General features: G+C 72.3%; 43 protein-coding genes, 8 tRNA genes and 1 riboswitch (1 of these 52 running past the window's edge). Of the genes, 23 read left to right on the top strand and 28 right to left on the bottom strand.

All coding sequences use genetic code 11. From position 1 onward, the window contains the following. Positions 1 to 1,280, bottom strand: partial view of an asparagine synthase-related protein gene (locus ACZ45Z_RS31795; RefSeq protein WP_468369887.1) — the 5' portion only. It extends 802 nt beyond the left edge of the window; only the first 1,280 of its 2,082 coding nucleotides appear in the window; the start codon lies at positions 1,278 to 1,280; its stop codon lies beyond the left edge, outside the window. Positions 1,281 to 1,918: 638 nt separating this feature from the next. Between ACZ45Z_RS31795 and ACZ45Z_RS31790 the strand changes: the two genes are divergently transcribed. Together ACZ45Z_RS31790 and lhgO are read left to right on the top strand one after the other, a co-directional pair. Then, positions 1,919 to 3,367, top strand: coding sequence for an MFS transporter (locus ACZ45Z_RS31790; RefSeq protein WP_468369884.1), 1,449 nt, complete (start codon positions 1,919 to 1,921; stop codon positions 3,365 to 3,367). Positions 3,368 to 3,540: 173 nt separating this feature from the next. Further along, a complete protein-coding gene (lhgO, locus tag ACZ45Z_RS31785) occupies positions 3,541 to 4,773 on the top strand; it encodes an L-2-hydroxyglutarate oxidase (RefSeq protein WP_468369881.1) in 1,233 nt (410 codons plus the stop codon). Between the two features lie 116 nt (positions 4,774 to 4,889). On the opposite strand, the gene ACZ45Z_RS31780 is transcribed toward lhgO, so the two are convergent. Beyond that, positions 4,890 to 6,611, bottom strand: coding sequence for an outer membrane protein assembly factor BamB family protein (locus ACZ45Z_RS31780; protein ID WP_468369879.1), 1,722 nt, complete (start codon positions 6,609 to 6,611; stop codon positions 4,890 to 4,892). Positions 6,612 to 6,973: 362 nt separating this feature from the next. Here ACZ45Z_RS31780 and trmB point away from each other — a divergent pair, with 362 nt between their 5' ends. Continuing rightward, the gene (gene trmB / locus ACZ45Z_RS31775; protein ID WP_468369877.1) at positions 6,974 to 7,795 is read left to right on the top strand and encodes a tRNA (guanosine(46)-N7)-methyltransferase TrmB; all 822 of its coding nucleotides are present in this window, start codon (positions 6,974 to 6,976) and stop codon (positions 7,793 to 7,795) included. Between the two features lie 619 nt (positions 7,796 to 8,414). Next, positions 8,415 to 9,542, top strand: a complete 1,128-nt coding sequence (locus ACZ45Z_RS31770) for a PrsW family intramembrane metalloprotease (protein ID WP_468369874.1) — start codon at positions 8,415 to 8,417, stop codon at positions 9,540 to 9,542. A gap of 28 nt (positions 9,543 to 9,570) precedes the next feature. On the opposite strand, the gene ACZ45Z_RS31765 is transcribed toward ACZ45Z_RS31770, so the two are convergent. Beyond that, positions 9,571 to 10,122 carry an HNH endonuclease gene (locus ACZ45Z_RS31765; RefSeq protein ID WP_468369871.1) on the bottom strand — a complete coding sequence of 184 codons (552 nt, stop codon included), beginning with the start codon at positions 10,120 to 10,122 and terminating at the stop codon, positions 9,571 to 9,573. Between the two features lie 317 nt (positions 10,123 to 10,439). On the opposite strand from ACZ45Z_RS31765, the gene ACZ45Z_RS31760 reads away from it, so the two are divergent. Continuing rightward, a complete protein-coding gene (locus ACZ45Z_RS31760) occupies positions 10,440 to 10,745 on the top strand; it encodes a hypothetical protein (protein ID WP_468369868.1) in 306 nt (101 codons plus the stop codon). 274 nt (positions 10,746 to 11,019) lie between these two features. On the opposite strand, the gene ACZ45Z_RS31755 is transcribed toward ACZ45Z_RS31760, so the two are convergent. Together ACZ45Z_RS31755 and ACZ45Z_RS31750 are read right to left on the bottom strand one after the other, a co-directional pair. Next, positions 11,020 to 11,964, bottom strand: a complete 945-nt coding sequence (locus ACZ45Z_RS31755) for an aldo/keto reductase (RefSeq protein WP_468369866.1) — start codon at positions 11,962 to 11,964, stop codon at positions 11,020 to 11,022. A gap of 235 nt (positions 11,965 to 12,199) precedes the next feature. Beyond that, on the bottom strand, positions 12,200 to 13,345 hold the full coding sequence (locus tag ACZ45Z_RS31750) for a M23 family metallopeptidase (RefSeq protein WP_468369863.1): 1,146 nt from the start codon (positions 13,343 to 13,345) through the stop codon (positions 12,200 to 12,202). An 11-nt stretch (positions 13,346 to 13,356) separates the two neighbouring features. Beyond that, positions 13,357 to 13,490, bottom strand: a riboswitch (cyclic di-AMP (ydaO/yuaA leader). Between the two features lie 467 nt (positions 13,491 to 13,957). Here ACZ45Z_RS31750 and ACZ45Z_RS31745 point away from each other — a divergent pair. Then, positions 13,958 to 15,184: a DUF2332 domain-containing protein gene (locus tag ACZ45Z_RS31745; protein WP_468369861.1), complete on the top strand. Its 1,227-nt coding sequence runs from the start codon at positions 13,958 to 13,960 to the stop codon at positions 15,182 to 15,184. 76 nt (positions 15,185 to 15,260) lie between these two features. Here ACZ45Z_RS31745 and ACZ45Z_RS31740 read toward each other — a convergent pair whose 3' ends face one another. The 6 genes from ACZ45Z_RS31740 to ACZ45Z_RS31715 all read right to left on the bottom strand — a co-directional run bounded on the left by ACZ45Z_RS31740 (position 15,261) and on the right by ACZ45Z_RS31715 (position 21,847). Continuing rightward, positions 15,261 to 16,400 carry a PP2C family protein-serine/threonine phosphatase gene (locus ACZ45Z_RS31740; protein ID WP_468369900.1) on the bottom strand — a complete coding sequence of 380 codons (1,140 nt, stop codon included), beginning with the start codon at positions 16,398 to 16,400 and terminating at the stop codon, positions 15,261 to 15,263. Positions 16,401 to 16,755: 355 nt separating this feature from the next. Then, complete coding sequence (locus ACZ45Z_RS31735; protein WP_468369858.1) at positions 16,756 to 17,391, bottom strand: excalibur calcium-binding domain-containing protein; 636 nt, start codon at positions 17,389 to 17,391, stop codon at positions 16,756 to 16,758. Positions 17,392 to 17,767: 376 nt separating this feature from the next. After that, positions 17,768 to 17,840: transfer RNA gene (locus ACZ45Z_RS31730), tRNA-Lys, on the bottom strand. Positions 17,841 to 18,072: 232 nt separating this feature from the next. Then, positions 18,073 to 20,373 (bottom strand): DEAD/DEAH box helicase, encoded by a 2,301-nt coding sequence (locus tag ACZ45Z_RS31725; RefSeq protein ID WP_468369855.1) that lies wholly within the window; start codon positions 20,371 to 20,373, stop codon positions 18,073 to 18,075. Between the two features lie 301 nt (positions 20,374 to 20,674). Then, the gene (locus tag ACZ45Z_RS31720) at positions 20,675 to 21,229 is read right to left on the bottom strand and encodes a hypothetical protein (protein ID WP_468369853.1); all 555 of its coding nucleotides are present in this window, start codon (positions 21,227 to 21,229) and stop codon (positions 20,675 to 20,677) included. A gap of 267 nt (positions 21,230 to 21,496) precedes the next feature. Next, a complete protein-coding gene (locus ACZ45Z_RS31715; protein WP_468369850.1) occupies positions 21,497 to 21,847 on the bottom strand; it encodes a metallopeptidase family protein in 351 nt (116 codons plus the stop codon). Between the two features lie 104 nt (positions 21,848 to 21,951). On the opposite strand from ACZ45Z_RS31715, the gene ACZ45Z_RS31710 reads away from it, so the two are divergent. From ACZ45Z_RS31710 to ACZ45Z_RS31695, 4 genes are all read left to right on the top strand, one after another. Beyond that, entirely contained in the window at positions 21,952 to 23,637 is a 1,686-nt protein-coding gene (locus tag ACZ45Z_RS31710; protein ID WP_468369847.1) for a metallophosphoesterase family protein, read from the top strand. An 82-nt stretch (positions 23,638 to 23,719) separates the two neighbouring features. Next, positions 23,720 to 23,792 (top strand) — tRNA-Glu (locus ACZ45Z_RS31705). A 47-nt stretch (positions 23,793 to 23,839) separates the two neighbouring features. Further along, positions 23,840 to 23,914 (top strand) — tRNA-Asp (locus tag ACZ45Z_RS31700). Positions 23,915 to 23,918: 4 nt separating this feature from the next. Beyond that, positions 23,919 to 23,992, top strand: a tRNA-Phe gene (locus ACZ45Z_RS31695). A 57-nt stretch (positions 23,993 to 24,049) separates the two neighbouring features. Here the strand turns inward: ACZ45Z_RS31695 and ACZ45Z_RS31690 are convergent. Together ACZ45Z_RS31690 and ACZ45Z_RS31685 are read right to left on the bottom strand one after the other, a co-directional pair. Next, a complete protein-coding gene (locus tag ACZ45Z_RS31690; protein WP_468369844.1) occupies positions 24,050 to 24,262 on the bottom strand; it encodes a hypothetical protein in 213 nt (70 codons plus the stop codon). 60 nt (positions 24,263 to 24,322) lie between these two features. After that, positions 24,323 to 25,426: an ABC-2 transporter permease gene (locus ACZ45Z_RS31685; RefSeq protein WP_468369841.1), complete on the bottom strand. Its 1,104-nt coding sequence runs from the start codon at positions 25,424 to 25,426 to the stop codon at positions 24,323 to 24,325. Positions 25,427 to 25,541: 115 nt separating this feature from the next. On the opposite strand from ACZ45Z_RS31685, the gene hrpA reads away from it, so the two are divergent. The 3 genes from hrpA (at position 25,542) to ACZ45Z_RS31670 (ending at position 30,169) form a co-directional block, all read left to right on the top strand. Continuing rightward, positions 25,542 to 29,624, top strand: coding sequence for an ATP-dependent RNA helicase HrpA (gene hrpA, locus ACZ45Z_RS31680; RefSeq protein ID WP_468369838.1), 4,083 nt, complete (start codon positions 25,542 to 25,544; stop codon positions 29,622 to 29,624). Positions 29,625 to 29,732: 108 nt separating this feature from the next. Beyond that, positions 29,733 to 29,807, top strand: a tRNA-Asp gene (locus ACZ45Z_RS31675). A 128-nt stretch (positions 29,808 to 29,935) separates the two neighbouring features. After that, complete coding sequence (locus ACZ45Z_RS31670) at positions 29,936 to 30,169, top strand: DUF6274 family protein (RefSeq protein WP_468369836.1); 234 nt, start codon at positions 29,936 to 29,938, stop codon at positions 30,167 to 30,169. 529 nt (positions 30,170 to 30,698) lie between these two features. Here the strand turns inward: ACZ45Z_RS31670 and bldC are convergent. After that, on the bottom strand, positions 30,699 to 30,905 hold the full coding sequence (gene bldC / locus ACZ45Z_RS31665; protein WP_003949541.1) for a developmental transcriptional regulator BldC: 207 nt from the start codon (positions 30,903 to 30,905) through the stop codon (positions 30,699 to 30,701). A 502-nt stretch (positions 30,906 to 31,407) separates the two neighbouring features. Next, positions 31,408 to 32,244, bottom strand: a complete 837-nt coding sequence (locus ACZ45Z_RS31660; RefSeq protein ID WP_468369833.1) for a DUF8083 family protein — start codon at positions 32,242 to 32,244, stop codon at positions 31,408 to 31,410. A 194-nt stretch (positions 32,245 to 32,438) separates the two neighbouring features. Here ACZ45Z_RS31660 and ACZ45Z_RS31655 point away from each other — a divergent pair, with 194 nt between their 5' ends. Both ACZ45Z_RS31655 and ACZ45Z_RS31650 read left to right on the top strand, forming a co-directional pair. Continuing rightward, complete coding sequence (locus ACZ45Z_RS31655) at positions 32,439 to 33,557, top strand: Leu/Phe/Val dehydrogenase (protein ID WP_468369831.1); 1,119 nt, start codon at positions 32,439 to 32,441, stop codon at positions 33,555 to 33,557. Between the two features lie 307 nt (positions 33,558 to 33,864). Beyond that, positions 33,865 to 34,128, top strand: a complete 264-nt coding sequence (locus ACZ45Z_RS31650) for a DUF3073 domain-containing protein (protein ID WP_468369828.1) — start codon at positions 33,865 to 33,867, stop codon at positions 34,126 to 34,128. 147 nt (positions 34,129 to 34,275) lie between these two features. Here the strand turns inward: ACZ45Z_RS31650 and purM are convergent, their stop codons facing one another. The 6 genes from purM to purS all read right to left on the bottom strand — a co-directional run bounded on the left by purM (position 34,276) and on the right by purS (position 41,664). Beyond that, the gene (purM, locus tag ACZ45Z_RS31645; RefSeq protein ID WP_468369825.1) at positions 34,276 to 35,370 is read right to left on the bottom strand and encodes a phosphoribosylformylglycinamidine cyclo-ligase; all 1,095 of its coding nucleotides are present in this window, start codon (positions 35,368 to 35,370) and stop codon (positions 34,276 to 34,278) included. Positions 35,371 to 35,402: 32 nt separating this feature from the next. After that, on the bottom strand, positions 35,403 to 36,962 hold the full coding sequence (gene purF / locus ACZ45Z_RS31640) for an amidophosphoribosyltransferase (protein WP_468369822.1): 1,560 nt from the start codon (positions 36,960 to 36,962) through the stop codon (positions 35,403 to 35,405). 576 nt (positions 36,963 to 37,538) lie between these two features. Beyond that, the gene (locus ACZ45Z_RS31635; protein ID WP_468369819.1) at positions 37,539 to 38,336 is read right to left on the bottom strand and encodes a maleylpyruvate isomerase family mycothiol-dependent enzyme; all 798 of its coding nucleotides are present in this window, start codon (positions 38,334 to 38,336) and stop codon (positions 37,539 to 37,541) included. A 102-nt stretch (positions 38,337 to 38,438) separates the two neighbouring features. After that, positions 38,439 to 40,718: a phosphoribosylformylglycinamidine synthase subunit PurL gene (purL, locus tag ACZ45Z_RS31630; protein ID WP_468369816.1), complete on the bottom strand. Its 2,280-nt coding sequence runs from the start codon at positions 40,716 to 40,718 to the stop codon at positions 38,439 to 38,441. Further along, a complete protein-coding gene (gene purQ / locus ACZ45Z_RS31625; RefSeq protein WP_468369814.1) occupies positions 40,715 to 41,422 on the bottom strand; it encodes a phosphoribosylformylglycinamidine synthase subunit PurQ in 708 nt (235 codons plus the stop codon). The genes purL and purQ overlap by 4 nt, the downstream gene beginning before the upstream one ends. After that, positions 41,419 to 41,664 (bottom strand): phosphoribosylformylglycinamidine synthase subunit PurS, encoded by a 246-nt coding sequence (purS, locus tag ACZ45Z_RS31620; RefSeq protein ID WP_468369811.1) that lies wholly within the window; start codon positions 41,662 to 41,664, stop codon positions 41,419 to 41,421. Before purS ends, purQ begins: the two co-directional genes overlap by 4 nt. A gap of 328 nt (positions 41,665 to 41,992) precedes the next feature. On the opposite strand from purS, the gene ACZ45Z_RS31615 reads away from it, so the two are divergent. The 4 genes from ACZ45Z_RS31615 (at position 41,993) to ACZ45Z_RS31600 (ending at position 42,945) form a co-directional block, all read left to right on the top strand. Further along, positions 41,993 to 42,313 (top strand): histone-like nucleoid-structuring protein Lsr2, encoded by a 321-nt coding sequence (locus tag ACZ45Z_RS31615; RefSeq protein WP_468369808.1) that lies wholly within the window; start codon positions 41,993 to 41,995, stop codon positions 42,311 to 42,313. Between the two features lie 119 nt (positions 42,314 to 42,432). Next, positions 42,433 to 42,504 (top strand) — tRNA-Gly (locus ACZ45Z_RS31610). Between the two features lie 74 nt (positions 42,505 to 42,578). Further along, positions 42,579 to 42,651: transfer RNA gene (locus ACZ45Z_RS31605), tRNA-Gly, on the top strand. A 221-nt stretch (positions 42,652 to 42,872) separates the two neighbouring features. Beyond that, a tRNA-Gly gene (locus ACZ45Z_RS31600) sits at positions 42,873 to 42,945 on the top strand. Positions 42,946 to 43,013: 68 nt separating this feature from the next. Here the strand turns inward: ACZ45Z_RS31600 and ACZ45Z_RS31595 are convergent. From ACZ45Z_RS31595 to purD, 4 genes are all read right to left on the bottom strand, one after another. Continuing rightward, complete coding sequence (locus ACZ45Z_RS31595) at positions 43,014 to 43,913, bottom strand: phosphoribosylaminoimidazolesuccinocarboxamide synthase (protein ID WP_468369805.1); 900 nt, start codon at positions 43,911 to 43,913, stop codon at positions 43,014 to 43,016. A 156-nt stretch (positions 43,914 to 44,069) separates the two neighbouring features. After that, positions 44,070 to 45,548: a N,N-dimethylformamidase beta subunit family domain-containing protein gene (locus ACZ45Z_RS31590; protein ID WP_468369803.1), complete on the bottom strand. Its 1,479-nt coding sequence runs from the start codon at positions 45,546 to 45,548 to the stop codon at positions 44,070 to 44,072. Positions 45,549 to 45,979: 431 nt separating this feature from the next. Beyond that, positions 45,980 to 48,238, bottom strand: a complete 2,259-nt coding sequence (locus ACZ45Z_RS31585; RefSeq protein ID WP_468369801.1) for a hypothetical protein — start codon at positions 48,236 to 48,238, stop codon at positions 45,980 to 45,982. Positions 48,239 to 48,621: 383 nt separating this feature from the next. After that, positions 48,622 to 49,944, bottom strand: a complete 1,323-nt coding sequence (gene purD, locus ACZ45Z_RS31580) for a phosphoribosylamine--glycine ligase (protein WP_468369798.1) — start codon at positions 49,942 to 49,944, stop codon at positions 48,622 to 48,624. A gap of 278 nt (positions 49,945 to 50,222) precedes the next feature. Here purD and ACZ45Z_RS31575 point away from each other — a divergent pair, with 278 nt between their 5' ends. Then, complete coding sequence (locus ACZ45Z_RS31575; protein ID WP_468369795.1) at positions 50,223 to 51,059, top strand: SLATT domain-containing protein; 837 nt, start codon at positions 50,223 to 50,225, stop codon at positions 51,057 to 51,059. A gap of 81 nt (positions 51,060 to 51,140) precedes the next feature. On the opposite strand, the gene ACZ45Z_RS31570 is transcribed toward ACZ45Z_RS31575, so the two are convergent. The 3 genes from ACZ45Z_RS31570 to ACZ45Z_RS31560 form a co-directional block, all read right to left on the bottom strand. After that, on the bottom strand, positions 51,141 to 51,791 hold the full coding sequence (locus ACZ45Z_RS31570; protein ID WP_468369793.1) for a hypothetical protein: 651 nt from the start codon (positions 51,789 to 51,791) through the stop codon (positions 51,141 to 51,143). A 95-nt stretch (positions 51,792 to 51,886) separates the two neighbouring features. Then, positions 51,887 to 52,564, bottom strand: coding sequence for a GntR family transcriptional regulator (locus tag ACZ45Z_RS31565; protein ID WP_468369791.1), 678 nt, complete (start codon positions 52,562 to 52,564; stop codon positions 51,887 to 51,889). 195 nt (positions 52,565 to 52,759) lie between these two features. Continuing rightward, on the bottom strand, positions 52,760 to 54,124 hold the full coding sequence (locus ACZ45Z_RS31560; protein ID WP_468369788.1) for an aminotransferase class III-fold pyridoxal phosphate-dependent enzyme: 1,365 nt from the start codon (positions 54,122 to 54,124) through the stop codon (positions 52,760 to 52,762). 287 nt (positions 54,125 to 54,411) lie between these two features. Here ACZ45Z_RS31560 and ACZ45Z_RS31555 point away from each other — a divergent pair, with 287 nt between their 5' ends. From ACZ45Z_RS31555 to ACZ45Z_RS31545, 3 genes are all read left to right on the top strand, one after another. Then, positions 54,412 to 55,104, top strand: coding sequence for a DJ-1/PfpI family protein (locus tag ACZ45Z_RS31555; protein ID WP_468369784.1), 693 nt, complete (start codon positions 54,412 to 54,414; stop codon positions 55,102 to 55,104). Then, entirely contained in the window at positions 55,101 to 55,583 is a 483-nt protein-coding gene (locus ACZ45Z_RS31550) for a MarR family winged helix-turn-helix transcriptional regulator (protein ID WP_468369782.1), read from the top strand. The genes ACZ45Z_RS31555 and ACZ45Z_RS31550 overlap by 4 nt, the downstream gene beginning before the upstream one ends. A 177-nt stretch (positions 55,584 to 55,760) precedes the next feature. Further along, the coding region (locus ACZ45Z_RS31545; protein WP_468369779.1) for a serine/threonine-protein kinase at positions 55,761 to 57,671 on the top strand (1,911 nt) is incomplete at its 3' end.

The raw sequence follows: 57,671 nt of genomic DNA, 5'->3' as shown, positions 1-57,671 counted from the left end.
ACCAGCACGGAGTGCGCGGAGGGCCCGTCGGCCTTGGCCAGCGCGGTGACCGGGCGCAGCAGGTGGCGTCGGCGGCGGTCCATGAGGAGGTCGGCGAGGCGGGCCGGGTGGGCGTCGAGGACCTGCCGCGCGCCGAGTCCGACGAAGTGGTCCGCGCTGCCGGAGAGCAGCCGCAGCCGGTGGCGGGCGGCGGTGGTGAGGGCGGGGCCGGGCTCGTCGGTGAGCGGGCCGCTGCCGAGGTCGGCGTAGGGCAGGGCCTCCTCGCCGGCCGCGACGACGACGTGCCGCAGCCGCGGGTTGTCGGCGATGCTGCGGGCGCGTTCCAGTTCGGCCCGGTGGTGGGCTGGGCTGCCGGTGGTGGCCAGGTCGTTGAAGGTGACGGCGAGCAGGCGTTCGCCGTGGCCGTTGAGCGTGCCGGGGCGGCCGGGCAGTCCCGCGGCCAGGAGGGCGAGCGTGCCCGAGGCGCTGCCCCCGGAGAGGTCGGCGCCGATGCCGGGGGCCGGTCCGCCGCGGGCGGCGCGCCGTTCGGCCGGTCCCATGCCGGGCACCGGGCCGGGGTCGAGGCCCATCGGTCCGTCCGGGTCGGGTGCGTGCAGCGGTCCGGCGAGGCGGGCGCGGACGGCTTCGACCAGGGCGGTGCGTACGCCGTCGACGGCCTGCTCGGGGGCGAGTTGGGGGGCGGCGACGGCGAGCGAGGCGGTCGGTTCGAAGGAGGTGATGTCGCCGGCCCCGCCGCGCAGCACCAGGGCGTGGCCGGGCGGCACCCGGCGGACCCCTTCGTACGGCGTGCCGCTGCCGAGCGCTTCGGGCACCTCGGGGCAGGCGAGGAGGGCGGCCAGGTGGCCCACGTCGAGGCCGGCTTCGACGAGGTCGGCGAGCGGCAGGGCGGCGGTGGCGTAGGCGGTGCCGCCGGCCCAGGGGGTGTGGAAGACGGGGCGGGCGCCGGCCAGATCACCGGTGACGGTGAGGCGGCGACCGGTCCGGACGACGGCGGTGTAGCTGCCCGGCCAGGCGGTGAGGTGGCGCAGCGCGCCGCCGCGGGCCGCGAACAGGCCCACTCTCAACTGGTCGTCGGTGGCGCCGCAGACGCCGAAGACGGCGAGCCGGGTCTCGGGGTCGGCCTGGACGACACGGACCTCGTCCGGCCGCCAGTCGCCGACCGCCCACAGCGGATCGGGGCCGTCCCACAGGAGTTGGGCGCCCACCGGGAGGACCGTACGGCTGTCCCCGTCGGCGGCCCGGCCCGTGGTGGCACTGCTCCACCCCACCAACCAGCGCATCGCCGCCTCCACCCGGTTCCCCGTCGTCCGCCGAGGGGCCAACGGCCGCCCCGTACAGCGGATTCCAAGCTGTTGTGGCGACCATGCTGCCATGACGGGCGCGCGTGGGAGAGGGTCGGGAGAACGGCGGGGGCGGTCGTGCCGACCCCGGGTGGCCCCCCGTGTGGCCCCCGGGGCGGTCCCCGAGCGGGTGGCGGCGGAAAAGCATCACCCACCACTTTTCGGCCAAAGTCCGTGCCGTGCTGTCCAGTTGACGCGTTCGGGTGCCGCGTGAACCGGTGCGGAGGGCCGGCCGGTGACCGGCTCGCGCGACGGTCCGGGAGGCGGGCTTCGCCTCCCGGACCGGACCGCCGCCCGCGGGGAATGAGGTGGCGGTGTCCCCCAGCCCACTGGATCCAGTGCAGCGGGCCGACCCACGCAGAACCCATGGAAGCGTTACGGCCCGGGAGCGGCCAACGCGCACGGACGGGCGCACGGGCACACGTACCCGGAGCACATGCCAATTCCCGTACCCCTGTTTGAACACGAATCTCGCCATCCGGGACGCCGACTCTTAACGGTAGGGATCCGGCGAACTACTCTGGGTGGACGCATGCCCCGGGGTACCGGGGCGGCCGTCGCTGTGTCGAGGGGTGCGCATGTCCAGGGATATACGCGGGCCGAACGAGAAGCTCGGCACCGTTCTCGCCCTCGCGGGTATCAGCAATGCCGGACTGGCGCGCCGGGTCAACGACCTCGGTGCGCAGCGCGGACTGACGCTTCGTTATGACAAGACGTCGGTAGCCCGGTGGGTTTCCAAGGGCATGGTGCCCCAAGGCGCCGCGCCCCACTTGATCGCGTCCGCGATCGGCAGCAAGCTCGGCCGGCCGGTGCCGCTGCACGAGATCGGGCTGGCCGACGCCGACCCGGCGCCCGAGGTGGGCCTGGCGTTTCCGCGCGACGTGGGTGCCGCGGTGCGCTCGGCGACCGAGTTGTACCGACTGGATCTGGCCGGACGGCGGGCCGGCGGGGGCGGCATCTGGCAGAGCCTGGCCGGATCCTTCGCCGTCAGCGCGTACGCGACGCCCGCCTCCCGCTGGCTGATATCCCCCGCCGACAGCTCGGTGGCGCGGGCCGCCGCCGAGGCGCGCGACAGGGACGCCGCGGCCGCCGGCGACGCGGGAATCCCGCAGCACGTCGGCCACAGCGACGTCACCAAGCTGCGCGAGGCGGCGGAGGACGCGCGCCGCTGGGACTCCAAGTACGGCGGCGGGGACTGGCGTTCGTCGATGGTGCCGGAGTGCCTGCGGGTGGACGCGGCGCCGCTGCTCCTGGCCTCCTACAGCGACGAGGTGGGCCGGGCGCTGTTCGGGGCCACCTCCGAACTCACCAGGCTGGCGGGCTGGATGGCCTTCGACACGGGTCAGCAGGAGGCCGCGCAGCGGTACTACATCCAGGCGCTGCGGCTCGCCCGCGCGGCCGCCGATGTGCCGCTGGGGGGATATGTCCTGGCCTCGATGTCACTCCAGGCGACGTACCGGGGCTTCGCCGACGAGGGCGTCGACCTGGCGCAGGCCGCTCTGGAGCGCAACCGCGGGCTGGCCACGGCCCGCACCATGAGCTTCTTCCGGCTGGTGGAGGCCCGGGCGCAGGCCAAGGCCGGCGAGGCGCGCGCCTGCGAGGTGGCGCTCAAGGCCGCCGAAGGCTGGCTGGAGCGCTCCCGGGGCGGCGACCCCGACCCCTCCTGGCTGGACTTCTACTCCTACGAACGCTTCGCCGCCGACGCCGCCGAGTGCTACCGCGACCTGCGCCTGCCCCGCCAGGTCCGGCGCTTCACCGAGCAGGCGCTGTCCCGGCCCACCGAGGAGTTCGTCCGCTCGCACGGCCTGCGACTGGTGGTGTCCGCGGTCGCCGAACTGGAGTCGGGCAACCTCGACGCGGCCTGCGCCGCGGGCACCCGCGCGGTCGAGGTGGCCGGCCGCATCTCCTCGGCCCGCACCACCGAGTACGTCCGCGACCTCCTGCACCGCCTGGAGCCGTACGGCGACGAACCGCGGGTGGTGGAGCTGCGCGAACGGGCGCGGCCGCTGCTGGCGGCGCCGGCTTAGGGGCGGCCTCGGCAGGCCGGGGCGCCGCCTCCGCCCCCTTCCTCCCCCCACCGCGTTGCCGGATTCGGATTGTCAGTGCCGCCCGTCATGATGGAGTACGTCGTCGGTGATGACGCGCGGGTCTGCGGCGAGGGCCGGTCCGCGGTCATGCGGTGGGGGAGGTTCGGGGCGGTTTGGGAGGTGCAGTGGCGGCGGCGTACGACTGCGATGTGCTGGTGATCGGTGCCGGCATCGTCGGACTCTCCACGGCCTGGGCGCTGACGCGGGCCGCGCCCGGCACGCGCGTCGTGGTCCTGGAGAAGGAGCCGGGCCCGGCCCGCCATCAGACCGGGCGCAACAGCGGCGTGATCCACAGCGGCATCTACTACCCACCCGGTTCGCTCAAGGCCCGCTTCGCCCTCCAGGGCTCGGCGGAGATGGTCAAATTCTGCCTCGAACACGACATTCCGCACGAAGTCACCGGCAAGCTGATCGTGGCCACCGAGCGCGACGAGCTGCCCCGGCTCCACGCCCTCATCCAGCGCGGCCGGGAACACGGCCTCCCGGTGCGTGAGCTGGGCCCCGCCCAGATAGCCGAGTACGAACCGGAGGTGCGCGGCCTGGCCGCCATCCATGTCGGCACCACCGGCGTCTGCGATTTCGGTGCCGTCGCCCGCCGGTTCGCCCAGCTCGCCACGGACGCCGGTGCCCGGATCGCGTACGGCGCCGAGGTGACCACCATCGGCCGCCGCCCCGGCCGCGTCGCGGTCCGTACGGCCGACGGCACGGTCTACCGCGCCCGCGCCCTGGTCAACTGCGCCGGCCTGCACTGCGACCGCGTGGCGCGGCTGGCGGGCGACGCTCCGGGCATGCGGATCGTCCCGTTCCGCGGCGAATACTTCACCCTCGCCCCGGAGCGCGCCGGCCTCGTCCGCGGCCTGGTCTACCCGGTGCCCGACCCGGCCTTCCCCTTCCTCGGCGTCCACCTCACCCGCGGCGTCGACGGCGCCGTCCACATCGGCCCGAACGCCGTCCCGGCCCTGGCCCGCGAGGGCTACGACTGGCGCACCCTGCGCCCCACCGAGCTGGCCGGCACCCTCGCCTTCCCCGGCTCCTGGCGGATAGCCCGCCGCCACTGGCGCTACGGCGCCGGCGAACTGCGCCGCTCCCTGTCCCGCCGCGCCTTCGCCGACGCCGTCCGCCGCCTGCTGCCGGCCGCCCGCGAGGAAGACCTCCTGCCCGCCCCGGCCGGCGTCCGCGCCCAGGCCGTCCTCCCCGACGGCACCCTCGTCGACGACTTCCTCTTCGCCACCTCCCCCGGCATCGTCCACGTCCTCAACGCCCCGTCCCCGGCCGCCACGGCCTCCCTCCCAATCGGCCGGGAGGTGGCGCGGCGGGTGCTGGGGGTGTTGGGGACGAGCGGCTGACGCAGGCGGCTCCCGGCACCGCCGCGCGCCCGTGAGGAACCGGGGGCGTGGGAGGAGCCGGGAGCCGTGAGGAATGACGCGGCCCAGGGTGGGCGAGCACCCCGGGCGGGCGGGCGTCAGTTGTTCGGTGCCTGGAATGCCTGGATGCTGGGCCGGTTGTCGCTCAGCCGCTCGCCCTGCATGTAGAGGACGTTGTTGCTGCCGTTCCAGCGGAGGGACATGAGCTTCGGCGGTCCGAGGGCGTCCTTGGGGTCGTAGACCGTCCCCAGCACCTTCTCCTTGCCGTCACGCGGATTGATCGCGATGACCGCCGGGTCCCCGCCCGGGGCCTGGCCCTCGGGCGAATCGGTCAGCACGATCACCCCTTCGTGGTCCACTCCGGCGATGCCCGCCGATCCGTGCTTCTTCCACAGGAGCTCGCCGGTCTTCAGGTCCATGGCCGCGAGGCCGCCGAGGGCTCCGTAGCTGGACACCAGCACCTGCTCGTCCTCGTCGACGTAGGTGGTGCGCGGCTCGAGATCCAGGTCCTTCAGTTCGCCTTCGAGCTTGAACGTCTTGTCCGGAGCACCCTCGTCCGTGTAGGTCGAGAGGGTCTGCTCGGCATCGATCACATTCGCTTCCTTGCTCATGCGAATCGTCAGAGGCTGGTCGGAGAGGATGTCGCCGACCGCCCGCCCGTCGCCCGAGACGGTCGAGTGGTTGCTGCCGTACTCCAGATCCTGGAGGGCCAGTTGCTTCTTCGGCTTCACGTCGTAGCAGTCACTGCCCACGGCCCGGTACTGGAGGCTCAACCCCACGGTGGTCGTGCACTCGTTACCGCGCGCGGTCAGCTCCCAGACCTTCGCACCGCCGTTGATGGTGAAACCGGCGTACGTACGCCCGATCGCGACAGCGACGACCTTCGAGTTCACGACCACCTGCGGGCTGTCCTCGGCGTCCCCGGACGAGAGGTTCTTCGACCAGAGCGTGCGTCCGGTGTCCGTGTCGATGACGGAGAGGAAGGAGCAGTCGTCGCCGCCCGCGTCGAAGATCACGGCGCCGACACCCTCGTGGCTCGACTCCTTGGACATGCCGCAGACCTCACCGGCGCCCTTGGGCGTCTTGGCCGTCCACTTCTTCTTGCCGCTCTTGCGGTTGTACGAGCGCACGCCGTCGCCGTCGCCGTAGATGACCTCGTCCCGGGTGAACCACATGGAGCGCAGCCCGTTCTCCTCCTGCCCCTCGCGCTCGGAAACGGTGGACGGCACCTCCCACAGCCGCGTCATCGCGTTCGCCGGCCGCTGCTCGGTCGGGGTGTCCGCGTCACCGGCCGTGAGCACGAAGTATCCGCCGACGCCGCAACCGATCAGCACGACCATGACGAGGGCCAGGATCAGCGGCACCGGCATACCGCTACGGGCCTGCCCGCCCGGCTGGCCGGGTCCGCCCTGGAACTGGGGCGCCGTGGGACCGCCGGGGAAGGGCGGTTGGTGGGGGCCGGGTGGGAAGTTGGGGCCGGGCTGCATCTGATTCGAGCCTGGCGCCTGATTCGGGAAGGGCGCCTGACTCGGGGCAGGGGCCTGATGCGGGACGTACGGCGGGGGCGGCTGCTGGCCGCCTTGCGGGGCGGGCGGATAGGCGTAACCGGCCTGCTGGGGCGGGGTCTGCGGCGGCGGGCCCTGCTGCGGGACTCCCTGCTGCGGATGCTGCGGGCCGGCCTGGGCGGGCTGGCCCTGTTGTCCTGGCTGGCCCGGCTGACCGGGCCCGCCCTGCTGACCGGCGTACGGTCCGGGATTCCCGGGCTGCTGGGCCTGCCCGGCGGGCGGCTGGCCCGGGGTGCCGTACGGCCCCTGGCCCATCGGCGCCTGCCCCTGCTGCGGTACGGGCTGCGGAGCGGCCTGTCCCGGGGCCGGCGGGCCAGCCGGCGGCGTCCCCGGCCCCCCCTGCCCCAGCGGCTGCGGCTGTCCCGGATTTTCGGCGCTTCCTTGGCCGCCCTGCGACACGATAAACAGACCCCCTGGTTGGATTGTGCAACGTCAGCGACGCATCGTATGCGTCCCGTCGCTCACCGCGCCAACCCTCTCCGCCGACATATCCGCCGCCCTCCCACCACAGCACGGCACCAGCGGCGCACGGGAAAACGGCAGCACAGCGAGGGCAGTCGGCAGTTGTCCACAGGGCCCGCCGCGGTCCTCAACCGCCCCCGTAGAATCGACACACTGTGTCCGAGTATCCCCGTACCCCCGAAACCGAGGCCCCGGAAGCCGACGCTCCGGAAGCCGGTACCGCGATAGCCGACGCCCCGGGGCGCCGCCGTGGGCCGATGTTCCCCGATGGGAGCGGCCCGGCGGCCGACCCCGCGGGCTCGCATCACGAGCGCCGTATCCGCTCGTTCCAGCCCCGCCGCAGCCGCGTCTCGCCCAGTCAGGCCGACGCGCTGCGCAGGCTGTGGCCGACATGGGGGCTGGATATCGACGGGCTCTCCCGGATCGACCTCGACGCGTTCTTCGACGGGCGGCCCGTCGTTCTGGAGATCGGCTTCGGTATGGGCGAGGCGACCGCGCAGATGGCCGCCGCCGACCCGGACACCGGCATCCTGGCCTGTGACGTGCACACTCCCGGCCAGGGCAACCTGCTCGGGCTCGCCGAGCGGAACGGCCTGACCAACATCCGGGTGGCCAACGGCGACGCGATCATCCTGCTGCGCGAGATGCTCGCCCCCGCCTCCCTCGCCGGACTGCGGGTCTACTTCCCCGACCCGTGGCCGAAAAAGCGCCATCACAAGCGCCGCCTGATCCAGCCGGAATTCGTCTCGCTGGCGACCACCCGACTCGCGCCCGGCGCGCTCGTGCACTGCGCGACGGACTGGGAGCCGTACGCCGAGCAGATGCTCGACGTCCTCTCCGCCGAGCCGACCCTGGAAAACCTCCACCCCTCCTACGCGCCCCGCCCGGACTTCCGCCCCCTGACCAGGTTCGAGGGCCAGGGCCTGGACAAGGGCCACGTCGTCCACGACCTCCTCTTCCGCCGGCGGGGGGAGTAGCGCGGTCGTCGCGGCCGGCACGGGGCGGCGGTCGCCGCGGGTTACCGGGATGTCGTCGCCTCAGGCACGAGGTGGCCGTCGCGCGGGCACGTGACGGCCGTCGCCGCAGGCACCCGGGCGGTCGTCCCCGCAGGCACCGGGCGGTCGTCCCCGCTGGCACGCGGCGGCGAGCCCGCAGCCGTGCCGTTCCTCCGAACCCGCGCTCGGGTCGGCGCGACACCGCACGCCATGGCGCATCGCCCCGGCTCGTTAGGGTCGATAGGTGTATCCGCCGCAGCCGCCCCCGCCTCCGCACCGCCAGGCGTACGCGACCGAACCGCTCCACCGGCCACACGAGTCCCCCGAGCCGCGCACCTCCCCTCAGCCACACCACCCGGACGGCCACACGGACGGCCACCCGCACGGCGAGCCACACAGCGCCCCATGCCCCCGGCCGCACCCCGACACCCGGCTCTCTGCACCCCTCCACGCCCGTCACGCGCTGCCGGCACCCGCCTCCCACCGCCGCCCGACCCACCGGTCCCACGGGGCGCACGGGGCACACCGACCCCACGGTCACAGCAAACCCGTCCGCGCCATAGCCCTCGCCTGCCTCATCTCCCTCCTCGCCCTCTGCGGTGTGCTCACCTTCGGCATCGTCCGCCAGGAGACCGGGACCCAGGGCCTTCTGGTCGGGCTCGGCCTCGCCGTCCTTCCCGTTCCTCTCCTGATCTCGGCGTTCCGCTGGCTCGACCGGATAGAACCCGAGCCGTGGCGCAACCTGGCCTTCGCCTTCGCCTGGGGCGCCTGCGCCGCCACGCTCGTCGCGGTGCTCGCCAACGGCTTCGCCACCGACTGGCTGGCCGCCACGTTCACGTCCGCGTCCCCGTCCGAAGCCGAGGCATGGGGTTCGACCGTGATCGCCCCGATCATCGAGGAGCCGGTCAAGGCCGCCGCCGTCCTTCTCCTCTACCGCTTCCGCCGACGCGACTTCGACGGCATCACCGACGGCATCGTCATCGCGGGCATCACCGCCACCGGCTTCGCGTTCACCGAGAACGTCCTCTACCTTGGCGACGCGTTCGGCGAGGACCAGTCCCTAGGCCACTCCGGACTGGACTCGCTCACCGCGGGCACCTTCTTCATCCGGGTCATCGTGTCCCCGTTCGCCCACCCGCTCTTCACGGTCCTCACCGGCCTGGCGTTCGGCACGGCCGCCACCCGCTACCCCCGCCGCCGCGCCAGCCGCAGCGCGCTCGCCCTCCTCGGCCTGCTCACGGCGATCCTCCTGCACGCCATCTGGAACGGCGCCTCATCCCTGAGCGACCTCGGCTTCCTGCTGGTCTACGGCCTGTTCATGGTCCCCGTCTTCATCGCCGTGACCTGGCTCGCCCTCTGGGCCCGCCGCCAGGAGCTGCTCTCCCTGCGTGGTTACCTCGCCCCCTACGCCGCCGCCGGCTGGCTCGCCCCCGGCGAACCCGCGGCGCTCTCCTCCCTCAAGACCCGCGCGCTGGCCCGCGACATGGCCCGCCGCACCCACGGCCCCGCCGCCGCCCGCGCCGTCACCGAATACGCCGCTCTGGCCACCGCCCTAGCCTTCCACCGCCGCCGCGCCCACCTCACGGGCCCCACCCCCGACTTCACCACCCGAGAAGCCACCCTCCTCCACCACCTCCAACACCACCGCCCCTGGGCCCAACCGGCCCTGACCGACGCCTTCCTCAGAACACATGGGTCGGTGGACGGTCCCGCTCGGAGCGGGCAGTAACCACAGCCAAAAGGCCGTATCCAGGCGTCTACGAAAGGCCGTCGAGCACGGCGGGCGAAACGCTTCGCCCCTCCCAGCGACTGCGGTGCTGGCGCACACGCTCCACATCTATCTGGTGTTCCTTGACGCAATCCAATGCCCGAATGAATTTCTGCGTCAGGCCGTCGATCACTTCCAATCCGTCGGTGAGCTGAAGAGCGCCCCGGTCAAAAAGCGTATGACAGTTCGGGCAGAGACACAGGACGTTTTCGACCTTGTCCGGTCCGTTGTGGGGTTTGCCCAGCGCATGAATATGAGCCGCCTCGCTAATTGCATTTCCGTCGGGGGAAACCACCAGCCGCAGGCCACACATCTGGCAGGTGTTGTCGTACATCTCCTTGACCGTCCGCACGACCGCCGTATCGCGCAGCCGGCGCTCGCAGGCGAGGGCCCGACGGAATTCGTCTTCTACGTCGGTAACCGCGCCGCCGTGACTGGAGATGGGTTGCGGCTTCACCGTTTCGTCCGGAGCCAGCTCAAGGAGCCGGAACTGGCAGACGCGGAACCCCTCCTTGCCGACGGTGATCCAGTTGTCCGCCACCCGGAAAAGGCCGCAGCGCCCCGGAGATTCCTCTTCCCGATTGGCGGTGCACGCCCTTGGCATGGAGCTCTGCGTGACCCTTGAAGCGCTGTCCTTCGTACACACCCGGTGGGGTACCGAAACTCACGGAGTTCGCCGTTGTCGCCTTCGTCATGGACGCATACTTCCAACTATGCGATCACTCCACGCCACCGACGAACACACTGTGGCGACTCGCACAACTCGCGGGCAGAGGAGATCCGCACGCCGCTTCGAAAAGCATCCACACGCAAGCGTAGGCTCGGACCGACTTATCACGTGATGGGGAGGTTTCTGTGATGGCTGGTATGCCGACGAGTGTCGTTGCGGCGGGTGGGCTCGTGGCCGGGTATGGGGTGGCTCGGTGGACCAAGAAGCGGCCGTTGGGTGGGGTGGCGTTGGCGGCCGCCGGGGCGGTGGCGGCTCGGGGTTGGCAGCAGAAGGCCGGGGGTGCGACGGCGGCCGCGTTGAGCGGGGCTTATGTGGCGGCGTTTGCCGGGTCCCATCCGTTGGCCAAGAAGATCGGGGCCTGGTCTGCGGTGTTCGCGGTGGCCGGTGGGGTCGCGCTGGCCTCGTGGGCGGCGGTCGACCGGCGGGCGTCGTAGCCGGGTTGATGCAGCCGGGTCGATGCAGCCGGGTTGATCTAGCCGGGTTGTTCGTAGCCGGTTAGTCGTATCTGGGAGTTTCGTCGCCGGGATGCCGTAGCCGGGATCCCGTAGCCGGGATCCCGTAGCCGCCGGTTGATGTTGATGGGGCGGGCAAGGGTGCGGGCCGGGGCGGATGATCGTCCCGGCCCGCGACTGTGTCCGTAGGGGCCTCGGGCGCGTCGTCGGACAAACCCTGCGCCGGCGGCCCCGCTTCCGTCCCCGGGGTTGGTGGTTAGGCCGATGCCTCGTTGAGGAGGGTCAGTTCGGGGGTGGTGAGGGTGAGGTCGGCGACGGCGAGGAGGGCCGGGAGCTGGGTTGTGGTGCGGGCGCTGGCGATCGGGGCGACGACGGTGGGCTGGGCGGCGAGCCAGGCGAGGGCGACGGTGGCGATCTCGGCGGAGTGTGCCTGTGCCACCTGGTCGAGGGCGGCGAGGACCTTGCGGCCGCGGTCGGTGGCCAGATGCTTGGCGGCACCCTCGGAGCGGGCGCTGTCGACGCTCGCGCCCGGACGGTACTTGCCGGTCAGGAAGCCGGACGCGAGGGCGAAGTACGGGACCGCGCCCAGGCCGTGGCGGGCGGCCACGTCGGCGAGTTCGCCTTCGTACGTGTCGCGGGAGACCAGGTTGTAGTGGGGCTGGAGGGCCACATAACGGGCCACGCCCTCGCGGGCCGAGAAGGCCAGGGACTCGTCGAGGCGTCGCGCGGAGATGTTGGAGGCGGCGATCTCGCGGACCTTGCCGGCCTGGACGAGGTCGTCGAGGGCGGTGAGGAACTCCCCGACCTCGACCGACTCGTCGTCGTAGTGGGTGTAGTAGAGGTCGATGTAGTCGGTGCGCAGGCGGGTGAGGGACTCGTCGACCGCTCCCTTGAGGGTGGCGGCGGACAGGCCCTTGTAGTCCGGGTGGGCGCCGGCCTTGGTGGCGATGACGACGTCGTCACGGTTGCCGCGCGCCGTCAGCCAGTTGCCGATGACGGTTTCGGACTCGCCGCCCTTGTTGCCCGGCACCCAGGCCGAGTAGACGTCGGCGGTGTCGATGAAGTTGCCGCCCCCCGCCACGTACGCGTCGAGCACGGCGAAGGACTCGGCCTCGTCCGCCGTCCAGCCGAAGACGTTGCCGCCGAGGGAGAGGGGGGAGACGGAGAGCGAGCCGAGGGTCTTGTGTGTCGCGGTGGTCATGTGTTGCTGCAGCGTTGTGGGGGTGGGGAGTTATTCCGCGAGGGTGGTCCGTGGGGGTGGCGGGCTGACGGGGCGTCGGGCGATTGCGGAGGCCAGGTGGGACGCCGGGCTGACGCAGCCCCGGTGGGCATCGAGCTGACGGGCCAACCGCGTCCGACTGACAGAGCAGCCGGGCATCAGCCTGACGGGCCGGCCAGCCATCGGATGACGAGGCGGCCGGCCATCGGCCGACCCCTCAGACGCTCACCCCGTGCTCGCGCAGCCAAGGCATCGGGTCGATCGGGTCGCCGGCGCCCGGGCGGACCTCCAGGTGGAGGTGGGGGCCGGTGACGTTGCCGGTGGCGCCGACGCGGGCGATGATGTCGCCGGTGTTGACCTTGCCGGAGGTCTTCAGCATCGAGGACAGGTGGCAGAACCAGAGTTCGGTGCCGTCGTCGAGGGTGAGGACGATGCGGTAGCCGTACGAGCCGGCCCAGCCCGCCTGGGTGATGGTGCCGGAGTGCACGGCCTTGACGGGAGTGCCGGTCGGGGCGGCGAAGTCCTGGCCGGTGTGGTCCGCGGCCCAGCGGTCGCCGGCCTGGCCGAAGCTGGCCGTGAGGGTGTAGGAGGTGACGGGCGAGACGAAGTTCCGCGCCAGTTCGGCGAGGCGCTCGGCCTCCGCCTTGCGGCGTGCCGCCTCCTCGGCCTCGCGCTTGGCCTCCGCCTCCGCCGCCTTCTTGGCGGCCGCGGCCTTCTCGGCCGCCTTCTGGCTCTCGGACGCTGCCTGCTCGGCCTGTTTGACGGCGGCGGCTTCGGCGGCGTCGCGCGCTTCGCGCTCGGCGGCGCCCCGCTGCGCGTCGGCCTGCTGGAGGATGCGGTTGCGCAGGGCCTCGCCCGCGTCCTTGCCCTGGGCCGCCAGAGGGGCCGTGGCGGCGGTGGCCGGGGCGGCCGCGGAGGCGGAGTCGGCGTCCGGGTCGGATATGAGGTCGCCTATGCCGGGGAGGGACTTGGCGTCCGGAAGCTTCGCCGCGAGGTCGCCGGCCATGCCGCCGATGTCGGGCATCGAGATCGGTACCGGCGGCCGGCCCTCGGCCGTGGCGATCCCGCCCGCGCCGACGGCCGCGATGACGCCGACGCCCAGGACCGTGCCGCTGCGGGCGAGTCCGCCGCCGCGCTGCTTGGCCACCCGGTGCTTGCCGCGGACGGGACGGACGGATTCCTCGGTGGGATTCCACTCTTCCCAGGGGCCGTCGCCGTCCCGGTCGGCGGCGTCGAATCCGAAGCTGTGACCGCGGCCCTCGACGGGGCCTCCGTCGAAGGGGCTTCGCTCATCGTCGAAGCGGCTTCGCTCGGCGGGGTCGTAGGCGGACGGAGCCTCGGAGGCAGACCTGTTGGACGCCACGGGGGCGCACTCCTTTCCTTCCTTCTCGCCTACCGGGTTAGCTGACGGGTTCGGAGCAGGAAGGTCTCCTACGGGCGCCTCTGGCGGGAGGCGTCCGATTCACCCCAAGGGGATGGTTCCCCGGTTCCCTCGGCGCGGCTCGTGCGATCCGGTCCCCGTACGTCCGGGAGATTCGGCGCGGTCCGGTCATTTCGGCGCGGCTCGGCTACGCGGCGATGCGTCGCGGTGATGCGTCGCGGTGTGGCCTCACGGTGGTGCGTGCCGAGGTGCGGAATGACCGGGGTGGCGTGAAGTCCTGGGCGGGCGGGGGCTGGAGTGCGTGAAGTGCGCTTACGGGATTCGGCGTCGGCCGCGCGGTGCCGCCTCTTGCGACGGCTGGGACGACCGCGCTGCGTTATCGGACAGTAATAGAGGTGGCAGTCGATTTCCAAGCGTTCCAGCGAATCCGTACGTGCTCCGTACGAGCTTTGGCGAGGACTTTTTCACCCACCGAGGGCGCAAACCGGGCGAGTTGACCGACGGCCTTCAAACGATCTTCCGGCGATTGTGCGCCAGTTGTTATGCGGAGGGGTGCACGGCAATTACGCAGCGTGAGAGCAGTAACGTCGGAACATGGTCGTCAACGTCGCCAACGCCTTCCACAACGCGCAGACAGTGGCGGATCGGTACCGGGAATTCGCCTGGCAGCAGGCGCGCGGGCAGTCCGACGCGCACGAAGAGCTGACGTTCCGGATCAGCCAGGACACGGAGTTCTGCGAACTGCTCGCCGGCTCGCTGCCCGCCGGCAACAAGCGCCAGCCGAACCTCCTCCTCGGCGCCGTCCGCTATCTCGACGGCCCGCACGCCGAACAGGGCCCGCGCGGGGAGGCGGCGTACGGGCGGTGGCGCGAGTGGACGATCCGGCACTGGGACGAGGTCCGCTCGGTGATCATCCGCCGCTCCACCCAGACCAACGAGCCGGCCCGCTGCGCCACGCTGCTGCCGCTGCTCGCCGGCCTGCCGCAGCCGCTCGCCCTGCTGGAGGTCGGCACGTCGGCCGGGCTGTGCCTGCACCCGGACCGCTACCGGTACCGGTATCTGCCGGAGCGGGCCGCCCGTGGTGCGGAGGGCGCCGACGAGGACTTCTGGGCACCACTGGGGCAGGGGGTGGTCGAGGTGGGCGCTCCCGACAGTCCGGTGACCTTCGAGTGCCGGACGTCGGAGAGCCGGACGTACGGCTGCCGTACGTCCGAGCGCCATACGCCGGAAAGCCCGGCAGACGAGATCCCCACGCCCGAGAACCCTCCCGCCGAGTGGCCGCTGCCCGAGATCGTCTGGCGCGCCGGCATCGATCTCCATCCGCTCGACCCGGTCGCCGACCCCGACGACCTCCGCTGGCTACGGGCCCTGGTCTGGCCGGGCCAGGACGGCCGCACGGAGCGGCTGTCGGCCGCCATCGAGGCGGTACGGGCGGCGCCGCGCCCGCGGATCGTGCGCGGCGATCTGCTGGACGAGCTGCCCGCGCTGGCCGCTGAGGCCCCGGCGGACGCCACGCTCGTCATCTTCCACAGCGCCGTACTGACCTACCTCCCGCTCGCCCGCCGCGAGGAGTTCGCCGCCCTCGTCCGGTCGCTGCTCGCCGAGCGGAACGGTCCCGGGCACTGGATCTCCAACGAGCACCACACCGTCCTGCCCTGGATCACCGCGCCGGCGCACCACCTCCCACGCCCGCAGGACGCCCATCTGCTGACCCTCGCCCTGGACGAGCGCCCGGTCGCGCTCACCGGCCCGCACGGCCAGAGCCTGCGCCGACTGGTAGGGGACGGGGGGCGCGCACCCGAGGCTGACACACGCGCCTGAGGCGAAGGAGGGCACGTCACAAGCCCGTTTCCGAGCGCCCCCTCCCCCGCGTTCTCTCCCCCCTGCTCCCTTCCCTCTACGCCCCCAACGGCCGCCGCACCGCCAGCAAGGCCATGTCATCCGCCTGCGCACCGCCCGTATGCCGGGAGACCTCCTCGATGAGCGTGTCCAGGAGGATGCCGGGCGCCGGGAAGCGGCGGCCGCGCAGTTGGGCCGACGGGTCGTAGAACCGGCCGGCTGCGTCCCGGGCCTCGGTCACCCCGTCGGTGAACAGCAGCAGCAACGAGCCGGCCGGGAAGAACGTCTCGTCCGCCCGGTCCGGCCACCCGGCCACCCCGCTCATCCCCAGCGGCAGCGCCGGCTCCGCGGGAACCAGTTCGCACAGGCCGCCATCCGGGGAGAGCAGCAGCGGCGGCGGATGGCCGCGGTTGAGGACGCGGAGGACGGAAGGCTCCCGGGCCGGGATTTCCGCCAGGACGGCCGTGGTGAATCCCTCGAACTGGTCGAGTCCCGCGCGCCGCCCGCCCTCCCGTTGCAGCGCCCGTTCCAGCCGGCCGGCCACCGCCTCCAGTGTGGCCTCCTGTTCCGCCGCCTCCCGGAAGGCGCCGACGACGACCACCGCGGCCTCGACGGCCTCCAGCCCCTTGCCCCGTACGTCGCCGACGATCATCCGTACGCCGTGCGGAGTGTCCTGGATCGCGTAGAGGTCCCCGCCGATGCGGGCGTCCACCCGCGCGCCCACGTAGCGCGCGGCCACCGCCAGGCCGCCGACCCGGTCGGGTGGCAGGGGGAGCACGGCGCGCTGAGCGGCCTCCGAGACGTCCCGTACGGACGCCAGCTTGGCGTCACTCCTGCGGACGACCCGATTGATACCGAGCGCCAGGACGGCGACGACGATGACGGTCAGCGCCTCGGTGACCGACTCGTTGGCGTTCCGCGAACCGTGGTAGATCGTGACGGCCATCTCGCCGGCGATGGCGGTCACGGCGACGGCCGCGGTGCCGGTCAGGGAGTAGAGGGGAGCCGCGACGAGGGGGGCGGCGGAGAAGAACGGCGAGGCGGTGTAGCGGGCGGGAGTGCTGGCGTCGAAAACGAGGCCGCCGACGATCAGGACGAACGGCAACCAGCACACCAGGCGACGGCCGAGCGGCGACATCCGGGCACCGCGCGCACGCCGCTCCCTCTCGCCCGTACGGCCACCACCGCCTCGAAGCATCCGCACCGGCCGCCTCTTCTCCTCCCGCCCGTACGCCCTCGCCGTACGCCCTCGCCCGTACGCGGTCGCCCATAACGCGGTCGCCCGTACGCCCTCGCCCCGTACGCACTCGACTTCCCAAGGCTTTCGGTTACGGCGCCGGGCGGCGAGTCCGTGGGGGCCGGATGGGTCACGGGCGGGGAGGGCGGGCGGAGTCACCTCGGCGAGGACGGCCGGGGGCGCCCCGGCGAGGTCGGCCCAGGGGCACGTCCGCGGCCGGGCGACCGCGCACATCAGGCCGCCGAGCGCAGAACACCCTCAAGAATGCCCACCCCCACGGGACTTGAGGACCGACCCCCTCCTCCTACTCGTCCTCCTACTCGTCACAACCGATGCCGTCATTGTCGGCATCCAGGTTGTGGGGGTCGTCAGGACCGACGATCACGGGCCCGGAGAGGTCCTTGCAGTCCAGGTCGGGGGTGCCGGCCGGGGGCCCCGGCGGGTACGGCCCCGCGGTCGGGCCCGGCTCCGTCGGCGTGGGGGTCGTCACCAGCCGTATGTCGGCTCCGGTGATGGCCCCGGCCCGCACCGTGTACGTGCCCTCGAAGGACCGCACGGTCCCGTCCGTCTGGAGGGCGTCGAGGGTGACCGTCACCGTGCCACCGGTGACGTCGAGCACCTGCACCACGTCCAGGACCGTGTCGGCGAATTCCGCGCGGAAGGACGAGAAAGTGCCGCCGAGGTTCTTGCCGCCGAGGTCCCAGGCGCGTCGGTAGTCGTGCGCGTTGATGGCGTCGAAGTAGGCCTCGACGGTGGAACGCGCGTCGAGAGTCGGGCTCGCCGTCGGCTGCGGCGGGACGGAAGGCGGCGGGGCCGGCGGCTTCGAGGGAACGGCAGGCTTCGAGGGAACGGCGGGCTTCGACGGTACGGCGGGCTTCGACGGCGCGGGGGCGGACGGTGACCCCGGGGAAGACCGCGGCTCCGAGGGCGGCGCGGTCCGGGTCGTGGTCACGGTCGCACCGCCTCCCGCCGGCCGGCTCTCGTCCCCGGAACCACAGGCGCTGACCCCCGCCAACGCCACCGTGCCCGCCAGAAGAAGGGCGGAGCCTGCGGAAAGAATGCGCCCCATGGACATCACCTCGACGGTGGTACGCGGGTAATTCCAGTCTGCGCCGCACACCGCGAGGACGCCCGTGGATCACCGGTCCCGAACACAGCGCCCCGGCCGCCCAAGCACCCGGGGGAACATCACCGCTGTTCAAACCCGGGAGACCGATGCCCAAAGACCGGGAGCCGGCCCCGCCGGAAACGCCACAGCGCCCCGACCGGCCTGAGCCGATGGGAGCGCTGTTCAGCAGATCAGAGGAGGTCTCCTCGACCAACTGCGGTGGGCCATCAGGGGCTCGAACCCTGAACCAATGGATTAAAAGTCCACTGCTCTGCCAATTGAGCTAATGGCCCGCACCGAGCAGCATAGCCCGACCATGTGCCGCAGCCCGAAGCCATTAGACATCGGCGGGCTCGGCGGGGCGTTCCCGGGGGCCGCGTCCGCCGCGCTCGCGGGCGCGTGGGGTGTCCGGCGGCGACCGCCCGGGGTGCCGGAGGTCGCCCAACGCGCAGGGCCCGTACGGCACTTGCGTGACGTACGGGCCCTGCGGCGCATACCTAGGCGCTTATGAGGCGCTCGGCCGGATCAGCCGTTGCGCTTCCAGCGCGGCTTGTCGTCGCGGCGGCCGAAGGAGCCGGTCGCGGTGCCGGAGCCGGAGCCGCGGTGGTCGTCACGACGGGCGTAGGGGCGGTCGCCGCCACCGGAGCGGTAGCCACCGGAAGCGGGGCGGCCGCCGGAGCGGTCGTCGCGGTTGAACGGGCGGTCGCCGCCACCGGAGCGGTAGCCACCGGAGGCCGGGCGGCCGGTGGAGCGGTCGTCGCGGTTGAACGGGCGGGCCGGACGGTCGCCGCGGTCGCGGTTGAAACCGCCGCCGGTGGGACGGTCGTCACGACGGTCGCGGTTGAAGCCACCACCGGAACGGTCATCGCGACGGTCGCGGTTGAAACCGCCACCCGAGCGGTCATCGCGACGGTCACGGTTGAAACCGCCACCGGTCGGACGGTCGTCACGACGGTCACGGTTGAAGCCACCACCGGAACGGTCATCGCGACGGTCGCGGTTGAAACCGCCACCGGTCGGACGGTCGTCACGACGGTCACGGTTGAAACCGCCACCCGAGCGGTCGTCACGGCGGTCACGGTCGAAGGAACGGCCACCACCGGAACGGTCGTCGCGACGGTCGCGGTTGAAACCGCCACCGGTCGGACGGTCGTCACGGCGGTCGCGCCGCTCGAAGTTGCCCCGCTCGTCACGGCGCTCGTAGGAGGAGCGACGCGGCGCCTCGTCCGACACGGCCTGGGCCGGGACGGTCGCCTCGGGCGCCTCGGCGGCGGCCTCGGTGATCGCGGCCGCGGCGGCAAGCGCCTCGGCCGGGTCCTCGCCGCGCTCGCGGGCGGCGCGGGCGGTCAGCCGGTCCGCCTCCTCGCGCAGCTCGGTGGCGCGACGCTGGAGACGCTCCAGCTCACGGGTCAGCTCGGTCACCTCGCGCTCCGCCTGCTTGGCGGAGTTGTTGGCCGACTCGGCCTGCACCTCGGTGAGCGAACGCGCGCCGGTGATCCGGGCCACGTCGTCGTCGAAGGCGCCGGCGCCGCCGACGATGTGACGCGAGGCGTCCACGCCCGCGTCCTCCATCAGGCGGAAGATCTGGCGGCGCTGGTGCGGCAGCGACAGGGAGACGACCGTGCCGGACTGGCCGGCGCGGGCGGTACGGCCCGAGCGGTGCAGGTAGTCCTTGTGGTCACCGGCCGGGTCGACGTTCAGGACCAGGTCGATGCCGTCGACGTGGATGCCGCGGGCGGCGACGTCGGTGGCGACCAGGGCGTTGACGTAGCCCTCCTTGAAGTCCGCGAGGACCCGCGTACGGGCGCCCTGCGTCATGCCGCCGTGCAGCGCGTCCGCCTTGACGCCCGCCTCGACGAGCTGCTCGGCGATGCGGTCGGCACCGAGCTGGGTACGGACGAAGATGATCGTGCGGCCCTTGCGGGCGGCGATCGCGGCCGTGACCGGCGCCTTGTCCTTCGGCTTCACGACGAGGACGTGGTGGGTCATGGTCGTGACGTTGCCCTGGGCGCTGTCGACCTCGTGGTGGACCGGGTCGGTCAGGTAACGCTTGACCAGCGTGCCGATCTCGTTCTCCATCGTGGCGGAGAACAGCATGCGCTGGCCGCCCTTGGGGATCTGGTCGAGCAGCTCGGTGACCTCGGGCAGGAAGCCCAGGTCGGACATCTGGTCGGCCTCGTCGAGGACGGCCATCTGGACGTTCTCCAGCGAGCAGGCGCCGCGGTTGATGATGTCGCGCAGGCGGCCGGGGGTGGCGACGAGGACGTCGACGCCGCGCTCCAGGGCGTAGATCTGGTTGCCCATGGACGTACCGCCGCAGACGACCTTCATCTTCAGGCCGAGCACGTCGCCGTACGGCTGGAGGGCGTCCGCGACCTGCATCGCGAGCTCACGGGTCGGGGTGAGGATGACCGCGCGGGGCTTCTTCTTCTCGGTGTGGCCACCGGCCAGGAGGGCCAGGGTCGGCAGACCGAAGGAGAGGGTCTTGCCGGAGCCGGTGCGGCCACGGCCGAGGATGTCCTTGCCGGCCAGCGCGTCCGGGATGGTCGCGGCCTGGATCGGGAACGGGGTGGTGACACCGTTCTGCGCCAGCTTGCGGACGATGCCCTCGGGCAGTCCGAGGTCGCCGAAGGTGACGGTCGGCTCGGCGGGCGCGGCGTCGGCGGCGCTTTCGTCCCGGCCAGCGTCGGCGGACTCGGCCGCCTCGGTCACCTGGGGGGCGTCGATCGTCGTGGCCGCGGCGGCCGTCTGGACCGACTCGCTCGCCTCGGGGGCCGTCTGCTCGTCGATTGCGGGCATGACGGACTGCTCAGTGGAAATTGACATGCGAAATGCGAAACCTTCCGGAGTCTCGGCACGCGCCCAAACTCCGTGTGTTTCACACAAGACCGCCTCTATGCGGTCAGCCACGGCAAGGGAGAGAACGCGCCACGCGGCGCGCTTCTGTCTGGCGCCGGGCAAATGGGATCAAACGATCTACCACCATACGCACCTTGCCCCCTGGAAGGCAAATGCGCTGCTGGGCCGACGAAAAGCCGGGGACCGTCACGCCTCAGTGTACGCGTTACCGCCGAACGGTGTCGGCATACACCCTCACCTGCGCGAACACCCCGGACCAGGCCCCGACCTAGGCCCCGGGCTCCGCCCACGGGGAGTCCATCTGCGAAGACGTCGGCGAAGCGGGTGACATGCCCGACGCCTGGGCGGTGGGGGGCGGCGGCGGGCTGCTCGGCGGCGGCGTCGGCTTCTCGGTCGGCGTCGGGGGCGTCGGCGTGGACGGCGGCGGGGTCGGGTGCCCGGTGCGCGACGGCGTCGGGCCCGGATTCGCCCCGCCGCCCCCGGACGAGCCGCCGCTCGCGCCCTTCCCGCCGCTCTTCTTGCCCGCGCCCGGCTCCGGGCCGGAGGGCGCCACCGGCCGCTGGGGCGCGCTCGGCGCGGAAGCCGTGGGCGTCGCCCCCGCGGACGGCCCGGCGTGCTTGGCGCCGCCCGCCGGACGCTCGTCGCCGGCCCGCCCCATCCGCCGCGGCCCGTCACCGCGCCCGTCGGCCGTCAACCCGCCGGGCCCCGGCGTCCCGCCCTTGCCGTCGCCGTGCCGGGCCGCGGTGCCCGACGGCTTCGGCGGCTCCGCGTCGCTGACGCTCATGCAGCCGGCCAGCGAGGCGGCCAGCGCCGACACGGACACGGCGGCGGCGGTGACGCGGGCCAGCGGACGCCCGGACCGCGGCGGAGCCCCCGAGGGCCGCCGATCAAAGGGCAGTGGAGGGCGCGCGGAAGCGTCCGACGGGGAACGCGTCGAGGACGGCAAACGGGAAGGGATCGGGCACACGGGCGGGACCTCCGGATCCGGAGCGCAGGGACGGCGGCGACGGACGCCCTGCCCAACTCCCGGGCGCGGCCGGAGGACACGCGCACCGTGCCGCCGATCCCCGGTCTCGCGCCGCCGGCCGCCTCAGCCGTAGCCGAGCGCGTGCAGCCGCTCGTCGTCGATACCGAAGTGGTGCGCGATCTCATGAACGACCGTCACCTCGGTCTCGGCGACGACGTCCTCGCGCGTCGCGCACATGCGCAGCGTGGGCCCCCGGTAGATGGTGATGCGGTCCGGCAGCACCCCGGCGTACCACTCCCCGCGCTCGGTCAGCGGCGTCCCCTCGTAGAGCCCGAGCAGCTCGGGATCGTCGGTCGGGGGCTCGTCCTCGACGAATACCGCCACGTTGTCCATCAGCCGGGCCAGCTCCGGCGGGATCCGGTCCAGCGCCTCGGCGACCAGTTCCTCGAACTCCTCGCGCGTCATTTCCAGCACGCCCCCATTCTCCGCCACGGGCCGCCCCGGCACGTCACCCACCGGCCACCGGAGCGACCGCCGATATCCCGCTTAACGGGCGCCACCCGGGGCATACGGCCCCAATGCCACGCGTCGCGCGCACCAGGAGACCGACCACCGACGCCCCGGCGGGCTCCCCGCTGCGGCTGCTCCGTACCCGGCTCAACGCCGTACGGGGACTGCCCGCAGCCGTCCGCCGTACCTACCGCTCCCGCCGTACGGCGGGCACGACCACCCTCACCCCGGCGCCGCATCCCTACGGCCGCGCACTGGGCCTGATGGCCGTCACCGTCCTCGGCGCGTGGCTCGGGCTGCTCGTCCTCGGCGGCGTCCACGCCCCCGTCGGCCCGATGGACACCCGCATGGCGCTGCGCCCCTCGCTGACCGGCGGCACCCGGATCAACGTCTCCCCGCTGGGCGACCTCGAACTGCGCAGCCACTACGCGCCGGTGCGGCTCGACGTCGACGTCGACCGGCTGGACCCGGCCCGCTCCCAGGAACTGGTCGATCACCCCGAGCGGTTCGCCGGGCTCCAGGACCAGGTCACCCACGACGTCAGCCGGGGCGGCGCCACCCTGGCCCTGTACTCCGGCGTCGCGGTGGTGTCCGGCGCCACCGCGCTGGGCCTGGCCGTCTACCGCAGGCCGCGCCGCGCCCTGGCCGCCGGCGGTCTGGCGCTGGCCCTGCTCGCCTGCTCCGGGGCCGCCGCGTACGCCACCTGGAACCCCAAGTCCGTCCTGGAGCCGAAGTTCTCCGGGTTGCTCTCCTCGGCCCCGTCCGTGGTCGGCAACGCCCGCAACATCGTCAGCGAATTCGACGTCTACCAGCGAGAGTTGGCGCGTCTGGTCACCAACGTCACCAAGCTCTACGACGCCACCTCCACGCTCCCCGCCTACCAGCCGGACCCCAGCACCATCCGCGTGCTGCACGTCTCCGACATCCACCTCAACCCGGGTAGCTGGCGGATCATCGCGTCCCTGGTCAAGCAGTACCGGATCAACGTCATCGTCGACACCGGCGACACGATGGATCACGGCTCGGCGGCCGAGAACCACTTCCTGGACCCCGTCTCGACCCTCGGCGCCCCCTACGTCTGGGTGCGCGGCAACCACGACTCGCGGACCACGCAGAAGTACCTGGCGGGCCGCAAGCACGTCACCGTGCTCGACGACGGCCAGGTCACCCGGGTGGCCGGGGTGCGCATCGCGGGCGTCGGCGATCCGCAGTTCACGCCGGACCGCTCCGTGGTGGCGGCGGGCGACGCGGCCGAGCGCACCGCCGGCGGGCGGCTCGCCGACTCGCTGCGGACCCAGCGGCTGGCCGGTACGCCCGTCGACATCGCGCTGGCCCACAACCCGGCCGCCGCGACCGAGGCGGACGGGCTGGTCCCGCTGGCGCTGGCCGGGCACATCCACCACCGCGCGAACACCACGCTCCCCCGGGGCACCCGGCTGATGGTCGAGGGTTCGACGGGCGGCGGCGGGCTGCGCGCGGTGCAGAACAAGAAGCCCGAGCAGGTCCGGGCGTCGGTGCTCTACCTGGACCGGTCGACCAAACGGCTCCAGGCGTGGGACGAGATCACGCTGGGCGGCCTGGGACTGTCCCGGGCGGAGGTCAGCCGCCACCTCCCCCGGGAGAACCAGCCCGGCGCGAGCCCGGCGCCGACCTCCTCGCCCACCCGTTCGCCGAGCTCCCCGGGCTCCTCGTCCGGGGTTTCCGCCCGGCCCTCCGGCGGGCCCTCCAGGAGCTCGTCCGGCGGCCCCGGGTAAACCGTTTTGGCGAACGGTCCTCCGATCCCATATGCTTCTCACGTCCCCGACGGCGCCGGTAAGGCGCCAAGGTGGGCCATCAGCCCTCATCGTCTAGTGGCCCAGGACGCCGCCCTTTCAAGGCGGTAGCACGGGTTCGAATCCCGTTGGGGGCACGCATTACCGTGTGCGAGACTGGTTAACGCCGTTTCGCACAATGCAAGGTCCTGTGGAGCAGTTTGGAGTGCTCGCCACCCTGTCAAGGTGGAGGCCGCGGGTTCAAATCCCGTCAGGACCGCTGCGGCTGGGTAGCTCAGTTGGTACGAGCGATCGCCTGAAAAGCGATAGGTCGCCGGTTCGACCCCGGCCCCAGCCACACCCTTTGGAAAGAGGCCCCGATCTTCGGATCGGGGCCTCTTTCATGCGTATTTTCTCATGCGTCTTTCCGGCGCTGCGGTTCCCAGAAGATCAGACGGGCACCGCCGCTGATCACCGCCGTCGCCGTGAGCCCCAGGGCCATCCGGATCAGCCGGACGTCGCCCTCCCAGTCGTGGGGCGGGCCGAAGACCAGCCAGGCCGCGAACGCCATCCCGGCCGCCATGGCCGCGACCCCACCCAGACGCCGTAATCCCCTGTTTTTGATCATGGCGGCATTTTGGCACCTCCCGGCCCGCCACCTCCGGGAGAGGGCGCGCACCGGCGCATCTCACGCGGTGACCGTCGCGGGCGCGGCCGGGGCCGGCTCGCGGCCACCGGGATGGCGGTGCCGCCAGACCCAGAAGACCGTGCAGGACACGACCGCCCAGCCGGCCAGCACCAGGAACGGGAAGGCGTGCTGGTGGCCGCGGAAGTAGACGGCGGCGTGCTGGGCGTTGACCGAGGCGCCCGGTGGCAGCCATCGGCCGAGGTGGCCGAGCACGGACGGCAGCAGCGGCCAGGAGACGGCGCCGCCGGAGGACGGGTTGCCCAGCAGGACCATCAGTCCCCAGGTGGGGATCATCGCCCAGCGGCCCATCAGAGTGTTGAACATCGTGAAGACCATGCCGGACGTGAACATCGTCAGCGCCAGGATCAGCCACGACTCCCCGAACGGCAGGCGCAGCGCGCCCAGCCACCAGTCCACCACCGCCGCGATGGCGAAGCCGCCGAGCAGCGCGTACAGGGCGGTGAAGCCGATCCGTTCGGCCGGGTTGAGGGAGCGGGCGTGCACGCTGAGCTGGATGGCGCCGACGAACCCGATGATCACGGCGGCCAGGGAGACGTAGAACAGCGCCAGCCCGCGCGGATCGCCCTTCTGGAGCGGCTTGACGTCCCGCAGGGTCACCGGCACGCCCGTCCTCTCGCCGACCTGCCGGCCGGCCTCGGCCAGGAGCTGGGCGACCGAGGCGCCCGAGGCACCGGCCACGTCCAGTTCCACGCCGTCGCCGCGGGCCCGGAGGATCCCGAACTCCCGCTGCTCGTCGACGGCCGTCCTGGCCCGGCCGTACGTGCCGTAGCCGGTCAGCCGGAGCGAGGCGTTCAGCGCCTTCTCCATGCCCCGGATGAAGGCACGCTCCTGGGACGGTCCCGGTGCGCCGACCACGGCGATCGGGACGTGCCGCGGGGTGGGATCGGCCATGGCATAGGTGTAGGAGCCGGCGAACAGGCCGGCGGCCGCGGCGAGGATGAACACGAGCACGAGCGCGGGAAGGAACGGGGAGTCCTTGAAGGCCGCCCATTTCTCCGCGCCGGTCGGCGGCTTTCCGCGTGCGCCGTCGTGCGCGCCGTCCGATGCGCCGTGTGGAACGGTTTCGCCACCCTGGTCAGCCATGCGAACACGCTAAGCCACCGATCGCGGACATACCCGCACAGTCCGCCCCGCGCGCGGACCGCCGCCCGCAAATGGTTCGCCAGTCGATTCCGCGAGGTGCGATCCTGGGGGACGTATGTCCAGTCAGCCTGCCCCCGCCCTGCCCGCCCTGCTGGAGCGACTGCCCGAGCTGATGCTGCGCGACCAGCAGCGGCTGGGGCGCCGACTCGACGGCGCGCGCCGGATCCGTAAACCCGAAGCCCGAGCGGCCGTGCTCGCCGAAATCGCCGACGGCATCGAGGAGGCGGAGCTGCGCGTCGCCCAGCGGCGCGCCGCCGTCCCCGAGATCACCTACCCCGAAGAACTCCCGGTCAGCCAGAAGAAGGACGACATCCTGGCGGCGATCCGCGACCACCAGGTCGTGATCGTCGCGGGTGAGACCGGTTCCGGCAAGACCACCCAGATCCCCAAGATCTGCCTGGAGCTCGGCCGGGGCGTGCGCGGCCTGATCGGGCACACCCAGCCCCGCCGGATCGCGGCCCGTACGGTCGCCGAGCGGGTGGCCGAGGAGCTGAGGACCCCGCTGGGCGAGGCCGTCGGCTGGAAGGTCCGCTTCACCGACCAGGTGGGCGGCGAGACCCTCGTCAAGCTGATGACGGACGGCATCCTGCTCGCCGAGATCCAGACGGACCGCGAGCTGCGCCAGTACGACACGATCATCATCGACGAGGCGCACGAGCGCAGCCTCAACATCGACTTCATCCTCGGCTATCTGGCGCAGTTGCTGCCCAAGCGCCCGGACCTGAAGGTCGTGATCACCTCCGCGACCATCGACCCGGAGCGCTTCGCCCGGCACTTCGGCAGCTTCGCCGCGGTGGACGCCGAGGACGGCGGGGACGGCAAGGGCGCCGAGGACGACCGGGACGGCGACGCCTCCGGTGAGCGGGGCGCGGCCAAGGCGGCGACCGCCCCGATCGTGGAGGTCTCCGGCCGGACGTATCCCGTCGAGGTCCGCTACCGCCCGCTGCTGGAAGAAGGCGGCCAGGACGGCGACCGCGACCAGATCACCGCGATCTGCGACGCCGTGGACGAACTGCGCGCCGAGGGGCCCGGCGACATCCTGGTCTTCCTCTCCGGAGAGCGCGAGATCCGGGACACCGCCGACGCGCTCAACAAGAAGAACCTGCCGGCCACCGAGGTGCTGCCGCTGTACGCCCGGCTCTCGCACGCCGAGCAGCACCGCGTCTTCCAGCGCCACACCGGCCGCCGCATCGTGCTCGCCACGAACGTCGCCGAGACCTCACTGACCGTCCCCGGCATCCGGTACGTCATCGATCCCGGCATGGCCCGCATCTCCCGCTACAGCTTCCGCACCAAGGTGCAGCGGCTGCCGATCGAGCCGGTCTCGCAGGCCAGCGCCAACCAGCGCAAGGGCCGCTGCGGCCGTACCAGCGACGGCATCTGCATCCGGCTGTACTCCGAGGACGACTTCCTGAGCCGTCCGGAGTTCACCGACGCCGAGATCCTGCGGACCAACCTCGCCTCCGTCATCCTCCAGATGACCGCGGCCGGCCTCGGCGACATCGAGAAGTTCCCGTTCATCGATCCGCCGGACCGCCGCAACATCAAGGACGGCGTCGATCTGCTGCACGAGCTGGGCGCGCTGGAGGGCAAGCAGAAGGACCCCAAGAAGCGGCTCACCCCGCTGGGGCGCAAGCTCTCGCAACTGCCGGTCGACCCCCGGCTGGCCCGGATGGTGCTGGAGGCCGACCGCAACGGCTGTGTCCGCGAGGTCATGGTCATCGCGGCGGCCCTGTCCATCCAGGACCCGCGGGAGCGGCCCGCGGACAAGCAGCAGCAGGCCGACCAGCAGCACGCCCGCTTCAAGGACGAGACCAGCGACTTCCTGGCCTATCTGAACCTGTGGCGGTATGTGCGCGAGCAGCAGAAGGAGCTCTCGTCGTCGGCGTTCCGCCGGATGTGCCGCACGGAGTTCCTGAACTACCTGCGGATACGCGAGTGGCAGGACATCTACTCCCAGTTGCGTTCGGTCGCCAAGACCATGGGTATCCACGTCGCTGCCGCGTCCGAGCAGGGCGACGCGGCGCCCGACCACATCCACACCTCGCTTCTTTCCGGTTTGCTTTCGCATATCGGACTGAAGGACGCGGACGCCAAGAACGAGTATCTGGGCGCCCGCAGCGCCAAGTTCGCCGTCTTCCCCGGCTCGGCGCTCTTCAAGAAGCCACCGCGCTGGATCATGTCCGCGGAGCTGGTGGAGACCTCCCGCCTGTGGGCGCGGGTGAACGCCAGGATCGAGCCGGAGTGGGTAGAGCCGCTGGCGCAGCACCTGGTGAAGCGGACGTACAGCGAACCGCACTGGGAACAGAAGATGGCCGCGGTGATGGCGTACGAGCGAGTGACGCTCTACGGCGTCCCGATCGTCGCCCAGCGCAAGATCACCTACGGCCGGATCGATCCGGAGACCTCGCGCGACCTGTTCATCCGCAACGCGCTGGTGGAGGGCGACTGGCGCACACACCACCAGTTCTTCCATGACAACCGCAAACTCCTCGGTGAGGTCGAGGAGTTGGAGCACCGCGCCCGGCGCCGCGACATCCTCGTGGACGACGAGACGCTCTTCGATTTCTACGACCGGCGCATCCCGGCGGACATCGTCTCCGGGGCGCACTTCGACGCCTGGTGGAAGACGAAGCGGCAGGAGGAGCCCGAGCTCCTGAACTTCGAGCACTCGATGCTCATCAACGAGTCCGCCGAGGCCGTCACCAAGGACGACTACCCCGATTCCTGGCGCCAGGGGAAGCTGAAGTTCAAGGTCACTTACCAGTTCGAGCCGGGCGCGGACGCGGACGGCGTGACCGTCCACATCCCCCTCCAGGTGCTCAACCAGGTCTCCTCCGAGGGCTTCGACTGGCAGATCCCGGGTCTGCGCGAGCAGTTGGTGACGGAGCTGATCCGGTCGCTGCCCAAGCCGATCCGGCGCAATTACGTGCCCGCGCCGAACTTCGCGGCCCGTTTCCTGGACTCCACGGTGCCGTTGCAGGGCGCCCTGACCACGTCGCTGGCCGCCGGGCTCCAGCGGATGGTGGGTGTGCCGGTCCAGGCGGCGGACTTCGACACCGCCAAGGTCCCCGACCATCTGAAGATCACCTTCCGGGTCGTCGACGAACGGCGCCGCAAGCTCGCCGAGGCCAAGGACCTCGAAGCGCTGCGGCTGCGCCTCAAGCCGAAGACGCGGGAGGCCATCTCGAAGGCGTTCGAGCAGGCCGCCGAGCGGCCGGCCCGGGACGGCGGCCAGGGCGACGGTCCGGCGCCGGGCGGTCCGGAGCAGCGCACGGGCCTGACGTCCTGGACGATCGGCACGCTGCCGCGGGTCTTCGAGACCCGGCGCGGCGGCCAGCCGTTGAAGGCGTACCCGGCGCTGGTGGACGAGGGCAGCAGCGTGGCCGTACGCCTCTTCGACACCGAGGCCGAGCAGCTCACGGCCATGTGGGACGGCACCCGCCGCCTCATCCTGCTCAACATCCCCTCCAACCCGGCCAAATTCGCCCAGGACAAGCTGAGCAACCAGCAGAAGCTGGCGCTCTCGCGCAATCCGCACGGCTCCATCGCGGCGCTGTTCGAGGACTGTGTGACGGCCGCGGCCGACCGCCTCATCGCGGCCCGGGGCGGCCCGGCGTGGGACGAGGAGTCCTTCCGCAAGCTGTTCGACGCGGTGCGCGCCGACCTGGTGGACGCGACGCTCAAGACGATCCAGCAGGTCCAGGAGGTGCTGGCCGCCTGGCAGGCGTGCGAGCGCCGGCTGAAGGCGACGGCGTTCCCCTCGCTGCTGCCGTCGCTGGCGGACGTCAAGGAGCAGCTCGCCGCGCTCATCAAGCCGGGCTTCGTGACCGCGCACGGCGCCAAGCGCCTGCCGGACCTGATGCGCTACCTGGTCGCCGCCGACCGCCGGCTCCAGCAACTGCCCACCAACGCCGAACGGGACCGCACCCGGATGGCGAAGGTGAAGGAGATGCAGGACGAATACGCCTGGCTGCTGGAGCAGTTCCCCAAGGGGCGCCCGGTGCCGGCCACGGCCAGGGAGATCCGCTGGATGATCGAGGAGCTGCGGGTGAGCTACTTCGCGCACGCGCTGGGGACCGCGTATCCCGTCTCGGACAAGCGCATCGTGAAGGCGGTGGACGCGGCGGCGCCGTAGCGCGCGGAGGCGGTGGCGGGCGGACCCCGGGATCGGGTTCGACCGCACCCCCTGACCTGCTGTAGAGTCTTGCTTCGCAGCCCGCCGCAAGCGGAAAGCGAAACGCAAGGTCCTGTGGAGCAGTTTGGAGTGCTCGCCACCCTGTCAAGGTGGAGGCCGCGGGTTCAAATCCCGTCAGGACCGCATTTTTACGGCCCGCATCCTTCCTGGATGCGGGCCGTAGTGCTTTGCGCACGCCGCAGGCCGTCTTGACGCCGGCGGACGCCACCGGTACTCACAAAGGAAGCGCGGGGGCCGGGGAGGTGCGTGCGATGACGGCAGCGGCGAGGCACGAGACCAGGGCGCTGTTGCGCGCCCATCTGTCGGCCGCCGCGGGTTACCGCCATCTGACGCGGCACTGCCCCATCTGCCACCAGTTGCTCCGGCTCGCCATGGAGCCGTCCAGGACGCGCTCCGGGGCCGCGGAGACGCCCGCCGCCGCCACCGCCTCCTCCGGCGCCCCGGGCCGCCCGGCCGCCGAGGACGAAAGTCCCTCGTCCCGGTGACCGAAGATGCCTGCGCCATCGCCCGTGCGGTGGCAGGCTGTTGACGTAACGGCGGCGGAAGTTCACTACCGCAGCGGCCGTACCGCCTTCAAGGACCGGGCCGTGTGACGGGTGTCACCGAACAAGTTTCGCGAACGAGGGAACTTACACCCGCCCTACAACCGGTCAATTTAATATGTGCAATTGCACCACCCTCCCAGTGTCACCCACGAGATCGCGGGGGTCCGCGTAGAGAGGCACCCGGAAGGGCCCTGGCGGGGCGCTGGAGGCCGTCGGAGGCGGCACGGGCGGCGGGCCGGCCCGGCCGGGGCGGCGGGCCCTGGAGTGGCCGTACACAAAAAAATCGCGCTGGACCCGGCGGAGTCCAGCGCGATTGATGACGTACCCAGATGAAGCGGGTGTGGGGCCCGTTGGGGCGGGCGCCGCGTCGTGTGGAGCTTGGGTGGAGCGGTGAAGCGGGTGGAGCTAGGCGTGCCAACTGGGCGTTCGCGGGTTGGGGGCCCCGAAAACAGCCCGGTTATGCGGTTGTTCAGGCCTCGCTGCGCTGCTGCGGGATGCCCGCGAGCAGTGCGCGGACCTCAGCCTCGCGGTAACGCCGATGCCCTCCGAGCGTACGGATGGACGTGAGCTTGCCTGCCTTGGCCCAGCGGGTCACCGTCTTCGGGTCCACGCGGAACATCGTGGCAACCTCGGCGGGGGTAAGCAGCGGCTCGGCGTCAGGGGTGCGAGCGGTCATGAGCGGCCTCCTCGGGAGAACCGAACCATCACGGTTCTTTCCTCTAAATTCTGCACCTTGACCCACGTTGCCCGAAATGGCGGACGCGGGCCGAGTCGGTTATAGGACGAACGGCTTGTCCTCGGCACTACAACTACACCATCTGTCCAGCCACGTCGGCCAAACCGATGGAATTGCCCTCTCAGGTGTTCAACCTCGGCGGAAGCCGATGGACCATGCCATAGCGGACAGTCACACCCCCGTGACGATCAGTCACACTGCGATCAATCGCCACGAAGCCCTCAAGGAGCGCAATACCGAACTATCCGCCCTTAGTTGGACGGAAGGAGCCCAAGTCAGGCTCCTTGTCCTATTTTGGCACGAGGGTATGGCTTGAGAGCAAGACCCGAAGTCAGTGCTTTAGGTCACGCTTGAGGCAATCGCCCGGATCAGGACCTACGTCCCGACCACTCGCCACACCGATGACGAGCCCCGCCGCGCCCACGGACGCGCCCGGCGGCGCTCAACTGGAGAACTGGCGTTCGCGCACCGCGCGCCACCGGTCCGACAGCTTCTCGTAGGCGGCGCCGGCCCGCTCGCCGTCCCCGTCGCGCAGCGCCGCCAGTCCCTCCGCCACCTCGGCGGCGGAGTGGTCCTCGGCGAGCTGCCCCTCGGGCACCGCGTGCACCAGCCCTCCGTAATCCAACTCCACGAGTGAACGCGGGTGGAATTCCTCCAGCCAGCGCCCCACATCTACCAGGCCGTCGATCAAGGGTCCCTCTTCCAGGGTGTCCCGCAGCGTCCGCAATCCGCGCGCGACGCGGCGCCTGGCCTGCACCATCGGCGTCCGGTAACGCAGCAACGGCCCCTCGTCACTCTTCGTGTACTCCCGCTCGGCGTCGTCGAAGAGGACGAACCAGCGGACCGGGACATGCCAGGTCGCCGCGCGGATCCAGGGCCGGGCGTCCGGATTGCGCTCGCGCCACCGCTCGTAGTCGGTCGCCGCCTGCCGGCGCACCACCGGCGGCAGCGCCGCGTCCAGCACGGAGTCCGGCAGCAGCTCCTCCAGCGCCTCCAGCGCCTGCCAACCGCGCAGCCGCGTCCGCCACGGACACACACAGGTCACGTCGTCCACGACCGCGACGAACGCGTCGGCGCTCTCGTGGACCGGGACCGGCACCGGCGGCGTCGGCAGCAGATCGGCCAGCGCGCGGCGCTGCTCGTCCTGCGCCGTGGGGGTCCGCTCGCGCTCGGCGTAGCGCGCCCAGTGGGAGCGCTCCGGCTCGGGGAACGCTGCCAGCGGCTCGTAGACCCGCAGATAGGCCACATACGGGACCCGCACCGACGACGCCAAGGCCACGCGCGCTCCTTCACTGCCAACTCCGCCGCCGGGGGTCGCCCACCCCCGCCCGGCCAGGGATACGGGCAGATCGTCCCATGCCCGTCCCCCGCAAGAGGGTGATCCCGCGCACGTGACTGATCAGCGGGGTCCGGAGGTCTTACGCTCTTCCCGACCGGCCCTCCCCACCCGCACGAGGGCGTCCTTCGCGACTTATGGGAGTCACCACAGTGACTGACGTACGTCCTGCCACCGTCAGTGCCGACGGCGGCGTTCTGCACACCCTGTTCCGCTCGGAACAGGGCGGCCACGAGCAAGTCGTTCTCTGCCAGGACCGCGCCAGCGGCCTCCGGGCCGTGATCGCCCTCCACAGCACCGCCCTGGGCCCCGCCCTGGGCGGTACCCGCTTCCACGCCTACGCCTCCGACGAGGAGGCCGTGCTGGACGCCCTCAACCTCTCGCGCGGCATGTCGTACAAGAACGCGCTGGCCGGTCTCGACCACGGCGGCGGCAAGGCGGTGATCATCGGTGACCCCGAGCTGATCAAGTCCGAGGAGCTGCTGCTCGCCTACGGCCGCTTCGTGGCGTCCCTCGGGGGCCGCTACGTCACCGCGTGCGACGTCGGCACCTACGTCGCCGACATGGACGTCGTCGCCCGTACGAACAAGTGGACCACCGGCCGCTCGCCCGAGAACGGCGGCGCCGGCGACTCCTCGGTCCTGACCGCCTTCGGCGTCTTCCAGGGCATGCGGGCCTCGGCGCAGCACCAGTGGGGCGACCCGACGCTGCGCGACCGCAAGGTCGGCGTCGCAGGCGTCGGCAAGGTGGGCCACCACCTGGTCGAGCACCTCCTCCAGGACGGCGCCGAGGTCGTGATCACGGACGTGCGCGCCGAGTCGGTGGACCGGATCCTCGCCAGGCACCCCCGGGTGACCGCCGTCGCGGACACCGACGCGCTGATCCGTACCGAGGGCCTGGACGTGTACGCGCCGTGCGCCCTGGGCGGCGCGCTGAACGACGACTCGGTGCCGGTGCTGACCGCGAAGGTGGTGTGCGGCGCGGCCAACAACCAGCTCGCGCACCCCGGCGTGGAGAAGGATCTGTCCGACCGCGGGATCCTCTACGCGCCGGACTACGTCGTCAACGCCGGCGGTGTCATCCAGGTCGCCGACGAGCTGCACGGCTTCGACTTCGACCGCTGCAAGGCGAAGGCGGCGAAGATCTTCGACACGACGCTGGCGATATTCGCGCGTGCGAAGACGGATGGCATTCCGCCCGCCGCGGCGGCCGACCGGCTGGCCGAAGCGCGGATGGCCGAGGCCCGGCGCGCCTGACCCGGGCGCCGGTTCTGGCCGGAAACGCCCTCTTGCGGCCCGTCGCGGGCGGCGGGGGAGACATCCCTCACCACCCGTCGGCGGGTCGCCGCGCAGGACAGGTTAAAATCGCAGGTGACCAGCGGGGACGGGGCGTCCCGAGGGTCATGCCGAGCGGCGGGTGATGCGGGCGACGTACCGTATGGCCGCGGAAGCAGGTACCGTTAAAGCCCTACGGGCCGGTCTCTCCGTCGAGAGTCCGCTCTGATTCATGAACGCGTGTCAAGACTCTGGGGCCGTCGAGCCCCGTCGTTGAGGGGGTCGAGCCATGGGGCGCGGCCGGGCCAAGGCCAAGCAGACGAAGGTCGCCCGCCAGCTGAAGTACAACAGCGGTGGGACTGATCTCTCACGCCTGGCCGAAGAGCTGGGTGCATCGCCGCAACAGCCGGCAGAGCAACAGCAGCCGCCGAACGGCGAGCCGTTCGAGGATGACGAGGACGACGACCCGTACGCGCGGTACGCCGACCTGTACAACAACGACGACGATGAAGAGGACGAGGGCAACTCGTCCCAGCACCGTCGCCGCGCCTGACGACGCACCGCTGCTTCCGCAGGGATCCACCCGCGGCCGCACCGTGGGTCGGTGACCATTCGTTCACGGCGCGCACAGCTTGTCCACAAACCCGGTCCGGGGCTCTGACCTCGGACCGGGTTCTGTGCTGCCCTGGCAGCGGGCGCCTCAGCCGGCGTAGTCACCGGTCAGGGCCACCGCTTCGGCCCGGTCGCCGCGGTCGAGGATCTCGCCGCTGACCCAGGCGTCCACCCCGCGGTCGGCGAGGGTCGTCAGCGCGGCCTCCACCGACTCCTGCGGCACGACGGCGATCATGCCGACGCCCATGTTCAGGGTCTTCTCCAGCTCCAGCCGCTCGACCTGCCCGGCCTGGCCGACGAGGTCGAAGACCGCGCCCGGCGTCCAGGTGGAGCGGTCGACGGTGGCGTGCAGGCCGTCCGGGATCACCCGGGCGAGGTTGTTGGCCAGGCCGCCGCCGGTGATGTGCGAGAAGGCGTGCACCTCGGTCGTACGGGTCAGCGCCAGGCAGTCCAGCGAGTAGATCTTGGTGGGCTCCAGCAGCTCCTCACCGAGCGTGCGGCCGAACTCCGCGACCTCCCGGTCCAGGGCCATTCCGGCCCGGTCGAAGAGCACGTGGCGGACCAGGGAGTACCCGTTCGAGTGAAGTCCGGAGGACGCCATCGCGATGACCGCGTCGCCCGTACGGATGCGGTCCGCACCCAGCACCCGGTCGGCCTCGACCACGCCCGTACCGGCGCCGGCGACGTCGAACTCGTCCGCGCCCAGCAGTCCGGGGTGCTCGGCGGTCTCGCCGCCGACCAGCGCGCAGCCGGCCAGCACACAGCCCTCCGCGATGCCCTTGACGATGGCCGCGACCCGCTCGGGGTAGACCTTGCCGACGCAGATGTAGTCGGTCATGAACAGCGGTTCGGCGCCGCAGACGACCAGGTCGTCGACGACCATGCCCACGAGGTCGTGGCCGATGCTGTCGTAGACGCCCATCTTGCGGGCGATGTCGACCTTCGTGCCGACGCCGTCGGTGGCCGACGCCAGCAGCGGACGTTCGTACCGCTTCAGGGCGGACGCGTCGAAGAGGCCGGCGAAACCACCGAGCCCGCCGACGACCTCGGGGCGGGTGGCCTTCCGCACCCACTCCTTCATCAGGTCGACGGCGCGGTCGCCCGCCTCGATGTCGACACCCGCCGCCGCGTAGCTGGCGCCGGCGCCCGCGGATCGCGCAGGCTCAAAGGACTCAGTAGGCATGGCCCAGAACTTTCGTGTCGTGTGTGTGCGAGCTACGGGCGGCGCAGCGCGTCGGCACCGCCGACGCCGGCCGTCAGCGTCTCGACGCCGTCCAGGTCCGGCTTGGCCTGACCGGCGGTCTCCGACTCCAGGAGGTGCTTGCCCAGCAGCTCGGGGTCGGGCAGCTCCATCGGGTATTCGCCGTCGAAGCAGGCGCGGCACAGGTTGGGCTTGGCGATGGTGGTCGCCTCGACCATGCCGTCCAGGGAGATGTACGCGAGCGAATCGGCGCCCAGCGACTTGCCGATCTCCTCGACGCTCAGCCCGTTGGCGATCAGCTCCGCGCGGGTGGCGAAGTCGATGCCGAAGAAGCACGGCCACTTGATCGGCGGGGAGGAGATCCGGATGTGGACCTCCAGGGCGCCGGCCTCGCGGAGCATGCGCACCAGGGCGCGCTGGGTGTTGCCGCGAACGATCGAGTCGTCGACGACCACCAGCCGCTTGCCGCGGATGACTTCCTTGAGCGGGTTGAGCTTGAGGCGGATACCGAGCTGCCGGATGGTCTGCGAGGGCTGGATGAAGGTCCGGCCGACGTAGGAGTTCTTGACCAGCCCGGAGCCGTACGGGATCCCGCTGGCCTCGGCGTAGCCGACGGCGGCGGGGGTGCCCGACTCCGGCGTCGCTATGACCAGGTCCGCCTCGGCCGGCGCCTCGGCGGCCAGCTTGCGGCCCATCTCCACACGGGAGAGGTACACGTTGCGGCCGGCGATGTCGGTGTCCGGGCGGGCGAGGTAGACGTACTCGAAGACGCAGCCCTTGGGGCGGGCGTCGGCGAAGCGGCTGCTGCGCAGGCCGTCCTCGTCGATGGCGACCATCTCGCCGGGCTCGATCTCGCGGATGAAGCTGGCGCCGCAGATGTCGAGGGCGGCGGTCTCGGAGGCCACCACCCAGCCGCGCTCCAGGCGGCCGAGGACCAGCGGGCGGATGCCCTGCGGGTCGCGGGCGGCGTACAGCGTGTGCTCGTCCATGAAGACGAGGGAGAAGGCGCCCATGACCTTCGGCAGGACGCGGGGTGCGGCCTCCTCGACGGTGAGCGGCTTGCCGTCCTCGTCGACCTGGCCGGCCAGCAGCGCCGTCACGAGATCGGTGTCATTGGTGGCCGCGACCTGGGTCGCGCGGCCGCCCTCACGGGGCAGCGCCGCGACCAGATCCGCCAGCTCGGCGGTGTTGACCAGGTTGCCGTTGTGGCCGAGCGCGATCGAGCCGTGCGCGGTCGCACGGAACGTCGGCTGGGCGTTCTCCCACACCGAGGCACCGGTGGTGGAGTAGCGGGCATGGCCCACGGCGATGTGGCCCTGGAGGGAGCCGAGCGAAGTCTCGTCGAAGACCTGGGAAACCAGGCCCATGTCCTTGAAGACGAGGATCTGGGAGCCGTTGCTCACTGCGATGCCCGCGGACTCCTGTCCACGGTGCTGCAGCGCGTACAGCCCGAAATAGGTGAGTTTGGCGACCTCTTCACCCGGAGCCCAGACACCGAAGACGCCGCAAGCGTCCTGGGGGCCCTTCTCGCCGGGGAGCAGGTCGTGGTTGAGTCGTCCGTCACCACGTGGCACATCACTGAGTCTAGGGCAGGTCGCGGATTCATCCGAACCGGGGATGGCCCGGCACCTGGAGGAGTGCATGAACGGAGCGCGCGGCACCCTTGACGTGACCACGCCCGTCCGGCCGGGATTCCCGGCCCCGCGGACCCCGCAGCCCTTGGCGCGCCTGGCGTGTGGCCGGGCCCACCGCCGCACGCGGGCTCCGGTCCGGCACCGCCACCTCCACTTCGGCCGGGTGGCCGGCGCGCAGTGTCGCTGCGGAATTCCACGGTAGCGGCGGGTAGCGACGGCCGGGCCCGGCCCTCCCCCACCGCCCCCTCTGAGCTGCGCTTTTCCCCGCGCCTCCGCCGTCGCGCCGCCCCTTCCCAGGGACGATCGGCGTGAGCCTTGCATCCCTTATGCGGCTTATGTCGCCTCGCGACGCCCGTCACCCGTGTGAGATACGCGACCCCGGCCGCCCGCCGCCAGCCGGAGGGGCCCAGGCGGTCGCGCCAAGCCCCGCGAACGATCACCTGGGGAGCCGAACCGATGGGGACTGGTCGATGTCGGCGCCGCCGACGAGGGCAGCCGGCGGCCGTCCCCGCCGGTTCAGCTCATCAGTGGCAGATAGCCGCCGAGGTCGGCGCGCTCGCCGCTCGCGCGGACGGTGGCCGCGTCCAGCGCCGTCGCCCAGTCGAGGCGGCCGGTGGCCAGGCGCAGCCAGGTGAGCGGGTCGGTCTCGACCACGTTCGGCGGGGTGCCACGGGTGTGCCGGGGGCCCTCGACGCACTGCACGACGGCGAACGGCGGCACCCGGACCTCGACCGAGCCGCCGGCCGCCCGCACGGCGAGCGCGTCGGCCAGGAAGCGGGTCGCGACGGCCAGGGCCTGGCGGTCGTACCCGATCTCCACGCCCGTCGCGGCCGCCAGGTCGTCGGTGTGGACGACCAGCTCGACGCAGCGGCTCACCACGTAGTCGGCCAGCCGCATGGCGCCGACGCGGGTGGCCAGCAGCCGGTCGTCCTCGGCCGCGGGCAGGACCCCGGCGAGCTCCTCGGCAGTACGCGTCAGCAGCTTCACCGGGTCGTGCGCGGCGGCCAGCGCGCGGGAGTCGTCGTCGATGCCGGCGGCGTGCGAGGTGGTCGCGAACGGCCAGTCGAGCAGGGCGACTTCGAGGTGCGGCGGGGCCGGCTCGCGCAGCAGCCGCGGCACACTCCCGGTCGCCATCGCCACATGCGCGGCCAGCTCGCGCACCGTCCAGTCACCGAGCCGGGTCGGCAGCGCCAGTTGCTCGTCCGTCAGGTCGCCGACGGCGGCGCGGACCCGCGCGAACTGCGCGGTGACGGCGGCGCGGGTCTTGGCGGGGTCGTAGCTGCGGGTGCGGACCTTGCCGCGGGCAGGAGACATGGCGCCGAGGCTACTGCGCGGCACCGACAGCCCTCATGCGAACGCACACGGCGGCCCGGCCCCGGGTGGGGACGGACCGCCGTGTGACGCCTGACCGTGCCGCTAGGCGACGAGGCCGGGAAGGGTGTTCTCGTGCGCGTCCTTGAGCTCGCTCAGCGGAATGCTGAACTGGCCCTGGAGGTCGATCTCCTCGCCGTCGATGACGCCGATACGGGTGGCCGGCAGCCCCCGCGCACCGCACATGTCGGTGAAGCGGAGCTCCTCGCTGCGCGGGACGGCGACGAGCGCGCGGCCCGCCGACTCCGAGAAGAGCAGCACGAACGGGTCGATGCCGTCCGGGACGACCAGGCGGGCGCCCTTGCCACCGCGCAGGCACGACTCCACCAGCGCCTGGATCAGGCCGCCGTCGGAAAGGTCGTGCGCCGCGTCGATCATGCCGTCGCGGGAGGCGGAGATCAGGATCTCGGCGAGCAGCCGCTCCCGCTCCAGATCGACCTTCGGCGGCATGCCGCCGAGGTGGTCGTGCACGACCTGCGACCAGGCCGAGCCGCCCAGCTCCTCCCGGGTGTCACCCAGGAGGTAGATCAGGTGGCCCTCGTCCGCGAACGCCATCGGCGTACGGCGGTTGACGTCATCGATCACACCGAGCACGGCCACGACCGGCGTCGGGTGGATGGCGACCTCGCCGGTCTGGTTGTACAGCGAGACGTTGCCGCCGGTCACGGGCGTACCGAGCGTCTGACAGCCGTCCGCCAGCCCGCGCGTGGCCTCGGCGAACTGCCACATGACGGCCGGGTCCTCGGGCGAGCCGAAGTTCAGGCAGTCGGAGATGGCCAGCGGCTTGGCGCCGGTCGCTGCGACGTTGCGGTACGCCTCGGCCAGCGCGAGCTGCGCGCCGGTGTACGGGTCGAGCTTGGCGTAGCGCCCGTTGCCGTCCGTGGCGACCGCGACGCCGAGGTTGGAGTCCTCGTCGATCCGCACCATGCCGGAGTCCTCCGGCTGCGCGAGCACGGTGTTGCCCTGCACGAAGCGGTCGTACTGGTCGGTGATCCACGACTTCGACGCCTGATTCGGCGACGCGACGAGGGCGAGCACCTGCTCCCGCAGCTCCTGCGGCGTGGCCGGCCGGGCCAGCTTGCCCGCGTCGTCGGCCTGGAGGGCGTCCTGCCAGTCCGGACGGGCGAACGGCCGGTGGTAGGTCGGGCCCTCGTGGGCGACGGAGCGCGGCGGCACGTCGACGATCTGCTCGCCGTGCCAGAAGATCTCGAGCTGCGAGCCGTCCGTCACCTCACCGATGACGGTGGCGATCACATCCCACTTCTCGCAGATCTCCATGAAGCGGTCGACGTTGCCGGGCTCGACGATCGCGCACATGCGTTCCTGCGACTCGCTCATGAGGATTTCCTCGGGCGAGAGGGAGGAGTCGCGCAGCGGCACGGTGTCCAGCTCGACGCGCATGCCGCCGGAACCGGCCGAGGCCAGCTCGCTGGTGGCGCAGGACAGCCCGGCACCGCCGAGGTCCTGGATGCCGTCGACCAGGTCTTCCTTGAAGATCTCCAGGGTGCACTCGATGAGCAGCTTCTCCTGGAAGGGGTCACCGACCTGGACGGCCGGGCGCTTGGCGGGCCCGGTCGAGTCGAAGGTCTCCGACGCCAGGACGGACACGCCGCCGATGCCGTCGCCGCCGGTGCGGGCGCCGTAGAGGATGACCTTGTTGCCGGCGCCGGACGCCTTGGCGAGGTGGATGTCCTCGTGCTTCATCACGCCCACACACAGGGCGTTGACCAGCGGGTTTCCCTGGTAGCAGGGGTCGAAGACGACCTCGCCGCCGATGTTGGGCAGACCCAGGCAGTTGCCGTAGCCGCCGATGCCCGCGACGACGCCGGGCAGCACCCGCTTGGTGTCGGGGTGGTCGGCCGCGCCGAAGCGCAGCGGGTCCATCACCGCGACCGGCCGGGCGCCCATGGCCAGGATGTCGCGGACGATGCCGCCCACGCCGGTGGCCGCGCCCTGGTAGGGCTCGATGTAGGAGGGGTGGTTGTGCGACTCGACCTTGAAGGTGACCGCGTAACCCTGGCCGACGTCCACGACGCCGGCGTTCTCGCCGATGCCGACCAGCAGCGCGTCGGTCTCGGGGGCCTTCTCACCGAACTGCTTGAGGTGGACCTTGCTGGACTTGTACGAGCAGTGCTCGGACCACATGACCGAGTACATGGCCAGTTCGGCGCCGGTGGGACGGCGGCCGAGGATCTCGCGGATGCGCGCGTACTCGTCCTGCTTCAGGCCGAGTTCGGCCCACGGCTGCTCGGTGTCCGGCGTGTGGGCCGCGTGCTTGACGGTGTCGAGGCTGTGCTTGATGGTGCCCTCGCTTCGCTCGGTCATGAGGCGTTGACCAGCTTCTTCAGGATCGAGGTGAAGAATCCGAGCCCGTCGGTACGGCCCGTACCGACCAGCGGCTCGACGGCGTGCTCCGGGTGCGGCATGAGGCCGACGACATTGCCCGCCTCATTGGTGATGCCGGCGATGTCGCGGAGCGAGCCGTTGGGATTTCCGTATCCGTCGGCGGCTTCGCCGTCGGTCAGGTAACGGAACGCGACGCGGCCCTCGGCCTCCAGCATGTCCAGCGTCCGCTCGTCGGCGACATAACGGCCGTCGATGTTCTTCAGCGGGACGGCGATCTCCTGGCCGGCTTCGTAGTCCGTCGTCCAGGAGGTGCCGGCGTTCTCCACCCGCAGCTTCTGGTCGCGGCAGATGAAGTGCAGGTGATTGTTGCGCAGCATCGCGCCGGGCAGCAGGTGCGTCTCGGTCAGCACCTGGAAGCCGTTGCAGATGCCCAACACCGGCATACCGGCCTTGGCCTGCTCGATAACGGTGTCCATCACCGGCGAGAAACGGGAGATGGCCCCGGCCCGCAGGTAGTCGCCGTAAGAGAAGCCGCCGGGCAGGACCACGGCGTCGACCTGCTTGAGGTCCTTGTCGCGGTGCCACAGCGGCACCGGCTCGGCCCCGGCGACCCGGACCGCGCGCTGCGTGTCGCGGTCATCGAGCGTGCCGGGAAAGGTAATGACTCCGATACGGGCTGTCATGAGTCGACCCGGACGGTGAAGTCTTCGATGACGGTGTTGGCCAGGAAGGTCTCGGCCATCTCATGGATACGGGCGAGGGCGGCGTCGTCGACCGGACCCTCCACCTCAAGTTCGAAACGCTTGCCCTGGCGGACGTCGGCGATCCCGTCGAAACCCAGACGAGGCAGTGCGCGCTGCACCGCCTGCCCCTGCGGGTCGAGGATCTCCGGCTTGAGCATGACGTCGACTACGACGCGTGCCACTGGCACTCCCGGTGGTGTGGTGCGGCTGTGTTTCTCCGGGGACACCCCGGACCCCGATCGGTCACCTCACACTACCGCGTTCGAAAATCTACGCGCATAGATATACGGTGCGCCCATCACGGTCCGGTATCGGCACGAGTGCGCACTGGGGAAAATCCTTGAAAAGATCTAGGGTCCCGATTGCTGGATGACACGCTGAGAAAATTAACTGGGCTTCACAATGCAATGCCCGTCGCTGTACAAATGAAAAAGCATTGATCCCTATCCGCAGGATCTCAAGCATCACCCCATGTCAACCCGGGGTTGCTGCACGAAAGGACCGATATCCGTGGCGCAGCGCGTAGTAGTAACGCTCTCCGATGACATCGACGGAGGAGAAGCCGCAGAGACGGTCGCCTTCGGATTGGACGGGAAGTCGTACGAGATCGACCTCAATCCCGCCAATGCGAAGAAACTGCGCGGCCTCCTCACGCCCTACGTCGAGGCGGGCCGCAAGCGGTCGCAGTCCGGGAAGGCCTACCACCGCACCGCGGTGACGCCCGACCCGGCGGCCGTCCGCGCCTGGGCCCGCTCGCACCAGATGGACGTCCCGCCGCGCGGCCGGATCCCCAAGAAGGTCTACGAGGCGTTCAACGCGGCCAACCACTGACCGCCTCGCCGGCACCCCGCGAGCCACGTGCGGCCGACTTGCACAGCACCCCTACTGATCAGCTAGAGTCTGGAGCACGCCGAGGGGCCAGGCCGAAAGGCCGAACTCCACGGAGTCACGCGGGTGTAGCTCAGTAGTAGAGCGCCCCCTTTCCAAGGGGGAGGCGCAGTGTGCGATCCCTGTCACCCGCTCTGACTGCTCAACCGGTCTATTCGATCAGGTAGAGTAGCTGTCGCGCCGCTCGGTGAAAGCCGAGTGGATGCCTGCGGACGTAGCTCAGTTGGTAGAGCGCAACCTTGCCAAGGTTGAGGTCGCGAGTTCGAGCCTCGTCGTCCGCTCAGAAAGAGAAGGCCCCGGTCCTGGTGACCGGGGCCTTCTTCGTATGTCCGGTGGCTTTTCCCTTTCCGGGCCCCGCTTCCTTTCCCGTTCCCCCTTCCCTCCCGGCGCGTGACCGGGATCACCGCCCGGTGGGGCGTAGGCGGCGGGGCGGTGGGCACGCGAGGTTGGTTATAGTGGTGCCCGCACCGCGAGGGCGGCCTTCAGGCCCCGTGCGGAGCGTGCGGACGTAGCTCAGTTGGTAGAGCGCAACCTTGCCAAGGTTGAGGTCGCGAGTTCGAGCCTCGTCGTCCGCTCAAAGAGAGAAGGCCCCGGTCCTGGTGACCGGGGCCTTCTTCGTCTGTCCGCCCGGGGCGGTGCCCGGTCAGGTCCAGGGCAGGCCGGTGAGGCGCTCGTACGCCTCGGTGTACTTGGCGCGGGTGCGGTCCACGATGTCCTGGGGCAGCGGGGGCGGCGGCTGCTCGCTCGCGCGGTCCCAGCCGGAGGCCGGCGACGTCAGCCAGTCGCGGACGAACTGCTTGTCGAACGACGGCTGGGCGCGGCCCGGCTGCCACTGGTCGGCCGGCCAGAAGCGCGAGGAGTCGGGGGTGAGGACCTCGTCGGCCAGGGTCAGTTCCTCGCCGCGGAACCCGAACTCGAATTTGGTGTCCGCCAGGATGAGGCCGCGCTCGCGGGCGATGTCGCGGGCCCTGCTGTAGACGGCGAGGGTCGTCTGGCGGAGCTGGGCGGCGACCTCGACGCCGACCTGGCGGGCGACCTCTTCGTACGAGACGTTCTCGTCGTGCTCGCCGACGGCGGCCTTGGTGGCCGGGGTGAAGATCGGCGCGGGCAGTTCCGAGCCGTTGACCAGGCCCTCGGGCAGGGCCAGGCCGCAGACCGTACGGGTCTGCTCGTATTCGGCGAGGCCGGAGCCGGTCAGATAGCCGCGGGCCACGCATTCGACGGGGACCATGGACAGCGACGTGCACACCAGGGTGCGGCCGGCCCAGTCCGCCGGGGCGCCGGCCGGGACGTCGGTGGACAGGACGTGGTTCGGGGCGAGGTCGGCGAGCTGGTCGAACCACCACAGGGAGAGCTGGGTCAGGACGCGGCCCTTGTCCGGGATCTCGGTGGGGAGCACCCAGTCGAAGGCGGACGTGCGGTCGCTGGCGACCATGATCAGTTCGCCGGCGGCGTTCTGGTAGAGGTCGCGCACCTTTCCGGTGTGCAGGTGGGTGAGCCCCGGGACCTGCACGGGCTCGGGCTTTTCTACGAAACCGGACACGCTGCCTCCGCGTAGGTTGATCCAGGAGTCGGTTCGATTCTCCCGTATGCGCGGGGGCGGCGCCGCCGCAGGGTGGGCGGGGCGCGGGAAGGCGGCTCAGGGCGGGCTGTTGGGGCGTGTCGGCGCTTCGGGCGGGCGGCACGCCCCGGGGGGCTCTCAGTCGCGCTTGCAGATCCGGTCCAGGAGATTGGCCGTGGCCCGCTGGACGCGCTGGTCCACATGACCGGGCCGGTCCAGGGCCGGGGACCAGGCGAAGGTGCCCGAGGAGAAGACCAGCGCGCCGCTGGGGGCGCGGTAGAGGGAGGTCTCCTGATGGCGGCGGGCGCCCTCACCGTCGCGGTAGGGGGAGTGCGCGAGCAGGATGCGGTGGGTGTGTTCGGGGAGGCTGGTGCGCGGGAAGTAGCGGTCCGCCTCGCCGGCGACCAGACCGGGGAGTTCGTCGCCCTCGTGCGCGCCGGTGGCCTCCCACAGCCAGTGCTCGCCGTTGCGGACGACCAGCGGGGCGGGCTCGGGGACCCGCCCGGCGTACTGGATGCCCATCAGCCGCTGCTCGGCGTCGCCGGCCTCGCGCCAGAGGGCGGGGCGCCCGGGGCCCTGGCGCTTGCGGCAACTGAGCAGGGAATCCGGGCCGGCGGGCGACGGGCGGAGGTCGACCTGCCAGTACATGGTGTTGGCGGACAGGAAGACCAGGGACGTGCCGAGGTCGCGGGCCCGTTCGACGGTGCGGCGCATGGGCACCGACCAGTATTCGTCGTGGCCGGGGAAGACCAGGCCCCGGTAGCGGGTCGGGTCGACGCGGCCGGCGTGCAGGTCGCGGGCGTCGGCGTAGGCGAGGTCGTAGCCGTAGCGCTCGGCCCAGCGGATGAAGTCGTAGGCGTGGCCCACATGGAGGGGCAGGCCGGCGCCGGCGTACGGGCGGTCGAAGGAGACGGTGGTGGCCGCGTCCTGCTCGCCGAGGAGAGCGCCCTTCTCGTCCCAGGCGTGGTAGAGGCTGGCGCCGGTGCGGCCGTCCTCCGGGTAGAGGTTGTACGCCTGCCAGGTGATGTCGGGCAGCAGCAGGAGCAGGTCGGCGGGGTGGTCGTCGCGGACCGTGAAGGGGATGTGGCTGCGGTAGCCGTCGGCGGTGGTGAGGACCGCGACGTACGCGCCGAGGTTCCAGTAGGTGGGGACCTGGAGGCGCCAGGAGAGCCACCAGTGGTGGCAGGAGACCGTGCGGTCGACCGTCAGCGGGGTCGGCTGGACGATGCCGGCCAGGCGCGGGCTGGTGGTGATCTTGGCGGCGCCGACACCGCCGTAGTGACCGATGCGGTAGACGTCGATGCTGAACGGCTGCGGCGGGTCCACCGAGACGCGGAAATCGATGGCCTCGCCCGGAGCCACCGCGCCCGTACTGGCGAAGCCCTTGATCTGGCGGTGCACGTCGTCGGCGCTGCGCGGGCCGTTGTGCTTGCGGGGCGCGGGCACGCGGAGGTCGCCCTGGGCGACGGAGGGATCGACGTACCAGGGAACGACCTGGCCGGATTCGAAGTAGTTCTCGCTGCCGCGCAGCCAGGGCAGCGGGCCCTGGCCGAACGGGTCCGTGACCGCGTGGGCGAGGGCGCCCGACTCCCAGCGCCTGATCTGTTCCGTCGCCACCTTCCACTCCCCTCCCGCGTCCCCTTCGGCCTCGGCCGGCCGGGTTGGCCGCGGCCGACCGGCCGTCGTCTCTTGTGCGCCCCCGCCGTCTCCCTGCGGCGGGGACGGTCCCGTGGTGTCCGGCTGAACGGACCCGGGCACCCCCCAGCACATCACATTACGCACTCACTTCGTCACCCTTCGTCGTGAATTGAAGGGCCACAAGGCCCGAAACGCGAACTGGAGGGGAACATTCAGCCGGTGCGGGCGGGGCCGGGGGCCGAAGGGGGCCGGGGCGGGCGGCGGAAGGGGCCCCGGTGGGCGGCGGAACGGGCCCGGGTGGGCAGGACGGGCGTGGGGGCGGTGGGGGCGCATTGGAGTGCGGGGAGGTGGCGGGGGCGAAGCGGCGCGCCGGCGGTGAGGCCCGTGGCGGCCGTGGCCCCCGCCACGGGTCACACCAGCCGGACCGGCTTCTCCGGGCGGACGCCGATGGTGGTCAGCCAGCCACGGAGCGGTTCCGCGTCGCCGTCGTCCACCAGGCTCAGGACCGGGCTGCCGAGGTCGGAGCGGCGGGTGCCGTCCACCAGCAGCGCGGGGCCGTCGAGCCAGTCCAGACCGGGGGTGGCGCCGGCGGTGTCGACGGCGGCGCAGCAGACCATGGCCGTGATGTGGTCGGCGAGCAGCTCGCGGCCCGTGCGGGGCGGCTGCAACGGGAACAGCGGGAGGCCGCCGCCCTCGACCAGACCGTCGCCCCATGCCACGCCGGCGACCGCGTCCTTGGCTGATCCGCCACGGGCGGCCTGGCGGGCCGCCTCCTCGCGTTCCTCACGCGCGACCTCCGCGCCCAGCCGGGCGGCGAGCAGGTCGCCGACCCCGTCGTCGCGGGTCAACCGGTCGATCACCCGGGCGAGCGTGGGACCGGGCGCGGGGGCGCAGGAGTCGTCGGCGGGGTGCTGAGCTTCCGGGCCGGGCAGGGGGGCCGCGGAACCGGCCGATGGGGCGGTGGAACCCTCCGGTGGGGCGGTGGTGGCTCCTGGTCGCGGGGTGGCGGGTGTTCCTGTCGACGGGGCGGTGTCGGCCGTGGGGGACGCGTGCGGCGTGGCCGGAGCGGGCGGCGTTGCCGGGGTCGATGGTTCGTCGGGGGCGGGTGGGGCAGCCGATACGGACGGTCCGTCGGGGGTGAGTGGGGCAGCCGATACGGACGCGTCACCCGGGATGGGCGGTGTGGCCGTGTCCGTCGGTGCCGCTGCGGGCGTGGCGAGGTCGGTCGAGTGTGGCGCGGCTGACGTCATGGGGGACGCGGCGGCTGTGGTGGGGCCCCCGGCGTGCGTGGCCGGGGCGAGGGGGGTCGCGGCGGGGCTCGTGGCGTCCGCCGTCGGGTCGACGAGGTCCGTGGCCTCCCCGGCCGCGTCCGTCGCCGGGCCCGCCCCGTCCGCCGCCGAGTCGGCCCCGTCCGCCGCCGAGTCGGCCGCGTCAGTCGCCGGGCCCGCGGCACCCGTCGTGGGGGCCGGGCCCAGGGTCGGCAGGGCGTCGAGGGCGCGGTGGAGGCGGGCGGCTTCGAGGCGCCACTTTCGGTCCACCACCTCTTCCGGGTACTGGTTCCAGCCGACGGGGGACCAGTCGGGGCCCGGTTCGGCGGGGCCGCCGTGGAAGAGGCGGGCGGCCAGGAGGGAGGCGGCGCGGTCGATGGCGCCCGGTTCCTCCAGGAGGTCGCAGGCGGGGCGCTCGCCGAGGCGGGAGGTGAAGCCCTCGGCGAGGCGGTCACGGCGGGAGAGTTCGGTGAGCGCGGAGACCACGCCGGCGTCCAGCCGGGAGGGCCAGCGGCCCATGCGCCAGGCGGGCAGCGCGACGCGGGTCAGCAGGCGGTCCCAGCCGGCGTAGGCCAGGCCGACCTGCTCCTGGGCGACGATCCGCAGGCCGTAGTCGACGGTCTGGGCGCGCTCGGAGGCGGCGGCCGCGACGCCGCGTTCCATGATCGTGGCGTGGTCGCGGCAGGCGCGCAGCAGCAGCCGGGCCACCCGGCCGGCGAAGCGCAACGCCAGGCCGCGCGGGCCCCGGCCCTGGCCCGCGACCGCCACCGCGGCGTCCAGCCCGCGGATGAAGCGGCGGGCGGCCGCTATGTCCGGGTGGGCGGACGGGCCGGTGCCCGCGACGACCGGGGCGAGCAGGGCGCGCAGCTCGGCGACCCGCATCCACCACAGGAACGGCGAGCCGATGACCAGGACCGGCGCCTCGGGCTCCCGGCGCCCTTCGCCACGGGCCGGCCGCGCGGCGCCGCGGGGCGGGCCGTGGGCGCGGTGCGTACGGTCCTCCAGCCAACTGTCGCAGTCCGGGGTGAGGGCTATCGCGGAGGGCGCGGGGACCTCCAGGCGGTCGGCGAGATCGCGGACGAGGCGGTAGAGATCGGGTGCCGACTTCTCGGAGACCGGCACGGAGGGGCTGAGCGCGGGTCTGGCGCGGGCGACGACCACGGCGACCAGCGCCGCGAGCAGCAGGACGACCACGGCGAGGCCGCAGACGATCCAGCGGGCGAGGCCCCAGCCGGAGCCCGCGCCCGACCCGGCACCGAGGTGCCCGGTGGCCGCGCCGGTGAGGAGCACGACGGCCACCGCCGCGGGCAGCAGCGCCGCGGCCAGCGCCGTACCGCGGATGCGCAATACGGCGAGGGCGCGGGCACGCGCCGCCAGGACACCTGTTTCCGGACCTGTCACGAGCCTGTACACCCCCTGCTGTCCTGGTGGAGACGGACGGAGAGAACACGGGACGGAAATGTGCGCGGTGTGAGCATCGCTCGCTCCTCCACCACTGTGGCACCGGCCACTGACATCGCAATGCCGGTGAGCCAGTTGCCGGACGCGGCCACGGCAGCCGCGCCGATTCCCGGCCCGACGCCCGAAGGACGCTTGCGCGGCACCCTAGTTGGGGGTGTGGCTCCCGTCAGCCGGATAGCCGGTGTGGTCACTCGATGGAATGGCTTTGGGTAAAGCCGGGAACCGAGGGGTGGCTGAGGGGTCGCTGAGGGATGTCGGGCCGGAAGGGGTGGTCGGCACGGCTTCTCGGCGTGCGAGGACCGGCCGCGAGGACCGGCCCGCGACTAGCTGCCCGAGGCCCCGTCCGCCGCCTCGCCCGCGACCTTGGCGGCGATGTCCGTACGGTGCTGGGAGCCGGCCAGGGAGATCCGGTCCACGGCGCGGTAGGCGCGGTCGCGGGCGGTGGTGAGGTCGGTGCCGGTGGCCGTGACGGACAGCACCCGGCCGCCCGCGCTGAGCACCGCGCCGGAGTCGTCGCGCTTGGTGCCCGCGTGCAGGACGTACGCCTGGGGGGCGTCCTGCTCCGCGACGTCGGCGAGGCCCTCGATGGGGTCGCCGGTGCGCGGGGTGTCGGGGTAGTTGTGGGAGGCGATGACGACGGTGACGGCCGCGTCGTCGCTCCAGCGCAGCGCCGGGAAGGTGGCGAGGGTGCCGGTGGCGGCGGCGTGCAGCAGGCCGGCGAGCGGGGTCTTGAGGCGGGCGAGGACGACCTGGGTCTCGGGGTCGCCGAAACGCGCGTTGAACTCGATCACCCGGATGCCGCGCGAGGTGATCGCCAGGCCCGCGTAGAGCAGTCCGGAGAACGGGGTGCCGCGGCGGCGCAGCTCGTCGACGGTGGGCTGCAGGACGGTGTCCATGACCTCGTCGACCAGCTTCGGGTCGGCCCAGGGCAGCGGGCTGTACGCGCCCATTCCGCCGGTGTTGGGGCCTTCGTCGCCGTCGTAGGCGCGCTTGAAGTCCTGGGCGGGCTGGAGCGGGACGACGCTCTCGCCGTCGGTGACGGCGAAGAGGGAGACCTCGGGGCCGTCGAGGAATTCCTCGATGACGGCCTGGCCCTGGACGGCGGGCGCGCCGGGGGTGGCGGCGGCGCGGGGGGCGACGCAGGCCAGGGCGTGCGCGCGGGCGGCGGCGAGGTCGTCGGTGACAACGACGCCCTTGCCGGCGGCCAGGCCGTCGTCCTTGACGACGTACGGCGCGCCGAACGCGTCGAGCGCCTCGTCGATCTCGGCGGCGGTGGTGCAGACATAGCTGCGGGCGGTGGGCACGGCCGCGGCGGCCATCACGTCCTTGGCGAACGCCTTGGAGCCCTCCAGTTGGGCGGCCTGGGCGGAGGGGCCGAAGACCGGGATGCCGCGCTCGCGCACGGCGTCCGCGACGCCCGCGACCAGCGGCGCCTCGGGGCCGACCACGACCAGGTCGGCCGCCAGGCCGGCGGCCAGTTCGGCGACGGCCGTGCCGTCGAGGGCGTCGACCCCGTGGAGTTCGGCCACCTCGGCGATACCGGCGTTGCCGGGAGCGCAGTGCAGCGCGGTGACGTCGGGGTCGAGGGACAGAGAGCGGCACAGGGCGTGTTCGCGGGCGCCGCCGCCGATGACGAGGACCTTCACGGGGGGCAGCCTAGTCGCCCGAGGCGGCGGGCCGGGCCGCGGGCCGGGAGGAGGCGGGCGTCGCGGCGGCGGCCGGAATCCGCCGGTCCTCCCGGCGGCAACTCTTTCGGGTGAGATGACCGGTGGCCTTATACCCGATCCCGCACCACTTCCGGGCGCAAATCAAGCGATCTTGGGACCAAGGCCAACCGTTCGGCGGTAGGAATGGGGGCTGCGTGCAACGGCCGTCTCGTCCGCAACGCGCGCACCGCACGTATCCGTATAGAGGGAGTGCACGGGTGAGTCAGCCGGAGATGCAGCCCGAGGGGCCCTCTCGGGGGGAGGGCGGGCAGCGGCGGGGCCGGAGAGGAGACTGGCGGCGCGACCATGATCGTCTTCCCCGGCCGGGCCGGATGCCGGGCCGGGCGCGGGGCGGGCTGCGCGGCCCGGGCCGGGATCGGGAGGACCTCGCCGGCCGCGGCTTCCCGCTCGGCGACTGGGGCGAACCGGCCGACCGCCTCGACGCGCTCTACCTGTGGGCCGAGGAGGGCGCGCTGCGCGCCGCCGACTGGTACCTGCGCGACCGGCTGGCCAAACGCCGGGGCGCGCGGACGCTGCGGCTGGGGGCCGCCGCGGGGGTGGCGGTGAGCGGCGTGCTGCCGCTGCTGGACCTCGCGGGGACCTGGGACGGCGTGGCGTCCTGGGGCTATCTGACGCTGCTGCTGGCGGCGGTGTGCGTGGGCTGCGACCGCTACTTCGGGGTGACGTCCGGCTGGATGCGGGACCTGGCCACGGCGCAGGCGATCCACCGCAGGCTGGAGGCGTTGCAGTTCGACTGGGCCGCGGAGAGCGTGCGGGAGGTGCTGGGGCCCGCGGACGGCACGGCCAGCGAGGCGGCGGAGCGCTGCCTGGGGGTGCTGCGGCGGTTCAACGAGGACATCGGGGAGCTGGTGCGGGCCGAGACGGCGGACTGGATGGCGGATTTCCGGGCCGGTTCGGTGCCGCAGGCGACGCACACGATGGTGGCGTGGGCGGCGCCGCGCCAGGAGAGCGCGGGGCCGCCGGGACGCTTCGTGCTGCCGCCCGGTACGCGGCCGAACATGCCGCGGCAGCGGCCGCCGGAGCCGCCGCGATAGGGGTGCCTCCATGGAGGTCGGGGGAGCCGCGGTGCGGCGGACCGCCACGGTTCGCCGCCGCCCCGGCTCCCCCGCCGCCCGTCAGCTAAAGACGATCATGGAGCCTTGGCCGAGGCTCCGGGTGGCGGCCGCGTGCAGCCCCAGCCAGACGTGGCGTTCCCGGGCGAACGGGCCGTCGTCCACGGGGACGGCCGCCGCCCGCTCCTCCAAAGAGGTCGGACCGGCCGGCGGCGCGGGCGCGGCCGGCGGATTGGCCGGATCGATACCCAGGGCCGGCGCGACCAGTTCGAGGTCGCGCAGCAGACCGTGCGAGGAACCCAACGGGCCGCCGCCCTCCAGCAGTTCGTCGCCGGCGAGCGGATGCGGGAAGTCGACCGGGACGTACGCGCCCGCGTGGTCGTAGTGCCAGACCAGGTGGGACTGCTGCGCGGTGGTCTCGAACATCTCCAGCAACTGCTCGTAGTCACCGCCCAGTTCGTCCACCGGCGTCACCTCCAGGCCGCACAGGCGCAGGAGGTAGGCGCGGCGCAGGAAGTGCAGCGCGTCGTAGTCGAAGCCGGCGACCGGCGCCACGTCGCCGGAGAGGCCCGGCATGTAGCTGAAGACCGGGACCGGCGGCAGGCCGGCGTCGGTCAGCGCCTTGTCGTAGGCGGCGATCTCTTCGGAGAAGGGGTTGTCGGGGCTGTGGCACAGCACATCGACGAGGGGTACCAGCCACAGGTCACATGCCACGAGTGTGGGCTCGCTTCCGGTCGGGGACAGGGGCGCCGGCGCACGTACGGGTACGGGTACGGCCCATTACGGCCGATGGTCGGGACAGCGTAGTGCTAGCCGGGCGTTCCCACGAGAGCCAGGGAATGCGCGTTGTACTCGGCGATCAGCCGCTGCGCCGCCGGCAGGTCGTGCCGGACGAGCGCGTCGGCCAACTCGCCGTGGCCGTGCCACAGATGTCCCTTGAGGTCGTCCTCGCGCCGCAGCAGGGGCACCGCGAACATCCAGGTCTGCACGCGGAGGCGGTCGAGGAAGTCACTGATGTACGGATTCCCCACGATGCCGCTGAGTTCACGCCAGAACCGCACGTCGTAGCCGATCAGGACGTCCAGCTCACCGGCCCGGGCGGCCCGCTCGGCCTCCTCGGCGCGGCGCCGTACGGACACCAGCACCTCGGCGGGGGTCTCACGCAGCGCCTCGGCCGCGTCGCTGCGGAAGATGCCCTCGATGACGAGGACGCGGGCCTCGATCATGGCGCGGAAGTCGTCCTCGGAGAAGGCGTGGACCTTGAAGCCGCGGTGCTGTTCGACGTCGAGGAGGCCCTGGGCGCACAGGTCGAGGAGCGCCTCGCGCACCGGTGTCGCCGAGACGCCGTACTGGTCGGCGATCTCCTTGACGGTGAAGGGGTGGCCGGAGGGCAGCCGGCCGGCCAGGACCTCGTCGCGCAGCGCGTCGGCGATCTGCTGGCGCAGGGTGCTGCGCCGTATGACTCCGCTGTCTGCGCCGGCGGCCATCGGGGTGCGTCTCCTTCGACGACGGTGAGGACTCTCCTGACCGCGTGTGGGGAGCGGCCCCCGCCCACGATAGGCGAGGGCTGTGAAGGCTACGCGCCGCGCCGGGGGCGCGAGGGGCCGGGCGGGGGACGCCGGACACCCGGCCGGGTGCGGCGGGGTGTCCGGCGGTGTGCGCGTCGGGCGCCGCGCCCGGAGTCAGGCCGTGTGCGCGTCGGCCGCCGTCAGGGCCTCGTCGAGGATCGCCAGGCCCTCCTTGACCTCGGCCTCGGTGACCGTGCAGGCCGGGACGACATGCGTACGGTTCATGTTCACGAACGGCCAGAGGCCGCCGCGCTTGCAGGCCGCGGCGAATTCGGCCATCGGGGCGTTGGCGGCGCCCGACGCGTTGTACGGCACCAGCGGCTCGCGGGTCTCCTTGTTCTTGACCAGGTCCAGGGCCCAGAAGACGCCCATGCCGCGAACCTCGCCGACGGAGGGGTGCCGGTCGGCGATCTCGCGCAGACCCGGGCCGATGACCTTCTCGCCGATCTCGGCGGCGTTCTCCACGATCCGCTCCTCGGCCATGGCGTTGAGCGTCGCGACGGCGGAGGCGCAGGCCAGGGGGTGGCCGGAGTAGGTGAGGCCGCCGGGGAAGGGGCGGTTGTCGAAGGTGGCGGCGATCTCCGCGCTGATCGCGACGCCGCCGAGCGGGACGTATCCGGAGTTGACGCCCTTGGCGAAGGTCAGCAGGTCAGGGGTGACGTCGAAGTGGTCGGCGGCGAACCAGCGGCCGGTGCGGCCGAAGCCGGCCATGACCTCGTCGAGGATGAAGACGATGCCGTGGCGGTCGCAGATCTCGCGGACGCCGGCCAGATAGCCGGGCGGCGGGACCATGATCCCGGCGGTGCCGGGGACGGTCTCCAGGATGATCGCCGCGATCGACTGCGGGCCCTCGAAGGCGATGGTCTGTTCGAGGTGTGCCAGGGCGCGCTCGCACTCCTGGCCCTCGTTCTCGGCGTGGAAGGGCGAGCGGTAGAGGAACGGGCCCCAGAAGTGCACGACGCCGGCCGAGGCGGTGTCGGAGGGCCAGCGGCGCGGGTCGCCGGTGAGGTTGATCGCGGCGGCGGTGGCGCCGTGGTACGAGCGGTAGGTGGACAGCACCTTGGCGCGGCCGGTGTGCAGCCGGGCCATGCGGACGGCGTTCTCCACGGCCTCCGCGCCGCCGTTGGTGAAGAAGATCTTGTCGAGGTCGCCGGGGGTGCGCTCGGCGATCAGCCGGGCGGCCTCGGACCGTACGTCCACGGCGAAGCCCGGTGCGAGGGTGCACAGCTTCCCGGCCTGCTCCTGGATGGCCGCGACGACCTTGGGGTGCTGGTGGCCGATGTTGGTGTTGACCAACTGGGAGGAGAAGTCGAGGTAGCGGTTGCCGTCGTAGTCCCAGAAGTACGAGCCCTCGGCGCCGGCGACCGCGAGCGGGTCGATCAGGGCCTGCGCGGACCAGGAGTGGAAGACATGCGCGCGGTCGTCGGCCTTCACGGCCGCGCCGGCGGCAGGATCGGCGGCGGGATGCGTCGTGGTCACGGTCAGTACCTCGGATCGGGTCGCTCGGGTCCGCCGGTGGACAGGAGCGGCGAACGCCTCCCAGCCTAAGGATCACGATGCGCTTATCGGTACCGACAGTGTGTATGGCGCTCACCACGCCCACGGACAGAATGCCTACGGTCCTGTAGGAAGCTCCAGGACAGGGCGGGTTGGGGCGGGACCGGACGGCGATCCCAGGCGTTGACAGCAAGCTGTCGAAAAGACAGACTGCTGTCATACAGCTCGTACAGCTCGTAGCTCATCCTTCGCACAGCCGAGGAGATGTCATGAACCACCACACCGCCGCCCGGCCCGCCACCGTGCACCTCGCCGTCTACGACACGCTCGCGGACTGGGAGTTCGGGCACGCCGTCGGGCACCTGCGGCAGGGCGGCTACTTCCGCCCCTCGCGCGCCGCGTATGACGTGGTCACCGTCGGCGCCGAGGCCGAGCGACCGGTGACGACCATGGGCGGGGTGCGGATCCGGCCCGATCTGGGGCTCGGTGCGCTGCGGCCGCGGGACAGTGCGCTGCTGGTCCTTCCCGGTGCGCTCCTGTGGGATTCCGGGGAGGAGCTGGCGCCCTTCGCGCGGAAGGCGCGCGAGTTCCTGGACGCCGGGGTGCCGGTCGCCGCGATCTGCGGCGCGACCGCGGGGATCGCCAGGGAAGGGCTGCTGGACGACCGTCCGCACACCAGCGGCGCCGCGCCGTATCTCGCCGCGCAGCCCGGTTACCAGGGCGGCGGGCACTACCGCGAGGCCGACGCCGTCCGCGACCACGGCCTGATCACGGCCGGACCGACCGAGCCGGTGGCCTTCGCCCGCGAGATCTTCGCGGAGTTGGACGTCATGGAGCCGCGGGTCCTCGACGCCTGGTACCGGCTGTTCGGCCACTCGGACGCGTCCGCCTTCCCCGTCCTGATGGCCGCCGCCGACCCGGCCGCCGCGACCGGCGGCGACGAGCGGGACGGGGCCGTATGACCGGCGCCCCGCCGAAGCTCCCCCCTCCCCCCACCCCCGAGCTGCTCAGCCGTACGGCCCTCGCGGTGTTCCGGCTCAACGGGCAGTTCCTGTCCGTCGCGGAGGGACTGGCGCGGCCCGCCGGGCTGACGGCGGCCTGGTGGCAGGTGCTGGGCGCCGTACTGCCCGAACCGCTGCCGGTCGCCGGTATCGCCCGGGCCATGGGCATCACCCGCCAGAGCGTGCAGCGCATCGCCGACCTGCTGGTGGCGCGCGGTCTGGCCGAGTACCGGCCCAATCCGGCCCACCGCCGCGCCAAGCTCCTCGCCCCCACCGAGGAGGGACGCGCCGCCATCCACCGCATCACCCCCGGTCACGCCGCCTTCGCCGAACGCCTCGGCGAACAGCTCGGCGGGCCGGGCGACTTCCACCGGGTCATGACGGCCCTGGAGGAACTCTCGGCCGCTCTGGAGGCGTTGCCGTCGACCGCCGCCGAGTGAGCGACGCCGGCGTACCGCAGAGCCGGGTGAGCCGGGTGAGCCGGGTGAGCCGGGTGAGCGAGGAGAACGCGATCGGGCCGCCGGCCCGGCGATCGTTCTCCCGTCGTAACGCTCCGTCCGCCGTCGCGCGATCACCCGGCGCCTAGGCTCTGCGCACGACATGGGGGAGGCGCTGCCATGGAGGGCCTGCGCGGGCTGGTGCCCGGTGATCCGCGGTGGATCGGCGACTACCGGCTGCTCAGCCGCCTGGGCAGCGGCGGGATGGGCCGGGTCTACCTCGCCCGGTCCGAGGGCGGCCGGACCGTCGCCGTGAAGCTGGTCAGGGCCGATCTGGCGGCCGAGGAGGAGTTCCGGGAGCGGTTCCGGGCCGAGGTGGCGGCCGCGCGCCGGGTCGGCGGCCGTTGGACCGCGCCGGTGCTCGACGCCGACACCGAGGCGGACGTTCCCTGGGTGGCCACCGGCTACATCGCGGGACCGGCGCTGAACGAGGTCGTCGGCGGGTCCCACGGCCGCGCCGGCACCTACGGCCCGTTGCCGGAGCACTCGCTGCGGCGGCTGGCCTACGGGCTGGCCCGCGCGCTGGGCGACATCCACGGTGTGGGGCTGGTGCACCGCGACCTGAAGCCGTCCAACGTACTGCTCACCATCGACGGCCCCCGGGTCATCGACTTCGGTATCGCGCGGGCGCTGGACGCGGTCGGCGAGCAGACGCAGACCCGTACGGGCATGGTCGTCGGCTCCCCCGCCTTCATGTCGCCGGAGCAGGTTCAGGGGCACCGGGTCGGCCCGGCCGGCGACGTGTTCTGCGTGGGGTCGGTGCTGGCGTACGCGGCGACCGGGCGGATGCCGTTCGGCAGCGCCGCCTCGGGCGTGCACGCGGTGATGTTCCGCATCGCGCAGGACCCGCCGGATCTGACCGGGGCGCCGACGGGCCTGCGCGCGCTGATCGAGGACTGCCTGGCCAAGGACCCGGCGGCCCGGCCCGCGCCGGAGGAGATCACCGCCCGGCTCGGCCCGGCACCCGGCGGCGCGGCGGCGCCCTGGTTGCCGGCCGAGCTGATCGCGAGCCTGGGCCGGCACGCCGTACGCCTGCTGGACACCGATACCCCGTCGGCCGGGTATCCGCCGGCGACGGGTGCCGCCGGTGGCCGGGGCGCCGGGGCGACGACCGGCCCGACCGTACGGGCGGCGCGAGCGGACGACGGGGCGGACGGGGTGGTCGCGGCCCCGGAGCGGTGGCCGGCCGGGCGGCGCCGGTGGCTGCCCCTCGCCGCCACGGCCGCCCTGGCCGCCGCCGTGACCGTGGTGGCCGCCGCCCTGCTGAGCGGCGCGACCGACGACGGGCCCTCCGACATCCCCGACCGGTACGTGGGCACCTGGGAGGGTCCGGTGCTCCGGGACGGCGCCCCCACCGGGCAGCAGCGCCGGTTCGTGATCTCGCACGGCGAGATCGGCGAGGTGGTGGCGAACAGCATCAGCCTGGGCGCGACGTACGAGTGCAAGAGCGACGGCCAACTGGTCTCGGTCCGGGCGGGCGACGGCCGTCCGGCGCTGCGGCTGGACACCAGGGTCGTACGGTCCGTCCCGGCCGGCCGCTGCGCCGCGCTCGGCGAGCACACCCTCGAACCGGGCGGCGCCGGCACGCTGCGGTGGACGGCGGCCGGCCGCACCGCGACACTGCGCCGCACCGCCCCGTCCGCCGAGACCGTCCCGGACGCCTACCTCGGCACCTGGCACCTGCCGGGCCCCGGCGGTCACCGGCTGACCATCGAAGGGGCGCCGGTCGGCGGCCGGGTGCTGACCTCGGTCGCCGAGGGCCCCGACGGGCGCTGCACGGCGCACGCCGATCTGTACTCCGCCGGGGACCGGCTGACCGTCGGCCCCACGGTCGTCGATCGGGCCGCCCCCGGCTGCGAGCCGAGCCGTACGTCCGTCCTGCGCCTCGCCGGTGACGGCACCCTGCGCCGGGAGTTCCAGGGCGACGACAGACAGCCGCGGGGGGGGGGGGGGGGGGGGGGGGGGGGGGGGGGGGGGGGGGGGGGGGGGGGGGGGGGGGGGGGGGGGGGGGGGGGGGGGGGGGGGGGGGGG

This window comes from Streptomyces sp. NPDC031210, assembly GCF_055570395.1.
Note: the sequence above shows the minus strand (reverse complement) of the source record. Positions and strands in the feature narration are given on the sequence as shown.

What these genes read in the sequence shown, in the direction of transcription:
- ACZ45Z_RS31755 (WP_468369866.1), bottom strand. Translation starts at nt 11,964, where the DNA reads ATGACCACCGCGACACACAAGACCCTCGGCTCGCTCTCCGTCTCCCCC.
- ACZ45Z_RS31555 (WP_468369784.1), top strand. Translation starts at nt 54,412, where the DNA reads ATGAACCACCACACCGCCGCCCGGCCCGCCACCGTGCACCTCGCCGTC.
- ACZ45Z_RS31740 (WP_468369900.1), bottom strand. Translation starts at nt 16,400, where the DNA reads ATGCTTCGAGGCGGTGGTGGCCGTACGGGCGAGAGGGAGCGGCGTGCG.
- ACZ45Z_RS31790 (WP_468369884.1), top strand. Translation starts at nt 1,919, where the DNA reads ATGTCCAGGGATATACGCGGGCCGAACGAGAAGCTCGGCACCGTTCTC.
- ACZ45Z_RS31635 (WP_468369819.1), bottom strand. Translation starts at nt 38,336, where the DNA reads ATGTCTCCTGCCCGCGGCAAGGTCCGCACCCGCAGCTACGACCCCGCC.
- ACZ45Z_RS31550 (WP_468369782.1), top strand. Translation starts at nt 55,101, where the DNA reads ATGACCGGCGCCCCGCCGAAGCTCCCCCCTCCCCCCACCCCCGAGCTG.
- ACZ45Z_RS31710 (WP_468369847.1), top strand. Translation starts at nt 21,952, where the DNA reads ATGCCACGCGTCGCGCGCACCAGGAGACCGACCACCGACGCCCCGGCG.
- ACZ45Z_RS31650 (WP_468369828.1), top strand. Translation starts at nt 33,865, where the DNA reads ATGGGGCGCGGCCGGGCCAAGGCCAAGCAGACGAAGGTCGCCCGCCAG.
- ACZ45Z_RS31725 (WP_468369855.1), bottom strand. Translation starts at nt 20,373, where the DNA reads ATGTCAATTTCCACTGAGCAGTCCGTCATGCCCGCAATCGACGAGCAG.
- ACZ45Z_RS31565 (WP_468369791.1), bottom strand. Translation starts at nt 52,564, where the DNA reads ATGGCCGCCGGCGCAGACAGCGGAGTCATACGGCGCAGCACCCTGCGC.
- bldC (WP_003949541.1), bottom strand. Translation starts at nt 30,905, where the DNA reads ATGACCGCTCGCACCCCTGACGCCGAGCCGCTGCTTACCCCCGCCGAG.
- ACZ45Z_RS31690 (WP_468369844.1), bottom strand. Translation starts at nt 24,262, where the DNA reads ATGATCAAAAACAGGGGATTACGGCGTCTGGGTGGGGTCGCGGCCATG.
- purM (WP_468369825.1), bottom strand. Translation starts at nt 35,370, where the DNA reads ATGCCTACTGAGTCCTTTGAGCCTGCGCGATCCGCGGGCGCCGGCGCC.
- ACZ45Z_RS31745 (WP_468369861.1), top strand. Translation starts at nt 13,958, where the DNA reads ATGGTCGTCAACGTCGCCAACGCCTTCCACAACGCGCAGACAGTGGCG.
- ACZ45Z_RS31670 (WP_468369836.1), top strand. Translation starts at nt 29,936, where the DNA reads ATGACGGCAGCGGCGAGGCACGAGACCAGGGCGCTGTTGCGCGCCCAT.
- ACZ45Z_RS31685 (WP_468369841.1), bottom strand. Translation starts at nt 25,426, where the DNA reads ATGGCTGACCAGGGTGGCGAAACCGTTCCACACGGCGCATCGGACGGC.
- ACZ45Z_RS31780 (WP_468369879.1), bottom strand. Translation starts at nt 6,611, where the DNA reads ATGGGCCAGGGGCCGTACGGCACCCCGGGCCAGCCGCCCGCCGGGCAG.
- hrpA (WP_468369838.1), top strand. Translation starts at nt 25,542, where the DNA reads ATGTCCAGTCAGCCTGCCCCCGCCCTGCCCGCCCTGCTGGAGCGACTG.
- purL (WP_468369816.1), bottom strand. Translation starts at nt 40,718, where the DNA reads ATGACCGAGCGAAGCGAGGGCACCATCAAGCACAGCCTCGACACCGTC.
- ACZ45Z_RS31655 (WP_468369831.1), top strand. Translation starts at nt 32,439, where the DNA reads ATGGGAGTCACCACAGTGACTGACGTACGTCCTGCCACCGTCAGTGCC.
- ACZ45Z_RS31760 (WP_468369868.1), top strand. Translation starts at nt 10,440, where the DNA reads ATGGCTGGTATGCCGACGAGTGTCGTTGCGGCGGGTGGGCTCGTGGCC.
- purQ (WP_468369814.1), bottom strand. Translation starts at nt 41,422, where the DNA reads ATGACAGCCCGTATCGGAGTCATTACCTTTCCCGGCACGCTCGATGAC.